This is a genomic window from Siculibacillus lacustris, assembly GCF_004328075.1.
Classification (GTDB): domain Bacteria; phylum Pseudomonadota; class Alphaproteobacteria; order Rhizobiales; family Ancalomicrobiaceae; genus Siculibacillus; species Siculibacillus lacustris.
In genome coordinates, this window is sequence record NZ_SJFN01000025.1 from 1 (window position 1) to 56,217 (window position 56,217).

A 56,217-nucleotide genomic window follows, 5' to 3' on the forward strand; every position below is an offset into this window, starting at 1 on the left:
CGGCGGCGAGCGTCCGCTCGCCCGTGGCCCGGCGGCGGCGCCCGAGGGCCGTGGCCCCCGTTCGGAGCGCCCGCGCAGCGAGCGCCCCGACGGTCGCCGCCCCGACCGCGCCCCGCGCCGCGACGCCTGAGCGCATCGCGGTTAGAACGGCCGAGACAACAAGAAGCCCCGGAGCGATCCGGGGCTTTTTGTTTGGCCGGGGCCTTCGGCGAGGGGACGGCGAGCGCCGGGTAGGCTCGGCGGATTGCGGCCGCGTTCGCCGTCGGCCTCCCTCCACGCGGTCGGAGGCGACGGGTCGGGCGCGGCCGCGCGCCGTCTGCCCCCCCGGAACGCCCCTCCGTCGTCGTCCTCTCCCTCGGGGGAGGGAACGATGAGGCACGCGTCTTCGGATCGGCACCGCCTCTCGAAATTCGAAGGCCCTGGCCACAGGGTTCCCTCCCCCTCGAGGGGGAGGGACAGGGAGGGGGGGCCGCGGCGCCTCCGCCGTGCGAATCACAGCGAGGTGGCAACGGGTTGGTCCTTCCCGTCCCCCTCTCCGTCTCTCCCCCTCGAGGGAGGAGAGGGCGCTGGGGAGGTCGCCTTCGTCCGACGACGGATCACCATTCCGTCGTCGTTCCCTCCCCCTGGAGGGGGAAGGAGCGCCGGGGAGATCCCCATCTAAAATGCCAGTTCAGATGCTGCGGTCGTCGTCCCCTCCCCCCCCCTCGAGGGGAGGGACAGGGAGCGGGGGCTCGGCGCATCCCCACGCGGGAGCCTGCGGCGCCCCCCACCGGGCGGGCCGAGCATGTCCCCTCACCCGGCGCCCACCCTTGCTCAGCGGAAGCTCGGCAGCCGCGCGCCCCAGATCACCGGACCGCTCGGCGGCGCGAAGGGACCGGTCCCGGCCACCGCCCCGGCGCCGCGCGGCTTGGCGACGATCAGGCACCAATAGATCTGGCCGCGCTTGGTCGGGCTCGGCACCGAGGCGATGCCCATCACCGTCATGTCCGGATCCTTCATGCCGCGGTCGTGCGGCGGCGACTTCTTCCAGCCGGCGATGGTCTGTTCGATGGTGCGATAGCCGAGGCCGAGATTCTCCCCGGCGGTGGCATAAGCATAACCGGCCGCATGCAGCCGCTTCTCGAGCCCCCCCCACGGCTCCAGGTCATGGGTGAATTGGCCGGCTTCGGCGAGTTTGCGGGCATAGTCGGCGGCGACGCGGACGAGATCCGGATCGACCGTCAGCGGACCGGCACCGCTCGTCGCGCGATAGTCGTTGAGCAGACGCGCCGCCTTGGCCGGATCGACCGGCACATAGGCGACGTCGTCGATCTCTTCGACGAAGGCCGGCCCGCGCGCGCAGGCCGCGGCAAGCGCCGCGACGCCGAGCGCCAGCAGCCCGCGCCGCGTCGCCCGCGCCGAAGGAAGCGCCCGGCCGCCGGCGCCGGGCCTCGCCCCCTGCCCCGCTTCGCCACGCCCGTCCGGCGACGGCCGACCGCCGCCCGTCGCGTGGGGGCCGGGCATGGCGGGACGGCGGCGGGTGGGCGGCGTGAGGATCATGGGACGTCGGGCTCCGGATCGGGGAATCGGTCGCCCGCCGGTCTGGCACCCGATCGTGACTCCGGCAAGGCACCGCGACATTGCGGCCGGTCGGTGGGGGACGGGTCGAGGGGATGGAGAGCTCGGCGGAGAACCGGGCGACGGCGGATCGACGGCACTCTGCGGCGCCGACGGCACCCTCGAGGCGGGGAAGTTCCCGGCGCGGTGCGCGAGCGCCTTGAAAAGCCCGTCGGCCTCGGGCATAGAGATCGCGCCGGAGACGTGGCCGAGAGGCTGAAGGCACTCGTTTGCTAAATGAGCGTACCCCCAAAAGGGTACCGAGGGTTCGAATCCCTCCGTCTCCGCCACTAACTTTCCGATTTTGAAGGATTTTCCGTATTTCCCGGTCCGCGCTGGATTGTGCGGGGCATTCAAAGACATACGCTGGGTCACATTGTGCAGCCGGACCGGGAGACGCGGTCGGTGCCGTTTCGTGGGCCGGACACGCCGGAATATCTCGCGAAGCCTGTTTGGCGGTACCATTCGCGCAGGGTTGGCCCTGCGATGCAGACCAGTCCCTGACCTCGTGACGATTCCCAGAGCGCTGCGATGCCGGCGCACCGAAACGAGAATCCCCGCCGGCGTGGCGGGGATCGTCAGATCTTCTCTTGCAGGGACGATCGGACGGATCACCCGAATCCGAGGGCTCGTCGCTGCTCGTTCCAGTCCTTCGGCAGATCCGCGGTGATCGCGAGCCGCTTGGCCGAGAGTTCGATCGGCTGGCGGCCGTCGAGAATCGCCGCGGTGATGTCCGGGGCGAGGAAGCCGAGGCGGAGGATGCGGGTGAAGTAGGGCGCGCCGACGCCTTGCGCCTCGGCGAGTTCACCGATGCTCTCACCGTCACCGGCGAGGATCGCGTCCCGGAACCGATGCGCTCGGGCGAGGAGCCGCAGCAGGCTGCGGTCGGGCTTACGGGTCCGTCGCGCCTCCGGTGCATCGACCAGATGCCGCATCTCCATGCCGACCCGCTTCAGCGTCGCCGGAACGCCGAGCGTGATCAACTCGCTGCCGCTGTCGCCGTCGGGCCGTGCTACCCTCGCGTCGGCATCGCGTGATCCGAGCCGTTCGAGGGAGCATCGGGCCAGGATGACGACGGCATCGGCCCGCAGAGTGATGTCGACGGTCGCGGCGCCGACGACGATGTCCTGGACCAGCCGATGTAGGATCGAGATTCTGGTCGCCGGGGCGAGGCTCGGCCAAGCGTCTCCGAGAGCTCCGGCCCTGCCGACGAGGCTCCGCCGATCGTCGACGTCGAGCGCCCGGGGCGCGACGAGCGCATCGATCGCAGCCGCGTCCCGGAGGAACACCACGATCCGGTCCTCGACGATCGCCTCCAGATCGGTCGCCGGGATCCGCCGCGCCGAACCGCGGCGACGTTGCGGCTGTTCGGCTTCCTCGGCATCGCCGGCCCCGGCGATCAGATCGTGACTGACGTAGTAGCGGTATCGCCGCCCTTTCTTGTTCGCATGGGTCGGCGTCAGCGGAATGCCCGCCTCGTCTCGGAGCAGGCCGGCGAGGAGGCTCGGCGACGTCGCGCCGGAGCGGACCGACCGTTCGACCCGGTTCTCGGCGAGGATCGTCTGAACGCCGTCCCAGAGTTCCTCATCGACGATCGCTTGGTGTTGGCCGGGGTAGACCATCCCCTTGTGGCCGATCTCGCCGCGGTAGAGCCGGTTCTGCAGCAGGTGGTAGAGCGCGCCGCGCCCGAGCGGCCCGCCACCGGCGGCGTTGCCGGCGACCGACACGTGGCGCTTCGCGCGAATGCCGGCGGCGGCGAGGTCGTCGCGGAGTTCCTGCACCGAGCCGAGCTCGGTGTAACGGCGAAAGATGTGGCGGACGGTTTTGGCTTCCGCCTCGACGATCTCGAGCTTGCGGTCGCGAACCTCGTAGCCGAGCGGCGGACGGCCGCCCATCCACATACCGCGCGCCTTCGAAGCGGCGATCTTGTCGCGGATGCGCTCGCCGGTGACCTCGCGCTCGAACTGGGCGAAGGACAGCAGCATGTTGAGCGTCAGCCGGCCCATCGAGGTGGTGGTGTTGAAGGACTGGGTCACCGAGACGAAGGAGACGGAGGCCGCGTCGAACACCTCGACGATCTTGGCGAAATCGCCGAGCGAACGGGTGAGGCGATCGACCTTGTAGACGACGACCGTGTCGACGAGGCCGGCGGCGATATCGGCGAGGAGGCGCTGCAGCGCCGGGCGATCCATGGTGCCGCCGGAGATGCCGCCGTCGTCGTACATCTGCGGCAGCACGATCCAGCCTTCCGACTTCTGACTGGCGACATAGGCGTCGCAGGCCTCGCGCTGGGCATCGAGAGAGTTGAAGCTCTGTTCGAGGCCTTCCTCGGACGACTTGCGGGTGTAGACGGCGCAGCGGACGGTGACCGGCTTCGGGTTCGTCGTGTCGGCGGCTTTGCGGGCGGGCTTACGCATCGATATCCTCCTCACGCGAACCGGTGGCGGTCGTCACCCCGTCGGTTTCGCCGCCGTCCGCCGCGGCCGTTCTCCCGCGCGAGGTCAGGCCAAAGAAGCGCGGCCCGGACCAATGAGCGCCGGTGATCCGAACCGCGATTGCCGAGAGCGACTTCCAGGTCTCGCCTCGCCATGCGAATCCAGTCTCGACGACGGTGACCTCGTGGGTCGCACCTCCCCACTCGCGGATCAGGCGGGCGCCGGGCTTCAGGCGGAGTGTCTTGGCGCGTCCGATGTCCCCGGTGGTGGCGAGGGCTTCGGCCAAGTCCCGCAGTTCGGTGGCGACGGCGCGCTTCAGCCCACCGAGCGCCTTCTCCTGCAGCTTCCAGGCGATGCCGAGCTCGAGGAGATCTCGACGGACGCGATCGGGCGGGTTGGCCCGAAACTGTCGACGCCATTCGACGACGAGGTCGTCGCGGGACATCACCGTCAGAGCGGCGAGAGGACCAGAGAGGTCGGCGCGGACGTCGCCCCCGGAAGATCGATGATCGCTCGCGGGAACCGGGCGGCGGCGCAGGGCTCCCGGCCTGGAATCCGACCCGGTCGAGAGGGTGTGCGGCATCGCGGTCGCGTCGAGGAGGGTCATGTCATCCCTCCGAGGACGCGAGCCGATAGGCCTTGCGGCCTTCGGCATCGGCGCCGAGTGCGATCGCGAGACCGCGCCGCCGCAAGCGGCTGATCGCGGCCCGGATCGTGTGGGCCTGCCAGCCGGTCGCGGCGATCAGGTCGGCGACCGTCGCGCCGTCCGAAACCGACAGCCGCTCGACGATCACGCCGAGCTTGCCGGCGGGCGCCGTGTCGGGGTTGCGAACGACCTCGGCCGCGCGGTCGGCACGAGGCGGCGGGCAATCGACGGGCGAGAGATCATGGGAAGTCGTCGTCGCGGCAGTGTCGATCGCCGCCAACGAGGGTGGCGCGGCGATGGTCCGGGGGATCTTGTTCGGCATGCGGGGCCTCTGGATCGAGGACGCGGAATACGTCCTCTCGCACCGCCCCGAGCCCCGGATCGGCTCGGATCCGAGGCATCTCCGCGGAAGGTGAGCGCCACCGCCGCAACGCACTACCGCTCTGCTGCCGAAGGAAGTCCAGTCGGAAGAAGCGCCGAACTATGGGTCGCGCACCAGGAAGCATTGATGCTCAGGCCGAGTTGCGGGTGTGCCGACAGAATCTCGCAGAGCAGGCCCTCAAGACCATTATCCTTGGTCTCGGCGAGCCGCGTCGCGCCTCTGTCGCAACCTCGATCGCGTCCGTATCTCTCTTTGTCTTTCCCGAGTTGCCTTCATTGTCGGTCACCGCCCCATCGACGCAGTGAGGGCCGCAGCTTCGACGAGCTCAACCAGGGATCATGTCGTATCGTCGACAATCGTCGCGGGACAGTCGGGGTCGCGGCCTCCCTTTCCAGGGAATCCACGCAACAGTGGGCTTGCTGCGCGCGAAATGCCACGCTGTAGTGAGGCATGACCGAATTCGTCGAACTCGATCGCAGCTTCGTCGCTCTCTGCGAGGGGCGAGAGCCTCTGCTCCAGTCCGACCGTGGCTCGGGGCGCAAGTATCATGGCTGGCTGAGCTGGGACGACCTGCTCAAGCGGCCGTGTTGCTCGCCGAGGCCGGAGCCGGCAGGACCAAGGAACTCGAAGGCCGCAGGGACCGTCTGACGCCGGAAGGCAAGTTCGCCATCTTCCTGCGCGTCGAAGGTCTGGCCGAAGGCGATCTCGATTCCTGCCTCTCTCTAGAAGAGGCCCGTCGTTTTCAGGACCGGCAAGACGGGTCAGAGATCGGACACTTCTTCCTGGATTCGGTCGACGAAGCGCGCCTCACGGGCAAGAAATTGCACGCCGCGCTGCGTCGCTTCTCGCGAGGCCGAGCAGAACGGTTGCCGCGGGCGCGTGTGCTGATCACCTGTCGCGTAAGGAATGCCACGTTCATCAAGCTGCCCGCGGCGGGAGCCTGTGTAATCCACCAGCCGCTGCCGATCGGCCTCGCCGAAAGCAATCGGTATCACATTCCGCAAGCACCAGACTCGCACATGCCGCCGCCGAACCGAATTCCTCACGGGCCACGTCAGTCTCGGTCGACCTAGGCTCGCTCGGCAGGCTTGGCGCCGACCAGCACATGCGCCTCGATGAGATCGAGCGTACGGGTCACCTCTTCGAACCAACCCGCGCCGTTCAGATGGCGGCGACCGCGCTCGTTGAGGCCGCCCTTGGTCTCGTGATGCGCCGGATCGAGTTTTTCGCCGGTGGCATGAGCCTCGAGGCCGATCGCCGCGAGGCCGTCGAACATCGACCGCACGTAGAGCGTCGCGGTGTCGCTGGAAAGGCCTCGGCTCTCCAGCCAGGCGACGATGGTGTTCTGGTATTGGTAGTGGGTCGACATCAGCGCACTGGCGTTGGCGATGGCGACGATGTCGCTCTCGCGCTCGCCGACCAGCAGGTCGCCGAGGCCGCGGAACAGGTCCTCCACTACCGGGTCGCTCGGATACATCATGTTCGGGCCGCGGCGCAGACGGATCGGCGGCAAGGGATTGACGCGACACACGCGCGTCGCCGGGGCGACGGCCGCGACGATGTGGGCCAAGGGAACACCGGCGAGGAAGCTGACGACGATCTGGTCGGAGCGGAAGACGACACCGTCGAGGGCCGCCGCGAGTTGCGGTGGCCGCACCGCGAGCAGGACGACGTCGCTGTCCGCGGCGACGGCGCGATTGCTCGACGCGCGGGTCACGTTGCCGTGGCGCGCCGCCAGCGCCGCCGAGGTCGCCTCCGACCGCGGCGAGAGGACGACGGCGAGGCGATCGCCGTGGATCGCGAGCAAGCCCTCCACGACGGCTTCCGCCAGAGTTCCGACGCCGATGATTCCCAGACGCACCATGTGGCCTCCTCGCGGCGGGACGATCCGCCGCCTGTCGTTCGTTCACAGATGGACCATCGGCCGGCCACGCGTCCCTTCCGGCCCGTCCGCCGCCCGAAGGACGGGGGCCGGCGATCGGGCCCGGCGGACGTCGGTCAGGCGTCGCGGGGGCACGCGCCGGCGGCGATCGCTTCCTCGGCCTCCAGGCGGATCCACCGGCGAAATTCGGCGATGGCCGGCTTTTCGGCATAGTTGGGATTGGAGAGCAGGTAGAAGCCGCCATCGGCTTGGCTCTCGATCTCCGAGGCGCGGATCAGGCGCCCGGACTTCAGATCGTGTTCGACCAGGAGATAGGTCGCCAGACCGATCCCGTGGCCCTGGGCGGCGGCTTCCAACATCACGCCGGCGTCGCCGAAATACAGCGCATCGCCACCGGCCCCGCCGCCGATGCCGGCGTCTTCGAACCAATTGGCCCAGGATTGGCCGTTCACCACCTGCAGCAACACCTGTCCGCCGAGATCGGCGGGAAAACCCAAGTCCGCCGTCTCGGCCAACAGGGCCGGACTGCAGACCGGGAAGACCGGTTCGCGGCCGAGCAGCTCGACGCTCAGGCCGGGCCAGCGCCCATCCCCCCAGCGGATCGCCACGTCGATGTCCTGACGCTCGAAATCGACCGGATCGGTGGAGGTCAGCAGGGTGATCTTGATGCGCGGGTTGAGCTTCATGAACCGCTTGAGGCGCGGCACCAACCAGCGCGAGGCGATCGACGGGGCGGCGCTGACGCAGAGCACGGTGGGCATGTCGGGATCGACCATGCGCTCGCAGGCGCGGCTCAGCATGATGATCGCCTCGGCGGCGGCATTGGCCAGCGCCGTGCCTTCGCGGGTCAGTTCGATCTTGCGTGGCAGACGCCGGAACAGACGGACCTCGAGGAATTCCTCGAGCTGGCGAATCTGTTGGCTGACCGCCGATTGGGTGACGCAGAGCTCGTCGGCGGCAGCGGTGAAACTCGCGTGCCGAGCGACGGCGTCGAAGACACGGAACAGGTTCAGCGGCGGCAGGCGGTTGATGCGGCGTTCGACCGGAGTGTCGTCGAAATCGGGGGGCGCCACGGCCGCGACGTCGCTGCCGCGGCCCGGCTTCGGCGGCGGGCGTCCCGTCGTCCGGAACGGGGCGGGCATCGACGGGCGCTCCGGGGATTGCGTCATCAAGCAGCATCCTGAACGTTCGAGCCACCGAGATCGACGAGACCGTCGAGTTGCGGGATCACGTTGCAGCCGAACCGCTCGAGCGAGGCCAGAGTCTCGCGTCGACCGATGCCGGCGAAGCCCATGAAGCACGACAGATGGGTCGGCCCGAGGGCCTCGATCTCCTCCCGCAACTTGTCGGCACAGTAGTCGGCCGAGCCGATCACCGCGGTCTGCAGGAAGTCGTCGAGCGGCGGTTCGTCGTTGAGCGGCATCAGACGCAGGAACGGCCCGTCGCGGGTCGGCCGGACCGTCGACAGGGGCACCGCGGCGCGGGCGAGATCGCGGACACAGGCGGCGGCATGACGCGCGTCGCCGGGATCGTCGGTGACGTAGATGTAGCGCTGGACAGCGAGCGGCATCTCCGTCGACCCGCCGCCCGCCGCCCAGCGCTCGGCGATGAGATCGCGGAAGGCCTTGGCCGCCGGCAGGCCGCGGTGGCCGAAGCTCATGAACGGCGTGTGGCCGCCCTCGGCCATGCGGGCGACGATCGAGGGATGGCTGGAGGCAACGAAGACCTCCGGCATCGCCAGCCCGAAGGGGCGCATCGACAGTTCGGTCCGCGGAATGTCAAAGCGTTCACCGTGGAACTCGACGACACCGGAGGTCAGCCCCTGCTCGAGGATCGACCAGGCTTCCAGCATGGTCTGGTGGCGATAGGAGGGGTCCACCCGGTAGCGGTCGAATTCATAGGGCTGGTAGCCGCAGCCGAGCCCGAGCACCAGGCGTCCGCGGGTGATCAGATCGGAGAAGGCGGCCTCCTGGACGATGCGCAGAGGATCGTAGAACGGCAGCGCCAGCACCGCCGGGCCGAGCCGGATCCGCGAGGTCTGCGCCGCGCAGTGCGACACCATCAGCAGCGACGACGGGCAGATCGAATGGTTGGTGAACTGGTGTTCGGCAAACCAGGCGACGTCGAAGCCGAAATCTTCGGCCATCCGCACGGTGTCGACGGTCGTCCGCAGCACCGAAGCCGGCGAGGTGTTGCGATCATAGAGCCCCATCAGGCTGAACAGACCCAGCTTCGCCATTCCGCCCTCCAAGCTCCGGGAGAACAAACTATCGCTTCCGCACATCCTCATCAAATTAGTTTTTCTAATCGAGTAATTAGGAGGCGATAGAGCCATTACTCGACAGCCGAATTGGAATAGATGCATTAGAAATGATCGTTTGATCGATCCATGATCACGAGGAACACTTGCCGTCGTCGAGCGATGGTGAGGGCGTCATGAATGGAAAGAACGTATTAGTCACCGGAGGCGCCAGTGGATTGGGACGCTCCGTGTGTCTACTCCTGGCCGAGGCCGGTGCCGGCGTAGTTGTCGCCGACATCGACGCAGTGGCCGGCCGCGCGGTGGCGGCCGAGATCTCGGCGGCCGGCGGTCGCGCGACTTCCCTGGTGGGCGACATTACTCTACGTGCATCCGCTTACGCACTATTCCAGAGTGCGGTGGCGGACGTCGGGGCGATCCACGGCCTCGTCAACTGCGCCGGGATCTATCCGCGTCGGCCGATCCTGGAGATCGGCGATGCCGATTGGGATGCCAGCTTCGCCGTCAACGTCCGCGGCCTGTCGCACATGACATCGGCAGCGGTCGAGCACATGCGGGCCATCGGCGGAGGCCGCATCGTCAACGTCTCGTCGATCGACGCCTTCAAGGCGCATCCCGCCAATGCCCACTACGCGGCGATGAAGGCGGCGGTGGTCAGCCTCACTAAGAGTTTCGGCGAAGCCTTCGCCGCCGACGGCATCCTGGTCAACGGCGTCGCGCCGGCGGCGATCGCCACCGAAAAAGCCAAGGCCGCGGGCTTTCTCGGCGAATTCGCCGCCAAGACACCGATCGGCCGGGCGGCCGACCCGAGCGACGTCGCCGAGGTCATCCTCTTTCTCGTCTCCGAGCGCAACCGATACATGGTAGGTGAAACGATCGCGATCAGCGGTGGTTACTTCATCCCCTGACGGAATTCGTGCATCGGGCGTCAAGAACCAGTCATCACGGGATTTGAACCATGAAATTCGGTATCTTCAACTTGATGGGGTTGCGTGACAACCCGAAGGGTATCGCCGGTGTCCTCTCGGATACGCGCGACATGGTGAAACTGGCGGAAGACATCGGCTTCGACATCGCCTGGTTCGCCGAACATCACTTCACCAACTATTCGATCAGCATCTCGCCGCTGATGACCGCCGCCCATCTCGCGGGGCACACCGACCGCATCCGCCTCGGCGCCGGCGTCGTCGTCCTGCCGCTCTATCATCCGCTGCGCGTCGCCCAGGAGATCGCCTTCCTCGACCAGATCAGCGGCGGCCGCGCGGTGCTCGGGGTCGGCACCGGCTATCAGGCCTACGAGTTCCAGCGCTACGGCGCCGACGTCGCCAAGAAGACCGAGATCTTCCTCGAATATTGGGCGGTGGTCGAACAGGTTCTCACCGAAGGTCGGGCCGCCTTCCAGGGGCGCTGGGTGAACGTGCCGGAGACGGTGTTCACGGTGCGCACGGTCGGCAATCGCATGCCCGACCTCTATTGCACCTCGCCGCATCCGCCGATCCTCGCGGCCATCGCCCGGCACGGCGGCATTCCGTTCATCACCGCCGGCTGGCGCGGCTCGCAGGTGCTGTTCGAGATGGCCGAACAGGTGCGCGCCGCCTGGGTCGCCGGTGGCCTCGACGGACCGTCGATGCCGATCGCCGTCCAGCAGTACGTCCATGTCACCGACAGTCGGTCGGAAGCGTTGGAGGCGGCGGAACGGGCCCGCTACGTCGGCCGGATGGTCCAGGCGCTGCGCGATCCGAAGATCGATCTCGAGACCAGTTTCGTCCAGGCGCCGCCGCTGCCCGACGAACCCACCCTCGAAGGCTTCGCCGACAACCTGTTGATCGGCGACCCCCATCTGGTCGCGGCGCGTCTGGTCGCCGAGATCCGGCGGCTCGGGCCGCTCCACTACAACTGCTTCTTCCAGTTCGGCGACATGCCGATCGCCCGGGCGCGGCGGTCGTTGGAGCGCTTCGGTGCCGAGGTGCTGCCGCTGGTCGAACGCGAAGTCGGGCCCTTGGCCGAGATCGGTCACCGCCGAGGAGTGACCGCCGCCGCCGAGTGACCCCTTGCCATGACGGATTTCGGCCCGCGGTCGATCGCCGACGCGGGTTTCCAAGAGGAGGACTCCACATGAACTGGTTCGGATCCACCACCCTCGCTGCATCCCTCGTGGTGATCGCCTGTGCTCCGCTACGAGCCGAGACGCTCGGTCCGGTGACCGACGAACTCGGCGTGGTCAAGATCCTCAAGGGTCAGCCGATCCTGATCGGCGGCTATGCCTCCCAGTCGGGCGGCGACACCAACCAGGGCATCGCCGAACTCCACGGCGCCGAGCTCGCCCTCAAGGACTTCGGCGGCAAGGTCCGCGGCTTTCCGGTCAAGTTCAACACCGAGGACGCCCAGTGTACCGCCGAGGGCGGCCAGACGGCGGCGACCAAGCTCGCCGCCAACCGGCAGTTGGTCGCGGTGGTCGGTCCGTCCTGCTCGAGCGGCGCGCGGGTCGGCGCCCCGATCCTGTGGAACCTCGGCATCCCGTCGATCGGCATCGGCGCCACGGCCCCCGGCCTGACCGCGACCGACCGGCCCGCCGGCTTCAAGGGCTTCCTGCGGGTCGTCCCGAACGACCTCAAGTCGGCAGAATTCCAGGTCGACTGGGTGCGCTCCAAGCTCGGTCTCGGCAGCGTCGCCACTATCCACGACGGCAGTCCCTATACCGAGCAACTGGTTCGGGCCTTCGAGAAGGATTTCGTCGCCAAGGGCGGCAAGGTCGTCGCTTCGGAAGCGATCGGTCCCTCCGACAACGACCTCCGCCCGGTCCTGACGCGCATCGCCGGGCGCAAGCCCGATCTGATCTTCACGCCGGTGTTCGTGTCGAGCACCGGCTTCCTGCTGCGCCAGAAGGGCGAGGTGGCCGGCCTCAAGGACACGCCGGTCCTGGGCGGCGAGGGCGTCTTCAGCGCCAACATCATCGAGGCGGCCGGCCCGGCGGTGATCGGCTTCCGCATCGTCGGACCGTCCACCGAGCAGTTCTCCCAGCGTTTCCCGAGCTTCGTGAAGGCCTTCGAGACGGAGTTCGGCGAGGCGCCGACCGGCGGCTTCTCGGCCTGGGGCTACGACGCGATGCTGGTCGCCCTGAAGGGGGGCGAGGCGGTGGCCAAGGCCGACGCCGACGGCAACCTCTACATCGGACGCAAGGCGCTGCGCGACGCGCTGTTCGCCACCCGGGATCTCCCCGGGCTGACCGGCAAATTGACCTGCTCGGCCGAGGGCGACTGCGGCGCCTCGATCTATGCGATCTGGGAATTCGCCGATGCGTCGCCGACCAGCTTCGCCCCCGGCACCAATCCGAAGAAGGTCTTCCCGTGATGGCCCCTCGGCACGAACGGCTCGAAGCCCTCGCCGAATGGCGGCGGCAATCGACCTGGGTCGACGGTGTTCTCCTCGCCATCCGGCTCGGCGTCGCGGCGACGATCCTCGTGGGCTTCGGCGGCAGTCTCGTCGCCGGCACCTACTCGATCGGCAACATCGCCTCCTTCGTGGTCTTCGGCCTGACGATCGGTTGCATCTACGCGCTGGTCGCGCTCGGCTACACGATGGTCTACGGCATCCTGCGGATGATCAACTTCGCCCATGGCGACGTGATGATGGTGGGATCCTTCGGCGGACTCTTCGCGGCGGACGCTCTGTCCGGCGCGGGGGTGCTCGAGGCGGCGCCGCTCCTGTCGCTGCCGCTGGTGGTGGCGGCAGGCATGGTGGTGGGCGCCGGCGTCGCCCTCGGCGTCGAGCGCATCGCCTACCGGCCCTTCCTGCACGTTCGGTCGCTGGCGCCGCTGATCTGCGCCATCGGCATGTCCTTCGTCCTGCAATATGCCGCCCGCGGCCTGTTCGGCTCGCGCAACCGAGCCTATCCCGGTTTCGGTTGGATGGAGCGGACCTTCGAGGTCGGCGGCCTGACCATCCCGATGTTGCAGGTGGTGGCCTTCGTCGCCGCCGGCGTGATGCTCGCCGGCCTGCTGGCGGTCGTGCGTCTCACCCGCCTCGGGCGCGCCATGCGAGCGGTCGCCGAAGATCGCGACGCGGCGGCTCTGGTCGGCATCGACGTCGGTCGGGTGATCGTCGCCACCTTCGCCATCGGCGGTGCGATGGCCGGCGTCGCCGGCGTGCTCTACGCCCTGGTCTTCAAGCAGATCACGGTGTTCCTCGGCTTCTCGCTGGGGATCAAGGGCTTCGCCGCCGCCATCCTCGGGGGCATCGGCAATTTGCCGGGCGCCCTGGTCGGCGGTCTGGTGCTCGGCCTCGCCGAGGCACTGGGGCCGGCGTTGTTGCTCGAGGGCTTCGCCCTGCCGGCGCCCTATCAGTTCAAGGACGTCATCGGCTACGCCATGCTGGTCATGGTGTTGATCTTCCGTCCCCAGGGGCTGCTCGGCGAACGCCTCGCCGACAAGAGGGCCTGAAGCCATGTCGAGTTTCGATATCGTCACCAGTTCGTTCCGCATCCACCGCCGACGCGGCCATGCCGTGGCGGAGGCCGTCCGGGCCGGCGCCTTCGCCGGGGCGGCGGCGATCGCCTTCGCTCTGGTCGGCGCCTATCTGATCATGGATCGCCGCTTCGTCGTCGAAGACATCATCACTCTGGCTCAGACCGTGGTCCTGCTGTTCGTCCTCGGCGGCGGCCATGCGGCGGCCCGCAGTGCCGCTCGCGACGGCGCGACGGCCGCCACGGCGATCGGGTTCGGCGCCCTCGCCGGGCTCGTCGCGGGCCTGCTCTTCGCCGCGGCGATCCTGCTGGTCGCCCATGTCGGGCTGCGCAGCCACCTCGTCGCGGCCAGTCCGATGTTGGTGAGGGCCGTCACCTTCCTCGGCGCGCCCGGATCGGCGGTGGCCGCCGCCGTGCTGGTGACGGCGGGCACCGCCGCCGGCAGCGTCGGCGCCGCGGCGGCGATGCTGCGCGCCGACCGGCGTACCGCGGTCCTGATCGGTCTGGCGGCCCTGCTCGGGGCGGGCCTGTTCCGCGACGTTTTCGCCGGACTGCTCCACAATCTGCCGGGCCTCGCCGCCCTCGAGCCGATGGTCTTCGGGGTCGGCGGGGTCACCCCCGTGGCGGCGGCGGTCATCGCGGTCGGCGCCGCCGGCCTCTCGCTCGTCCTCCACCATCGCCGGCGGCCGCCGATCGCCGCATCGACGCGGCGGCGGATCGAAGGCGTGCTGCTCGTCGTGCTCCTGGTGCTGGTGCCGCTGGTCACCGACGCCTTCGTCGCCCAGGTGGCGATGCTCGTCGGCCTCTACGTGCTGATGGCGATGGGGCTCAACATCGAACTCGGCCTGGCCGGTCTGGTCGACCTCGGCTTCGTCGCCTTCTTCGCGGTCGGCGCCTATACGATGGCTCTGGCCTGTTCGTCCGATCCCCGGGCCGCGGTGCATCTGTCGTTCTGGCTGGCGCTGCCGCTGGCCACGACGATCGCCGCCGTCGCCGGCCTCCTGTTCGGTCTGCCGGTGCTCCGGGTGCGCGGCGACTATCTGGCGATGGCGACGCTCGGTCTCGGCGAGATCGTCCGCGTGCTGGTCGTGTCCGACGCGATGAAGCCCTATCTCGGCGGATCGCAGGGCATCATCGAGATCGCCCGACCGAGCCTCGGCGGTTGGACCCTCGACACGCCGCTCCAGTTCTACTTTCTCGCGCTGATCCTGGCGGCCCTCGTCGGTCTCGTCTCGTGGCGCCTGCAACACTCGCGCATCGGCCGCGCCTGGCTCGCCATCCGCGAGGACGAGGACGTCGCCCAGGCGCTCGGCATCGATCTCGTCGCCGCCAAGCTGCTCGCCTACACCGTCGGCGCCGCCTTCGCCGGGATGGCCGGCGCGGTCTTCGCAGCGCTGATCGGCTCGGTCTACCCGCACTCCTTTCAACTGGCGATCTCGATCAACGTCCTGGCGATCCTGGTGATCGGCGGGCTAGGCAGCCTGCCCGGGGTGGTGGTCGGGTCGCTGGTGCTGATCGGCCTTCCGGAGCTCCTGCGGGAATTCGGGGAGTTCCGCTACCTGTTCTACGGCATCGCCCTGGTGGTGACGATGCATCTCAAGACCGAAGGCCTGTGGCCGGCGGTGGCACGTCAGGAGGCGACCGATGCCTGATCCGAGCGATCTGCTCCTCGATGTCCGGGCGTTGGGCAAACGCTTCGGCGGACTGGTGGCGGTGCGTGAGGTCGATCTCGCCGTCCGGCGCGGCAGCGTCCACGCGATCATCGGACCGAACGGTGCCGGCAAGACCACCGCCTTCAACTGCATCACCTCCTTCGTCAAGCCGACGAGCGGGCGGATCCTGCTCGACGGCGAGCGCATCGACGGCCTCGCGCCGCATCGCATCGCCGCCCACGGTGTGGCGCGCACCTATCAGAACGTCCGGCTGTTCGCCAACATGACGGCCATCGAGAACGTGCTGGTCGGCGAGCACCTGCGACTGCGGACGTCGTTCCTCGACATCGTCCTGCGCAACGGTCGCTTCCACCGGGAGGAGACCGCGGCGCGGGCCCGCGCCCGCGACCTCCTCGACTTCGTCGGGATCGGGCCGCGCGCCGGCCTGCTCGCCCGGGCCATGCCCTACGGCGACCAGCGCCGACTGGAGATCGCCCGCGCGCTGGCGACGCGACCGCGGCTGCTGATGCTCGACGAGCCGGCGGCGGGGATGAACCCGGCGGAAGGCATGGCGTTGGTTCGCCTGATCGAGCGGATCCGCGACGATCTCGGCGTCACCGTCCTCCTGATCGAGCACCACATGCGCGTGGTGATGGCGATCTCCGAGCGGATCACCGTGTTCGATCGGGGCGCCGTGCTCGCCGAAGGCGCGCCGAACGACATCCAGAACGACGACCGGGTGATCGCCGCCTATCTCGGCACCCGATCGACCCAGGAGGCCCATGCGGTGAAGCTGCGAGCGGAGGCACGAACGGCATGAGCAAGGTTCTCGAGGTCAGCGACCTGACCGTCGCCTACGGCGCCATCCGGGCCGTCCGCAACGTGAGCTTCCGGGTCGAGCCGGGCGAACTCGTCACCATCGTCGGCGCCAACGGGGCCGGCAAGACCACGGTGCTCAACGCCCTGTGCGGACTGCGCGACATCCGCGGCGGCCGGATCCGCCTCGGCACCACCGACATCACGCATCTGCCGCCGCAGGACCGCGTGGCGCTCGGCCTGTCGCAGGTTCCCGAAGGGCGGCGCCTCTTTCCCCGCATGACCGTGGCGGAGAACCTGGAGATCGGGGCCTACACCCGACGCGAGGCCGCCGCCGTCGCCGCCGATCTCGAATGGGTGCTGGAACTGTTTCCGCGGCTGCGCGAACGCGGCCGCCAGTTGGCGGGAACCCTGTCGGGCGGCGAGCAGCAGATGGTGGCGATGGGTCGGGCGGTGATGGCGCGACCCGACGTCCTGGTGCTCGACGAGCCGACGATGGGGCTGGCGCCGCAGATCGTCGATCTCGTGCTCGACGCGCTGCGGGCGATCAACGCCAACGGCGTCACCGTGCTGCTCGTCGAGCAGAATGCCTACCGGGCCCTGGAGATCGCCGACAGGGCCTTCGTGCTCGAATCCGGCGAGATCGTGATGACCGGCACCGGGGCCGAGCTGCTCGATCACCCCGACATCCGTAACGCCTATCTCGGATACGACGCATGACCCAGGCTCCCCTCGCCGAAACGCCGGCCGCCCTTCCCTTCGTCGCCCCCGACGACTTCCGCGGCGCCATGCGCGAGATGATCGGCGGCGTCACCATCGTCGCCGGCGGGCGGGGATCGACCGCCCGCGGCCTCACCGCCACCGCGGTGGTGTCGATGACCGCGGACCCGCCGACGGTTCTGGTCTGTATCAATCGGCAGGGCGAAGGCCATGGGGCGATCCGGTCGAGCGGCGTCTTCTCCGTCAACGTCGTTCCCGCCGACGGGGTCGGCATCGCCGATCGCTTCGCCGGACGCGACCATGTCCATGGCGCGGCCCGCTTCGAGGCCGAAGCCTGGACCACCCACAGCACCGGCGCCCCGGTCCTGATCGGGGCGGTCGCCGTGTTCGATTGCGAAGTGCTCCAGGCGATCGACGTGTTCACCCACACCGTCTTCATCGGCGCGGTGCGCGGGGTCGCGGTCGCGCCGCCGCGTCCGGCCCTCGCCTATCGCGCCGGCGCCTATGTCGCGGTCGCCTGATCGGGCCGGCGACCGTCGAACCGAGCGCGGATCCCCATCGAATCGAGGAAGGTCTTTCCCATGCCCGTCGAGCGCCTGCAGAACGCCTATTACGTCGTCGGAGACATGGAGGCGTCCCGTCACTTCTGGGAAACCGTCCTCGGCCTGCCCCGCAAGTTCGCCGACGGCGACCGCTGGGTGCAACTGTCGGCCGGGGGCGTCAACGTCGCCCTGGCCGGACGATCGGAAGCGCCGCCGGCCGCGACCGGGGCGGTCCTGGTGTTCCAGGTCGATAATCTCGACGGCGACCGGCGCCGGCTCACCGATGCCGGAATCGCGATCCTCGGTGAACGCGACATGGGTGACCACGGGCGAACCCTCACCATCGCCGATCCGGACGGCAACATTCTTCAACTCTACGCCCCGCCGAGCCCGCGGCCGGCCGCCGCGCACGGCGGACAGTCCGTCTGAACCGGCGAGATCGACGACGCCGAGCCGACGGCGGTGAGTTCGAATTCCGAGCAGATGGCCGAAGCGGGTCACCGATAAGACAGCCGAAGTCGGACGAGACGGTCGCAATCGAGTACGACACTGACCTGACTTTCACCGAGCGGGGCGTCCGAGCACCAGGACCGCAATGATGAGGATATCACCGTTGCCGATTCAAAAGTTCGCAGGGTTAAGGTCGTTGAGGTGGGTGCCCGCAGCTTCGGCGTCTCGTGAGCTCGGCGTGAGACTTGCCGTTACTGGTTCTTCACGGCTCGGGCCTCGGCGCGCGCGGCTTCGTTCAGCGACTTCAGCGGCTCGCCGATCTTCTCGGGTCGCACCTCGAAGCCCTTGTTCTGGGCGCAGGCGACGAGGAGCGCGATCACCGCGGCGCTCTCGTTTCCAACCTGCAGGCCACTGGTCTTGATCAGCATCGCCTGCCACTCGGGCTGACCGGCGATCCACCGCGCGCACTCCTCGTCACGACGCTCGACGGTGACGCCCTGACGGGAGGCATCGGTCACCCACGCGGCGAGAACCTTCCCGAGGATGCCGATCCGTCGCTGCAAGGTATAGGTCATCGGCTCGACTCGAACAGGCTCTATGTAAGGCGTCGTGCGGGGCTGGAAGCCTTTCACGATCGCGCATTGCTGGAGGAAGCGCTGGGCGTCCGCCGTGAAGCGAACGCGGCCCTGTTCGGGGTCCTGCTCGGCCGAGCCATACATCAGCGTCTTCGTGCAGGAGTGGATCATCGTGTCCCACGTCCACACGCGGTCACCACCGTGGATGTCGATGATGCGCAGAAGGAAGCGTTCCACCTGCTGTTCCTGGATCTCTGCCTCGCCGACGCCGATGACGGCGAAGGCCGGCGAGGTCGTGAGGAGAGCCACGGACAGGGCGATCGCCGAGCACAGGACCGATCGCTGCGGCGACCGGACGTCGGTCGGCTCGCGGGACCCATGGAACTCCGCACCGCAGTCGGTGCGAAGTGAAGAGGTTCTGTCGTCGTTCGTCTTCGAATTTCGGTCGGTCATCACGTTTCTCTCGTCGGGACATCTCATGGGTGCGCGGCGCAGGTCCCTCCTCCCGCACGGTGGTCGCGGTTCCGAGGGGCCTGTGTCCCATCGCCGGCGAAAGACTTTCCTGTCGACGATCGGTGACGGCATTGCCCCCGACAACACCCGACCAGTCAAGTCGAATGTCACTGATCGTCGATAGACGGATCGTCGACATCGGAACGACCTTCCGGCCATGGACATTCGCGAGCGCCTCGGTCGGAACATCAGACGCCTGCGCCAGGACAAGGGCTGGTCGCAGGAGGAACTGGCGCACGAGTCCGGCCTTCACCGCACCTACATCAGCGATCTCGAACGCGTCGCCCGCAACCCGACCATCACGGTCGTCGATCGGCTCGCCCTGACCTTCGGCGTACCGGTCGGTCAGTTGCTCGACTGAGCCGAGCCGCCTGCGATGATCCGTCCTCCACCCTGGGGCGGTCCTTCTCGCCCGCGAGACGAGCGACCGTCCAACCGCAGGGCCGTGACCCCGTCGCGGGGTTCGGCCATCACCCGTCCTCGCCGGGAAGTCCGCGCGTCACCTCGTCGAGAACCCGCCGGACCCGCTCCGGGATGTGACGGCGGGCGGGGAAGACCGCATGGAGGTCGGCACCAGGGATGTGCCAGTCGGGCATCACCCGGACGAGGCGGCCGCTGGCGAGGTCTTCGGCGACGTCGAGCCAGGAGCGGATCTCGAAGCCGAGGCCGGCCAGCGCCCAGTCGTGGATCACCTCGCCGCTGGTCGAGGAGAGATGCGGCTCGAGATGGACCGTCCGCTGCTCGCCGCCCGGGCCGACGAAGGCCCGATTGCGGCCGGTTCCCGTCCCGATCGTCAGCATCCGCCGCGACGCCAGATCCTCCGGTGCGCGGGGCGGCGTGACGTCGGCGAGATGGGCCGGCGCCGCGGCGACGATCCGGTGGTTGGCGGCAAGGCGCCGCACCACCAACCCCGGTCCGCCGGCAACGCCGTAGCGGAAGGCGAGATCGATGTTTTCGCCGATCAGATCGACGATCGTATCGGTCGGATGGAGATGCGGACGCAGATCCGGGTGGGCGGCGGCGAGGCGCGCCAATACAGGTGCGACGAAGCGGCGGGCGAAGGCGATCGGCGCGGTGATGCGCAAGGGCCCGGCCATGGCACGGGCCGCGCCGCCGGCCGCGGCTTCCGCCTCGCCAAGATCGGCGAGGATCCTCAGGGCGTCGGCGTGGAAGCGTGAGCCCTCCGGGGTCGGTGCCTGACGGCGCGAGGTGCGGGCGATCAGCCGCGCCCCGAGCCGGCGCTCGAGCCGGGCGAGTTCCTTGCTGACCATCGGCACCGAGCGGCCGAGGGCGCGGGCCGCCGCCGACAGGCTGCCGGTCTCGACGATGCGGACGAAGGTCTCGATCTCGCGCAGGCGGTCCATCGGCATCGTTTCCGTTTCGGCAAGGATCTATGTCCGATGCGCCGGCTACCGCGCACCACGAGAAAGGATGATCGTCTCTCCGTCGCCCACGGGCAAGGGAGAACCCGATGACCATCCTCCGTCGTACCGCCGTCCTCGCCGGCCTCGGCCTTTCCGTCGTCCTCGCCGCACCGTCGGCCGACGCCGTCGAACTGCCGAAGCCCGCCGCCTCGACCCTGCGCGGTCCTGCCGCGGTCGCCACCGCCGCCCGCACCTACGCCGCCTTCTGGAACACTGGCGATCCGGTCCTGGCCCGCAGCGCGCTCGCCGAGAATTTCGTCGACCGCACTCTGCCGGAAGGGCGGCCCCAAGGCGTCGCCGGACCGATCGCCGCCTCGGCCGCCTTCCGCGCCGCGGTCCCCGATCTCGCAGCGGTGATCGACGACCTGATCGTCGCCGACGACCGTGCCGTCGTCCGCCTGCGCTTCACCGGGCATTTCTCCGGCCGTTTCCAGGACCTCGTCGGCGACGGCCGGGCGATCGATTTCCGCGCCGTCGACGTCTACCGCGTCGAGAACGGCCGGATCGCCGAGAACTGGCACCTCGAGGACAATCTGACGCTCCTCACCCAGCTCGGCCGCATCGCCAAGTGACCCCGAACCCCAGGAGAAGGCCCATGTTCTGGCCGAACGACATTCGTCTCGTCGTCTCGATCTCGATGCAGTTCGAGGCGGGCGCCCAGGGGCCGCGCGCCGAGGGACCGTTCCCGCCGCTCGACCCCGCCCATCCCGACACCATCACCCCGACCTGGTACGCCTATGGCATGAACGAGGGGATCCCTCGCCTCCTCGATCTCTGGGACCGGCACGGGGTGAAGGTGACCAGCCACATGGTCGGCGCCGCCGTCGACCTCCGGCCCGACCTCGCCCGCGAGATCGTCGCCCGCGGCCACGAGGCGGCGGCGCACGGCCAGACCTGGACGCCGCAATATTCGATGACAGAGGCCGAGGAGCGCGCCTCCTACGCCGCCAACATCGCCGCGATCGAGCGGGCGACCGGGGTGCGGCCGGTCGGCTTCAACGCCTTCTGGATGCGCCAGACGCCGCGCACCCTGTCGATCCTGAAAGACCTCGGCTTCCTCTACCACATCGACGATCTCTCCCGCGACGAGCCGATCCGCCTGACCGTCGACGGCGGGCCCTTCGTCGCGGTGCCCTACACCCACCGCGCCAACGACATCGTCCGCTTCGACAGTCCCGCGATGACCGCGGCCGGCTTCGCCCAGGACCTGAAGGACGAGTTCGACGTCCTCTATGCCGAGGCCGGACGGCGGCGGCGGATGATGTCGATCTCGACCCACGACCGCATCGCCGGTCAGCCGGCCAAGGTGAAGGCGCTCGACACCTTCCTAGCCCATGCCCGGGCCCACGAGGGCGTCGCCTTCCTGCGCAAGGACGAGATCGCCCGCTTCGCGCTCGACGCCGACGACGTCCCCACCTTCTGACCCCCCCGACCCACGGAGACATCCCATGTTCGATCTGAAAGACCGGCGCATTCTCGTCGTCGGCGGCTCCTCCGGCATCGGCCTCGGCGTCGCCCACGCCGCTCGGGCGCTCGGCGCCGCCGTCACCATCGCCTCGCGCGACGAGGAGAAGATCGCCGCCGCGGTCGCCGCGATCGGCGGCGGGGCGCGCGGCTTTGCCCTCGACACCCGTGACGAGGCGGCAGTCGCGGAGCGGCTCGCGGCCGAGACCTGGGACGACGTCGTCGTCTCGGCGGCCGCCACCCGCGCCGCGGCGGTGCGCGAGTTGCCGCTCGCCGATGCCTATGCCTCGATGAACTCGAAGTTCTGGGGCGCCTACCGGATCGCCCGGGCCGCCCGCATCCGCGACGGCGGCTCGCTGACCTTCGTCACCGGCTATCTCGCGGTGCGTCCGAAGAAGGGGGCGGCGATCCAGGGGGCGATCAATGCGGCGCTCGAGGCGCTCGCCCGCGGGTTGGCGCTGGAGTTCGCACCGGTCCGGGTCAACGCGGTGTCGCCGGGCTTCGTCGACACGCCGCTGTGGGGCGCGAAGTCGCCGGCCGAGCACGCCGCCCTCGTCGAGCGAATCGCCGCGGGCCTTCCGGCGGGCATTGCCGGCCGGCCGGAGCACGTCGCGCTCCAGATCGTCGCCGGCATCGCCAATCCCTATCTGACCGGCAGCGTCACCTACGTCGACGGCGGCGGGACGATCGCCTGACGGGCGGCAAAATACGTCAAAGACGGCGGGATCACCCGCCGCCTTCATCTCGTCCGTTCTCGTCGGTGAGATGCGTTGGTCGTCATGTTGGGCCTTTCAGGCTATCGCCTCGGCCGCCCCTGCGGTCGCGGCCGGCTCTGCGGCCGCTCGCGATCCTTGGGCGAGACGGCGGTCAGGTAGTGCAGCGCCTGACTGGTGCTGTCGACTTGATCGTCGTGCTTGCCGGCGGGGAACGCGAGGAGTTCGGCGACGTAGTCGCCGAGCCATGGAGCCGCCCGGGGAAGCCACACTTGCCCCGCCTCGAACCGTGCCGACTGGGCGAGAAGCCGGGCCAGCTTGTCGAACCTCGGGGGCCGGAGGAGCGGAAGGAGCTCGGCGGTGCGGCGCAGATCCTGGGCGATGGCGCGCCCGAGATCGGTTTCCTCGATCACCGTGGCATCGGCCCGATGGTCGCGGTGGAGGGCGACGATCTGCCGGCGCAGATCCGGCACCTGCCACCGACCGCGGACGACGTCGAGGAGGTAGTAGGTCTCGCCGATCGCCCCCCAGACCGTGCCGACCGACCAGTCGGAGGTCTCCTCGGTGGTCGAGGCCGTGTCCCACGAACAGATCGTCCGCTCGAACGCCGGGGGCCGTTCGTCGTAGTGGCAGAACCACTCGCGACGGACGGTGTTCCCCTCGGCCGGGATCGGCGTCTGCTGGTACTGGGCCGAGAAGTTTAAAGTCCCAAAAGTCCGACGCAGCGCTTCCAGGACCTCGATCGGCTCGCGATCGGGGTGGAGGAGATCGCCGGCTCGTCGACGATGAACCTGATGCGGCAGATCCCCCAGCCGATACTCGGCGTCTTCGACGGCAACGGCCGGCAACGACAGCACCTCCCAGTCGTCTTTGGCCAGGACGTGGCCGACGAGATCGTCCTCGTGCAGGCGCTGCATGACGATGACGATCGCGCCGGTGGTCTTGTCGTTGAGACGGCCATAGAGGGTGTTGTCGTAGAACTCGGCGACCCGCCGCCGCTCGGCCTGCGACAGCGCCGCCAGCAAGCCGTTGATCGGGTCGTCGACCACGATGAGGTCGGCGCCGCGGCCGAGAATCGGACCGCCGACCGATCCGGCGAGACGATAGCCGTTGGCCGTGGTGGCGACCTCCTCCCGGGTCGCGCGAGCGATCCGGAAGTCGGGAAAGGTCTGCGAGAACCAGGGGCTCTCGAGGATCTTGCGGGTGTCGGCGCCGAGCTTCTGGGCCAAGTCGGCAGCATAGGAGATCGCCATGATGCGCGTGTGAGGGAGCTTGCCCAGCATCCACGCCGTAAAGCCGATCGAGACGGTGATCGACTTCATGGAGCGGGGCGGCACGTTGACGATCAGGCGCCGGCACTCGCCGCGCGCCACCCGTTCGAGCTGGTGGGTGATCGCGGCGATGTGCCAGTTCGGCCGATAGGGCGTCACCGGTTCGAGTTCGACGAAGCAACGCTCGACGAAGGCGGTGAGGTCGGTGCGCAGGATCGCCTGCAGGAGGCGACGACGATCGGTCATTGCAGCATTCCTCCCTCGCCGTCGGAGCCGCCGGGCGTGTCGGACCGGCGACGCAGGGCCCGTTCGATCACCGCCTCATCGATCTCTGAGAGATCGCCGCCGCGGTCGAGGCGGATCTGATCCTCTGCCCGGCCGCGCGACCGTCCGAGAATCTTGTCGAGGAGGTCGAAGGCTTTGAGGTCACCTTTGACTGCGCGGTTGACGAGTTGTTGCGCGATCGCTCGCTTGACCTGCATGCGGACCGGCCGACCGCCGCGCATCAGTTCGATCGGCTCGTCGAGAAGCTCGGCGACGGTGCCGGCGAGATCCTGCGCCTGCGGAGCGGCCCGTGGGGGCCGCCCGCGGGGATTGCCGGACCGGCCGGGTTGGAAGCGCGTGTGGACGGGCGGCCGACCGTAGCCGACGTCGTAGTCGCCGGGGTGGTCGGTGCCGTGGGTGTCGTCGTCATTCGCCATGGGAGGTCTCCTCGCTTCGGGTGGTGGAATTGGTGGCAGGGGACGCCGAGGAAGCCGCGCGCGCGGCGGCGGTCTCGGCGAACGTCAGGCCGGTTTCGGCATGGACGGCAGCGCGGCTGGTGAGCTTCTCCCAACGGCGGATCGTCAGGTCGACGTAAGCCCGGTCGAGCTCGATCAATCGGGCGTGGCGGCGGGTCTTCTCGGCGGCGATCAGTGTGGTGCCGCTGCCGCCGAAGGGATCGAGGACGAGGCCGCCGGGCTTCGAGCAGTCCTTGATCGCGTCCATCACCAGGGCGCAGGGCTTGACCGTCGGATGCGACGCCAGATCCTCCATCCGGCCGCGGCGGAAGGTGTTGGCCCCCGCATAGGTCCAGACGTTGGTGCGGTACCGGCCGTGGGCGCCGAGCTGGATGTTGTTGACGTGGCTGGCGGTGCCCTTTTTCCACACCGGGATCAACTCGTGCTGCGACCGGTAGAGGGACCCCATGCCGCCGTTGGTCTTCGCCCAGACCACGATGTTCTTCAGTTCGTCGAAGACGGCGTGACCTGCCTCGAGCATCTCGGCCAGGTGCGCCCAGTCGATGCAGGTGAAGAGGATCGCGCCGTCGACGACGACTTCGGCCATCCGCTCGAACGCGGTCTTCAGAAAGGTCACGAACTCGGGTCGACTCATCTCGCCGGAGGCCATCGCGAACTCGCGATGCTTGACCTTACCGAGGCCGCCGACGTGGCCATCGACCTTCACGTTGTAGGGCGGGTCGGTGAAGACCATCTGGACACCGGCGCTCCCGAGCAGGATCTGGTAGACGATCGGCTCGAGAGCGCTACCACAGGCGATCCGATGGTTGCCGAGATCCCAGACATCACCGAGCCGGGTCACCACCGACACGCCGGTCATGTCCGGAAGAACATCGGCCGGATCGGCCTTCGGCTTCTTCTCCGGCGGACCGTCGGTGATGATCTCGATCTCGGCGATCTCGAAGCCGGTGAGGTCGAGGATGTCGGGATCGATCTCGATCAGCTCGATGAGCTCCACCCGGAAGGCCTCGGCATCCCACTCCCGAAGCTCGGGAAGCTTGTGGATCGCGATGGTGAGGGCGCGCTTCTGGACGTCGCTCAGATGGCGGAGCCGGATGACGGGAACCTCGGTCAAGCCGATCCGCCGAGCCGCCTCGATCCGAGCGTTACCGTCGATCAGCCGACCGGCCTCGTCGACGAGGGCCGGGATCAGGAAGCCCTGCTCCTTCATCCGCCCCATCAGCAGGTGGATCTGCTTCTCACTTGCCCCCCGGATCGCACGCGGTGCGGGTGTCAGTTCCCCGATCGGGACATATTCCACGACGAGCTTCTGGGTGCGGAGCAGGGTGGCAAGGTTTTCGGCTTCTGATGCGACGTGCTCGGCCGACACGGGTAGGGGCACCGGCCGCTGCCGGCGACGACGAACTTCGACATTCATTGCGACTTCTCCTTCTGCTGGCCTCCGGGCAAACCAATCCCGTTCCCAGAAACGCCTTCGCCAGGCGCCATTGGGGTGAAATGAGCCGATCCGAGGTGTCATCCGACGGTTGCAGACCGCACGGAGGCCGATGAGATCGCGGAGACGAGATGCCTCCGCCGACCTGTCAATAGGCTAGGAGCATTTTTTTCAGAGTTCAACCCCAGTACGAATCGCGTCTAAAAGAGCCATTTCGAGACAAAACGGCGCATCGAAGCACACATATATTGACTTTTAAAAAGGACGATTTTCCGTCACGGATCAATGTTGCTGACGAAAACACCGTCTTTTCTTAGAAGAATAGGTTTGAACCCGGGTTCAGCCAGCCCGTCTGCGCGTCGCTCGTCAGGTTCAATGAGCATCATCCGAACGATGGGAGCCTGACCAAAAAGATCAGAACTCGTTCCGATTGCTCATCTAATAAATCACTACCTATGGACCACCTCACAGGGGTAGCTCCCCCACAATGCGCCGACTGATTGATTTCAAGTCGAATTGCCAGAACTGAGTGGGGTCACGATCAGCGCCGATTATGACCCAACGCCTTCGCTTTAATCAGAAGGCATTTCAAACTAGTGCAATGATCCAGACAGGAGATTCACAGGCTCTTGAGATGTGCGAGTCTCTGGCCATGGCCCAGACCGTCAGCATCATCCTGAACTCCGCCGATCGGGACCGCCTCGATCAGATCATCGATGATGCTGGCCGATCTCATCGCCCGACGGCGCCAGATCGTCGAAATTGTGAATCGGCTCCAACGAATGATCCCACCATGGATCTCGGTAATGCATTGGGAAGGCTGCGAATTCATCTATTGGTGAGGGGTCACGATCGGCGCCAATCGTAACCCCCCTCAATTGCAAGAATATGATGTTAGTTCAATGTCTTGGACTCACTTGACGGCAGTGTCACCCTTCGGAGCCGAGCCACAACCTCGGGCAAAATCGAAGACATGAACGAAGTGGAAATCTCTCGACGGCCGGCTCCTGACAGTTCAAAGTAGCCAAGCTAAGCCTCTCAGGCGCGATTCCACAGCGCCTCGCCGGCGATCCAGGTCGCGAGCACCGCCAGATCGGGGTCGAGCAGGACCAGGTCGGCGTCAAATCCCGGCGCGAGGCGGCCGAGGCGATCGTCGAGGCGCAGATAGGCCGCGGCATTGAGCGAGGCCATGCGCAGGGCCTCCTCCAGCGACACGCCGAGGAAGCGCAGGCAGTTGCGCACCGATCCGATCATGTCGATGTCGGCACCGGCGAGAACGCCGGCATCGGTGACCAGACGGCCGTCGCGGCGATGGATGGTGGCGCCGTAGAGCTGGAAGCTCTTCGCATCGGTGCCGACCGGCGGCATCGCGTCGGTGACCAGCAACAGCTTACCGGGGCGCTTGGCGGCGTGCATCACCCGCAGCAGCCCGGGATGGATGTGGATGCCGTCGGCGATGACGCCGCACCAGGCCTCGGCCGCGTCGAGACCGGCAATGACCGCTCCGGGGTCGCGGTTGACGATCGGTGGCATGGCATTGCCGAGGTGGGTGAAGCCGCGCACGCTGTGGGCGAGCGCTTCGCCGATGCGCTCGTAGTTCGCCGCGGTATGGCCGACGGCGACCACCACACCGGCCGCGGCGAGGCGGGCGATCGCCGAATCGGCGACCTCCTCGGGGGCGAGGGTCAACAGGAGGCGACCGCCGTCGCCGGCGAGGCGGGCGCAGAGATCGGTGAGAGCGTCGAGATCGGCGGCATCGGGATGGCGGATGGCGCTGCCGTCGTGACAGCCCTTGCGCTTCGGGCTGATGAAGGGGCCTTCGAAATGGACGCCGAGGACGCCGCTGCCGGGGGTGGCGACGGCGGCGGCGGCGGCTTTGCCGGCGGCGCGCATGTGGGTCCGGTCGTCGGTGATGAAGGTCGGCAGCAGGCCGGTGGTGCCGAAGGGACGCAGGGCGATGGCGATGGCGATGGCGATGGCGATTGTGATTCGGCGTCGCCAGTTGACCCCACTACTTTAAATGAAATCAACGCCTTGGAACGCCGATCGGCCTGCAGACCCCAAGCCGATTCACACCCTGGCGGCGGATCGGGCGCCGGGCCGTCTCCCGGACGCGTAATCGCGTGCGTGAGAATGGCTCTGGCGGAGGTTGTCGGAGACCATGCCGCCATGATCGAAGCGGGCGCTATCATAGTCGGACAGACCAATATCGCGGAGGATCAGATCAAAGAGGAAAGAACGACATTCCATACTTACGGCTATTGTGGGAAATGGTTTTCTATAGACGCCATTGAATTCAGATTCGGCTTCCATATAATTGGCGACATGCGCAACCATCCATCTGCGCGCCAATATTCCAGAGGCCTTCCCGATGACCGATACGCCCGTCCAGTTCACCTCGCTCGGCGACGTCGCCGCCCGCCAACTCGCCAACGCCACCAAGACCGTGCCGCAGATGACCTCGGTCAGCCCGCGCTGGTTGGTGCATTGCCTGGAATGGATGCCGGTCGAAGCCGGCATTCTGCGGGTCAACAAGGTCAAGAACGAAGACCGCGTGGCGGTCGGCTGCTCGGGCCGTGACGAGCGCCAGCTGCCCCAGACCTTCGTCGACTACGAGCCGAATCCGCGCGAGTACATGCTCTGCGCGGTCAACACCGTGGTCGAAGTCCACACCCGCGTCTCCGACCTCTATTCCTCGCCGCACAGCCAGATCGGCGAGCAGTTGCGCCTGTCGATCGAAGTGATCAAGGAGCAGCAGGAGAGCCAGCTGATCAATTCCGAAGAATATGGTCTGCTCAGCAACGTCGTCCCGTCGCAGCGGATCCGCAGCAACAACGGCCTGCCGACCCCCGACGCGATGGACAGCCTGATCGCCAAGTGCTGGAAGGAACCGGGCTTCTTCCTCGCCCATCCCGACACCATCGCCGCCTTCGGTCGCGAATGCACCCGCCGCGGCGTGCCGCCGGCGACGATCACCATGTTCGGCTCGCCGTTCCTGACCTGGCGCGGCATCCCGATCGTGCCGTCGAACAAGGTGCCGGTGATCGACGGCAAGTCGTCGATCCTCCTGATGCGGGTCGGACAGTCGCGCCAGGGCGTGATCGGTCTGTTCCAGCCGAACCTGCCGGGTGAGCAGTCGATGGGCCTGTCGGTGCGCTTCATGGGCATCAACGACAAGGCGATCGCCAGCTATCTGGTGTCGCTCTATTGCTCGCTCGCCATCCTGACCGACGACGCCGTCGCCGTTCTCGAGGACGTCGACGTCACGAAGTTCCACGCCTATGCCTGATCCGGCTTCGAACGTCCCCCCCGAACCGCCGGCCTTCCCCGGTCTGCCGGACGCGGGCGCGCTGCAGGAGATGGCCAACGCCTTCTTCCGGGCACTCCCGAACGGTGCCGGACCGGCGTCGCCGGCGGCCTCGCCGCCACCCCCGCCGGCCATGGCCGGGCCGGGCTTCGCCCCGCCCTCGGCGCCCGCTCCGGCGACGCCGGTCGCCACCCATGTCGTGCCGACGGTGTCGCCGCCGGCGCCCTTCGCCACGCTGTCGCTCACCCCGGACGTCAATCTCGGCTCGATCGCCGAGCAGAGCCGGTCGGCGGAACCGGGGCTCTACGTCGCCGGCTTCTCGGCGGCGCGGCCGGCCTTCGTGCCGAAGCCGATCCCGGCGCTCGATCGGTCGCTGCCGAACGAAGAGGAACTGAAGGCGCTGATCGCCGGCCCCGCCCCCGCCCGTGGGGCGACGCTGCCGACCGGCGGCGGTACGACCCCGAGCCTCGGGCAGTCGAGCGAGCCCTATTTCCTGAAGCCGCTGCCCGAACCCCGCAGCGGCCCGCGGGCCGTGGCGCTCGGCGGCGGCGCGGCCCCCGCTCCGGCGGCGAAGGCGATGCCCGGCACCGGTTTCGATCCGCGCCTCGTGCGCCGGGAGTTCCCGATCCTGTCCGAACGGGTCGAGGGCAAGCCGCTGGTCTGGCTCGACAACGCCGCCACCACCCAGAAGCCGAAGGCGGTGATCGACCGGCTCGTGTATTTCTATGAGCACGAGAATTCCAACATCCATCGCGCCGCCCACACGCTGGCGGCGCGGGCGACCGATGCCTACGAGGCGGCGCGCGAGGAGGTCCGATCCTTCCTCAATGCCGGATCGAGCGACGAGGTGGTCTTCGTCCGCGGCGCCACCGAGGCGATCAATCTGGTCGCCGAGACCTGGGGCCGCGCCAACATCGGCCCCGGCGACGAGATCCTGATCACCTGGCTCGAGCATCACGCCAACATCGTGCCCTGGCACCGCCTGGCCAAATCGGTCGGGGCGACGTTGAAGGTCGCGCCGGTCGACGACCGGGGCGACGTGATCGTCGAGGCTTACGCGGCACTCCTCGGACCGCGGACCAAGCTCGTCTCGCTCACCCAGGTGTCGAACGCGCTCGGCACGGTGACGCCGGCCGCGCTCCTCGTCGCCATGGCCCATGCCGCCGGCGCCAAGGTGCTGGTCGACGGGGCGCAATCGGTCTCGCACATGCCGACCGACGTCGTCGCCCTCGACGCCGACTGGTTCGTCTTCTCCGGCCACAAGGTGTTCGGCCCGACCGGGATCGGCGTGCTGTGGGGCAAGACGGCGATCCTCGCCGAGATGCCGCCCTACCAGAGCGGCGGCAACATGATCGCCGACGTCACCTTCGAGACGATTCGCTACCAGCCGCCGCCCTTCCTGTTCGAAGCGGGCACGGGCAACATCGCCGACGCGGTCGGGCTCGGCGCGGCGCTCGCCTGGCTGTCGCGCCTCGGCCTGCCGGCGGTGGCGGCGCACGAACATGCGCTGATCGAGGACTGCGTGCGGCAGTTGAAGACGGTCTCGGGGGTGAAGATCGTCGGCGATCCGCGCGAACGGGCCGGCGTCGTCTCCTTCGTGATGGACGGGCTCAAGACCGAAGAGGTCGGCAAGCGGCTCGCCCGCGACGGCATCGCGGTGCGCTCCGGCCACCATTGCGCCCAACCGATCCTCCGCCGCTTCGGGTTGGAGAGCTCGGTGCGGCCGTCCTTCGCGGTCTACAACACCCATGACGACATCGACGCGCTGATCGGCGCGGTCCGCCGGATCCGCGCCGGCGCGTGACGCCGACGACCGACGACTTCGACCGGCCCGGTCGCCCCTTGCCGGGGGGACCGGGCCGGTCGCGTCTTCGGGGTCGCCGACCTGCGCCCACCCGGCGATTTCGAGCACGGCTTTTCCTTCGAGACCTCGGGCTTGGTGTCCGATGCCTTTCGGTCGGGCCGGTCGCCGGATAACCCTGGTCTCGAGAAGCGCACGGCGGCAGAGGATCGTCCGAGGGAGGAGCGGCATGCGGAGCCACACGGCCGACTTCGGCCTGCTGAGCGGCGACTTCGTCCCCTCGGAAGGGGCCGCGGCGATCTGGCGCGACCTCTGCGGCGAGGCCGTCGCCGCCAGCGCCGCCGACCCGGCGCTCGCCCGCGCGATGAATTCGGCGGTGCTCTATCACGGCAGCTTCGCGCAGGCGCTCGGCCACCGCATCGCCCTGAAGCTCGCCGACCACGACATCGACGTCGACGAGTTGCAGGCGGTGGTCGTCCAGGCGCTGATCAACGAGCCCGACATCATCGCCGCCGCCGCCGCCGATCTCCGCGCGATCCGCGAGCGCGATCCGAGCAACGCCGAAATTCTGACGCCGTTTCTCTATTTCAAGGGCTTTCTCGCGCTGCAGGGCCAGCGGATCGCCCATTGGCTGTGGCACCATCGCCGCATTCACCTCGCCCGCCATCTGCAGAGCCGGATCTCGGAGGTCCTCGGCGTCGACATCCATCCGGCGGCCCGCATGGGGCGCGGCATCATGCTCGATCACGGCTCCGGCCTGGTGATCGGCGAGACGGCGGTGGTCGAGGACGACGTCTCGATCCTCCAGAACGTCACCCTCGGCGGCACCGGCAAAGAGGCGGGCGATCGCCACCCGAAGATCCGGCGCGGCGTTCTGATCGGCGCCGGCGCCAAGATCCTCGGCAACATCGAGGTCGGCGTCGGGGCCAAGGTCGGAGCCGGGAGCGTCGTGGTCGATCCCGTCCCGCCCTACACGTCGGTGGTCGGCATCCCCGCCCGCGTGGTCGGCAAGACGCACACCAGCCTGCCGGGCCTCACCATGGAGCCCTCGATCGACGGCCCGGACTACGTCATCTGAGCCGCTCGCGGCCTTCGGGCGGCGAGCCGGGGGTGCATCCCGGAACGATCGATGCGAGGGTCCGATCGGGCCCGAACGCGGGTTCCCGACACGATCGCCGGTACCGAGGACGAGATCCATGACCATCGACTGGCAGACCTTCACGCCTTGGTCGTCGCTGTTCGGCGGCGTGATCATCGGCCTTGCCGCCGGCGCCCTGGCGCTGCGGGCCGGCCGGATCCTCGGCGTCAGCGGCATCGTCGCCGGCCTCGCCGAACCCGACGCCGACCGCCTCGGTCGGGCGGCGCTGGTCGCCGGGCTGATCCTCTCGCCCGTGCTGTTCGGCCTCGTCGCCCCGCTTCCGGCCCTGCGCATCGATGCCGGCTGGGCGGCGGTGATCGCCGGAGGGCTGTTGGTCGGCTTCGGTACCCGCCTCGGCTCGGGTTGCACCAGCGGTCACGGCGTCTGCGGTCTGGCGCGATTGTCGCCACGCTCGCTCGTTGCCGTCGTCACCTTCGTGGTGGCGGCGATGGCGACGGTCTTCGTCCTGCGCCACGCGATCTGACGGGGGGGCGGGATGAAACCTCGGTTCGCGCTGCTCGTCGGTGTGGTGTTCGGGATCGGCCTCTGCCTGTCGGGCATGGTCGCGCCGAGCAAGGTCCTGAACTTCCTCGACGTCGCCGGAGCCTGGGACCCGTCTTTGGCGTTGGTGATGGGCGGCGCGATGGCGGCCGCGTTTCTGCCGTTCCGACTGGTCCGTGGTCGGATCCCCGCGCCCGGCCGCCGCATCGACCTGCCGCTGGTCGCCGGCAGCGCCCTGTTCGGCGTCGGCTGGGGCCTCGTCGGCTTGTGCCCGGGGCCGGCCCTGACCGCGCTCGGCCGCGCCGACCCGAAGGCCTTCGCCTTCGTCGCCGCCATGCTGGTCGGGATGGCGCTGCATCGGCTGTGGTCGCGCGGCGCCACGAAGACGCCGCCGGCGCCGGTCGCCGACGACCCGTCCTGACCCTCGGGGCGCGTCGACCGAATGATTTTGTATCGCCTCCGCTGCGCGGGGATCGAAAGTTTTCGCGGGGGCTCCCCGACGCAACCGCAGACCTTCAAAGCCACCGCTCGCCCCGTCACTGTGAGGCGATCGACGACGACCGCCTCCACCGGGGGGTGGGCAAGGGCGGGTCGGCGCGGTCCGGGGCCCGGGGGGCCCGCAACACGGTTGAGGGGGAGACCGTCACATGCGTGCCTCGTTCGGACGACGCGGGCCAATGCTCGCCTGTCTCGCCGCGACCCTAGCCGTCGCCGGCCCGGCCGCAGCGACGGAAGGCTATTTTCAGACCGGATACGGCACCGTTCAGAAGGGCCAGGCGGGCGCCGGCGTGGCTCATCCGGAAGACGCCACCTCGCTCGCCGTGAACCCGGCCGGGCTGGTCGACGTCGGCAATCAGATCAATACCGCCTTCACGCTGTTTTCGCCGCGGCGGCAGGTCGAGGTGACGGGCGGCGGCTTCGTCGCCACCGGCACGACCACCAGCCGCAACGACTGGTTCGCGCTGCCGAACGTCGCCTATTCGCGTCAGATCGACGGGCAGTCGGCCTGGGGCGTCGCGCTCTACGGCAACGGCGGCATGAACACCACCTGGCCGGCGGTCGCCAACGGCGGCGGCAGCGGCCTGTTCCTCGGCGGCAGAGCCGGCGTCGACCTGCAACAACTGCTCGTCACCGTCGGCTATGCGCGGCGCCTGTCGTCCGACCTGTCGATCGGCATCGCCCCGGTGTTCGCGGTCCAGAAGTTCCGCGCCGAAGGCCTCGGCGCCTTCGCCGGCTACTCGGCGACCGGCAATCTGACCAGCGGACGCGACGATTACGCCTATGGCGGAGGGTTCCGCGGCGGTCTGCAGTGGACGCTGCGCCCCGGCCTGCGCTTCGGGCTCAGCGGCCAGACGCCGATCTGGTCGACCCGCTTCGAGAAATACGACGGGCTGTTCGCCGATCGCGGGTCCTTCGACATCCCCGGTTCGGTGGCCGCGGGAATCGCCTTCGACGTCACACCGAGCGTGACTCTCCTCGCCGACTACCACCACATCTTCTATTCGGCGGTGCCGGCGGTGGGCAATTCGTCGCTGGCCTTCCTCGCCGGAACCCCGTTCGGCGCCTCCGGCGGCTCGGGCTTCGGCTGGCGCGACGTCGACGTCGTCGCGCTCGGCGTCTCGTGGCGGGCGACCACCGACCTCACGCTGCGGGCCGGCTATTCGCACAACACCGATCCGATCAGCTCCCGCGACGTGCTCCTGAACATCCTCGCCCCGGCGGTGGTCACCGACCACCTGTCCACCGGCCTCTCCTGGCGCCTGACCGGAAATTCCGGCTTCGATCTGGCCCTCGGATGGGTGCCGCGGCACCATGTCGTCGGCGTGTCGCCGGCGGCCTTCGGCGGCCAGCGAATCGACCTGTCGATGGAGCAATACGAGGCGTCGGCCGGCTACTCCTACCGGTTCTGAGGCCGCGGCGGATGCGGCACGCTCCATGGCCGCTCGCCCCCGCGCGCCGGCGGGCGCCGACACCCGACCGAGGGTGCCGCCCGCCGGACATCGAGCGCCCGCTCTATAATCTATAACATCGATCTTTTTGATCGTATATTTTGTCGACCGCGGGCCGAAGCCAGAACCCGGTTCCTCGTCGCCACGCCGGGCACCCTCTATCGTCTTGGGAAGGCAACGGATCGCGCTCGCTCCGCCCGGCCCCACCGACGCCCTTCCCCGTCCTTTCGACCCGACACGAAGATCGCACATGCCGTCGGCACGCAACCTGATCTCGATCGATCTCGGCAGTTCCGGCCTGCGGCTGCATCTGGGCGAACTCGGCGCCGACGGCCGCCTGACCATCGAAACGGTCGCAGCTTTCGAGAACGGTCCGGTGCAGGTCGGCGCACGCTGGTACTGGGACGTTCTGCGGCTGTGGTCGGGGCTCGGCGCCGCGCTCGCCGGCCTCGCGCCGCGGCTCGACGGGCCGGCGACCCTCTCGATCGCCAGTTTCGGCGTCGACTATGTCCTGGTCGACACGACCGGCGCGGTGATCGCCGGGCCGCGCCACATGCGCGATCCGCGAACGCGGGGCGTCCCCGCCACTGCCTACGCCACCCTCTCCAAGGCCGACCTCTATCGCCGCACCGGCAGCATGGAGATCGAGATCAACACCCTGTTCCAGCTCCTGGCCGACCGGCGCGATCAGCCCTGGCTCTTCGACGTCGCCGACGCGCTCGCGCTGATCCCGGATCATCTCGGCCGTCTCCTGTCCGGCCGCCGCTTCAGCGAGATCTCGATCGCCTCGACCACCCAGTTGGTCGACCCGCGCACCCGCGATTGGGACTCCCGCGTCATCGAGGCCTTCGGCCTGCCGCGGCGCCTGTTCGCGCCGATCGTCGAGAGCGGCACGGTGATCGGCCCGCTCGCCGCCGACGAAGCGCGACGGCTCGGCTTCACGGTCCCCGTCGCCGTCGTCGCCGCCGCCAGCCACGACACCGCCTCGGCCGCCGCCGCCATCCCCTACGAGGAGGGCGCATCGGCGGCCTTCATCAGCCTCGGCACTTGGTCGCTGGTCGGGCGCGAACGAGCGGCGCCCGATCTCTCCGATCTCTCTCGCGATCTCAACTTCACCAACGAATGCGGGGTCGCCGGTCGCACCGTCCATCACAAGATCCAGGCCGGTCTGTGGCTCGCCCAGGAGGTGCGGCGGCGCCTGACGATCACCGACCCCGATTTCGACTTCGCCACCTTCGAGAAGGCCGCGGCCGCGAGCCACCCGCTCGCCTTCGTCTTCGACGCCGACGATCCGCTGTTCCGTGATCCCGACGACATGATCGCGGCGATCGCCGCGTGGTTCGGGCAGCGCGGCGAGCCGGCGCCCACCACCCTCGGCGAGATCGCCCGGGCGATCTACGACAGCCTCGCTCTCTCCTATGTCGACACCATCGTGGCGATCGAACGCCTGACGGGCGACCCGGTCGCGGTGATCCACGTCGTCGGTGGCGGCGCCGGCATTCCGACGCTCGTCCAGGCGATCGCCGACGCCACCGGACGGCGCGTCGTCGCCGGTCCGGTCGAAGCGACGGTGATCGGCAACTTCCTCGCCCAGCTGGTCGCCCGCGGGGCCGTCGCCGATTTCGAGAGCGGCCGCCGCCTCGTCGCCGCATCGACCGCGCCGACCCCCTACGAGCCGCACGAGCCCGAGGCCTGGCGCCGCGCCCATCGGCGCCTCGCCGAACGCAAGTCCCCTCCCCCTGCCCCGCGCTCGTCGACCGAGCGAGCCCTCGAGAAAGGATTGCCGACATGACTCTCCGACTGAAATCGCTCTTCGCCGCGGCCGGCGTCGCCGGTCTCGCGTTCCTCGGCGTCCCGTCGGCGGTGTCGGCCGCCGGGGCCAAGCCGGAGATCGCGGTGGTCGTCAAGATCACCGGCATCCCGTGGTTCAACCGCTTCGAAGCGGGCGTGAAGCGGGCCGGCGACCAGCTCGGCGTCAACGCCTATCAGGTCGGGCCGACCGCCGCCGATCCGGCGCAACAGGTCAAGCTGATCGAGGATCTGATCGCCAAGAAGGTCGATGCCATCGCCGTGGTTCCCAACGACGCCAAGGTTCTGGCGCCGGTGCTGAAGCGGGCGCAGGACGCCGGCATCGTCGTCGTCACCCACGAGTCGCCCGGTCAGGCCGGCTCGAGCTGGGACCTCGAGACCATCGACAACCGCGAATTCGCCACCGCGGTGTTCCAGAAGCTCGCCGACGCCACCGGCGGCAAGGGCAAGTTCGCGCTGGTGGTCGGCTCGCTGACGGTGCCGCTGCACAACGAGTGGGCCGACATCGGCCTCGCCTTCCTGAAGGCCAAGTACCCCGACCTGAAGCCGGTCGCCGATCGCTATCCGGTCGGCGAGAGTCTCGACGACAGCTACAAGACCTCGCAGGAGATCCTGCGCGCCCATCCCGATCTCAAGGGCTTCGTCGCCTTCGGCAGCCAAGGCCCGATCGGCTTCGCCCGCGCCCTCGAACGGCAGAACAAGACGACGAAGGAGATCACCAACGTCGGCAACGTCCTGCCCAAGCAGGCGGCGCCCTATCTCAAGAAGGATCAGATCAGCGAGGGCTTCCTGTGGGATCCCTCCGACGCCGGCTTCGGACTGGTCGCTCTCGCCAAGAAGGTGATCGACAAGCAGCCGATCGAGACCGGGATCGAACTGCCCGGCCTCGGCAAGGGCACGGTCGAGGCGGCGCAGCACGTGGTGCGCTTCAAGGCGACCCGCACCTTCACCAAGGAGAACGTCGACCAGTTCGACTTCTGACGATCGTGACGCCGATCGCCGTCGGTGCGAGGGGAGGCCCCCGGGTCTCCCCTCGAGCCGTCCGGCGACGGGGCACGTCTCGTCGCGAGGAGCCGGGGCCTTGCGCCTCGATCGATGACAGTGCCGCGCTCGCGGATGGTGATCATGGCAGCAGTTTCGAGCCTCGTCGTCGAGGATCTGGTCAAGGCCTTCCAGGGCAACGCCGTGCTCACCGGCGTCTCGCTGCGCCTGGAGGGCGGACGGGTCGCGGCCCTCTCCGGTCTCAACGGCGCCGGCAAGAGCACGGTGATCAAGATCCTCGCCGGCGTGCTCGCCGCAGACGGCGGGCGCATCGTCGTCGACGGGCGGGAGGCGCATCGGCTCGATCCCGCCGCCATGAAACGCGCCGGGATCGAAGTGATCTTCCAGGACTTCGCGCTGTTTCCCAATCTGACGGTGGCCGAGAACGTGACCTTCGGCGACGCGGTGGCCACGCCCTGGCGTCTCGTCCGCCGCCGTCCGACCCACGCCCGGGCGCGGGACGCGCTCGCCCTGGTCGGTGCCGACCTCGATCCCGAAGCGGAAGTCGGTGGGCTCCCGATCGCCGACCGCCAACTCGTCGCCATCGCCCGGGCGCTGGCCCACGACGCCCGCTTCCTGGTGCTCGACGAGCCGACCGCCTCGTTGACCCACGCCGAGGTGCAACGGCTGTTCGCGGTCGTCGCCGATCTCAAGCGACGGGGGGTCGCCATTCTGTTCATCAGCCATCGCTACGCCGAGGTCGCGGCGATCGCCGACGAGGTCTTCGTGTTGCGCGACGGCGCCGTGGTCCGCACCTTCGCCCGCGACGAACTCACCGCGGCGGCGCTGCACGAGGCGATGACCGGAGCGGCCTCACCCGCCGCGACCCAACTCGTTCTGCCGCCACCCGGCGACGCGATCGCCCTCGAAGCCGTCGGGCTCGGCCGGGCGGGTGCCTTCGCCGAGGTCGATCTCACCGTCCGCGCGGGCGAGATCGTCGGCCTCACCGGCCTGCTCGGCGCCGGCAAGACCGAACTCGCCGAGGTGCTGTTCGGCCTCGCCCGGCCCGATGCCGGCGAGATCCGCGTCGCCGGTCGCGCGCGCCGCTTCCGCTCCGATCGCGATGCCGTGGCGGCGGGCCTCGCCCTGGTGCCCGAAGACCGGCTGGCGCAAGGTCTGGTCTTGCCGGCAAGCGTCCGCGACAACGTCGCCCTCGCCAGCCTCGACCGCCTGACCGATCGCCTCGGCCTCGTCGACCGCCGGCGTCGGGACGACCTCGTCCGCCGTCTGGTCGGCCAACTTCAGATCCGGGTGGCCGACGTCGCCGCCCCGGTCGCCCGGCTCTCGGGCGGCAATCAGCAGCGGGTGGTGTTGGCCAAATGGCTCGCCACCGATCCCGCGGTGTTGATCCTCGACGGACCGACGGTCGGCGTCGACGTCGCCGCCCGGGGCCTCATCTACGACCTCGTTCGCGCCGCGGCGTCCCGCGGCATCGCGGTGTTGCTGATCTCCAACGAGGTCGAGGAGGTGTGGTCGATCTGCCATCGGGTCCACGTGATGACCGCCGGCCGGGTCGCCCGCGCCATCCCCACCGCCGGCGGCGCCGTGCCGCTCCAGACTCTGGAGGCCTCCGTTCATGGCTGAGTCGCGCCCCGAAACCCGCGCAATTCGTCGCCTCGGCGCCGGCATGGCCCTGCTGCTGGTCGGCGGCGGCCTGTTCGTGCCCGGTTTCGCCTCGACCGACAACCTCCTCGACGTCGTCACTTCGGCCGGCATCGCCGGGCTGTTCGCCCTCGGCCTGCTGATGGTTCTGATCGCCGGCGAACTCGACATCTCCTTCACCGCCGTCGCCTCGATCGCCCAGTTCGGGCTCGCCCTGCTGTTCACCCGCGGGGACCTCGGCTGGGCGTCGGCGATCCTGATCTCCGGCGGCATCGGCCTCGCCCTCGGCCTGGTCAACGCCGCCGTCGTCACCTGGCTCCGGGCGCCACCGATCATCACCACCATCGCCCTCCTCAACGTCTACGGCGGCGGGCTGGCGTTACTGTCGCGGGGCGAGATGCTCTACGACTTTCCCGTCTGGTTTTCCGACGCGGCGGTCTTCCGAGTGTTCGGGCTGCCGGTCTCGCTGCAGGTGCTGCTGCTCGCGGTCGCGACCGCCGCGACGCTGGTCCTCGGGCGAACCCACTGGGGGCTGACCCTACGGGCCGCCGGGGGCAATCGCGAGGCGGCGCTGCGGCAGGGCGTCGGCGGTGTCGCCGTCGCGGCCTTCGCCTATGGCTGGCTCGGCTTCCTGTCGGGAATCGCCGGGCTCGCCCAGGCGCAATTGCTGCAGGCGGTGACGCCGGGATCGCTGATCGGGCGCGAGCTCGACGTGGTCGCGGCGACCATCCTCGGGGGCGCCAGCCTCGCCGGCGGACGCGGTTCGGTCGGCGGCACTCTTCTCGGCGTGCTCTTCATCGCCCTCATCGGCAATGTGCTGGTGTTGAGCGGCCTGTCGCCCTATTGGCATCAGGCGGTCACCGGCACCGTGCTGATCGTCGCGGTGGCCCCCTTCCTGCGCGGACGCCGACGCGCGGCGATACCGGTGGGGGCGTCATGACCGACGCGATCGGATCCCGGACCGACGGCTCACGGCGCCGCTTCGCGCTCGCCGGCGCCGCCGCCCTCGCGGTGGCCGCATTCACCGCCTTCGGCTTCGGCGATGCGACGGGCCTGTTGCGCTCGGTCGCCCATCAGGTCCCCGAACTCGGACTGCTGGTCCTCGCCATGGCGCTGCCGATGATGGCCGGCGGCATCAATCTGGCGATCGTCGCCATCGCCAACCTGTCGGCGGTGGCCACCGCCCTCGCCTTCGCGCGGCTCGGCGGCGACGGCCTGGTCGCGCCTCTGGCGCTCGCCTTCGGCCTCGCCGTCGGCGGTGGTTGCGGTGCCCTGATCGGCGCCCTCGTCGCCCATGCCCGAATCGATCCGGTGGTCGCTTCGCTCGGCGGGCTGATGGTCGCGAGCGGCGTCGGCATTCTGGTGACCAACGGCAGCGCCGTCACCGGCCTGCCGGACTTCGTCGCCGCCGCGGCCGACCGGACCGTCTTCGGCCTGCCGCTGATGACCCTGGTGTTCCTCGCGGCCACCGCCCTGGTGGCGCTGTTGGTCCATCGCGCCCCGTTCGGCCGTCGTCTCTCCGCCGTCGGCCACAACGCCCAGGCCAGCCTCTATTCCGGCGTCGACGTCGCCCGCGTCCATCTCACGGTCTACACCCTGTCCGGGATCCTTTCGGCGCTGGCCGGCCTCGTCATGCTGTCGCGGTTCAACTCGGCGCGCATGGGCTATGGCGACAGCTACCTCCTGGTGACGCTGCTCGCCGCGGTGCTCGGCGGGGTCGATCCGAAGGGCGGTCGCGGGGCGGTGTGGGCGACGGTCGCCGCCATCCTGACGCTGCAGATCTCGGCCTCGGGCCTCAACCTGCTCGGCGCCAGCCAACACGCCGCCTCGGTCGCCTGGGGCGGCATCCTCATCGCCAAGCTCGCGCTCGACCGGATCCGAGCCTGAGCCCCTGCTCCTCCCCCGCGGCCCGACGGCTCCGACCGCCGGCCGCTTCAGACACGAAAGGCACGCGTCATGGCCCGCATCCCCCAGATCACCCCCGAGACCGCCACGCCCGAGCAGCTCGCGCTGTGGCGGGAAACCGAGAAGACCCATGCGATCAGCAACATGAAGGCGACGCTGCTGCATTCGCCGGAGGCCTTGCACGCCGTGCTCGAATGGTACGCGCTGTTCGCCAAGGTCAAGCCGTTCCTCACCGAGCGCGAGGCCGTGCTGTTCTGCAACGCCATCTCGCGCGCCAACCGCTGCGAGCTCTGTTCCCTGTTCATGCGCCGGGCGATCATCGGCTGGGGCGAGAACCCCGACGCACTGGTGCTCGACGAGCGCGCGCAGACGATCACCGATTACGGCCGACAGCTGGCGCTGTCGCCAAACGGCGTCTCGGACGAGCTGTTCGCGCGCCTGAAGGCGCAGTTCGGCGACGCCGAGATCGTCGATCTCACCACCTTCGGCGCGCTGATGATCGTCAACAACATCTTCAACAGCGCGCTGAAGATCGCCGTCGATTCTTCGCTCGATCCCTATCTGGTCGGCCCGGAAGTCCTGTTCGGCTGAACGCCGAGGCGTTTCCCCGCGTTCGGCCCCTCGAGCGCGGCACGGACGAGCCCGCCCCATGAGCCGAACCGCCATCTCGGAGATGTGAGATCATGACAGCCCCCCACCGAGTGCCGCCCCGAGCTTCGACCGTTTCGGCCATGACGGCGAGATCGCCCTGACCTCGCCCGGCGCCCGATGTACCGATCCCGGCCCGACGGTCGGCGGCTTCGGCGGGGTCGAGGACCGCCTGTGGCTGGAACCCATCCCCGAAACGCCCTGATCGCCCGGAGTCCTCCGATGCCCCATACCTTCGATCGCATTCCCTCCGACGAGATCCTGCCGGCCCGCGCCGACGTGGTGGTGATCGGCGCAGGCATCATCGGCGTCACCGCCGCTCTCGAACTCGCCCGTGCCGGACTTTCGGTGGCGCTGGTCGAAAAGGGCTGGGTTGCCGCCGAGCAATCGAGCCGGAACTGGGGCTGGGTGCGACAGCAGGGGCGCGATCGCCGCGAGATCCCGCTGATCGTCGAGAGTCTGGCGATCTGGGACCGCCTCCAGGCCGAGAGCCCGGTCGACCTCGGCTTCCGCCGCACCGGGCTCGTCAGCCTCACCCGTTCGCCCGACGAACTGGCGCGCTGGCGGCGCTGGGCGGTGCGCGGCCGGGCCGGCGGCATCGTCGTCGAAGACCTCTCCGCCGACGAGGCCGAGGCCGCGTTTCCGAGCCGCGGCGCTCCGTGGATCGGCGGGCTCCGCACCCCGACCGACGGCCGCGCCGAGCCCGCGGTCGCGGTGCCGGCGATCGCCGCGCTGGCCCGCGCCGCCGGTGTCGGCCTCCACCAGGAGACCGCCGTGCGCGGCATCGAGATCGACGCAGGGAACGTCACCGGCGTGGTCACCGAACGGGGGCGGATCGCCACGTCGAAGGTGTTGGTGGCGGGCGGCGCGTGGTCGTCGCAACTGCTGCGCCGCAATGGCATCCGTCTGCCGCAGCTCAATCTGCGCTCGACCGTCATCCGCACCACCCCGGCCCCCGAGCTGATCTCGGGCGCGCTGATGTCGCAGGAGTTCTGCCTCCGGCGCCGCCTCGACGGCGGCTTCACCCTGACGCTGCGCGGCGACGAGAGTTCCGACGTCGTCGTCGACGCCTTCCGTTTCCTGAGGCCGTTCCTGCCCGGGTTGCTGCGCGAGTTCCGGGCGATCAAGCTGCGGTTCGGCACGCGTTTCTTCGTCGATCTCGCCCGCTGGTGGCCGCGCCCGCTCGATCGCGTCTCGGCCTTCGAGGAGGAGCGGGTGTCGGATCCGGCGCCCGATCCGGCGGTGATCCGCAAGGCGCTCGCCGCCTTCAAGCGCAACCGGCCGGAGGTCGCCGGCGTCGCGCCCGCCGAAGCCTGGGCCGGCCGAATCGACGCCACGCCCGACGGCGTCCCGGTGATCTCGACCGTCGCGACGGTCGCCGGGCTGACGATCGCCACCGGTTTCTGCGGCCACGGTTTCGGCATCGGCCCCGGCGCCGGCCGCCTCGCCGCCGATCTCGTGCGCGGCACCGCGCCGATCGTCGACCCGACACCGTTCCGCCTGTCGCGCTTCGACGACGGGACGCCGATCTTCCTCGATCCCGACGTGATCTGAGGTGCCGGGCCGGCTCGCGAGGCGATTTCAGGCGCCCCGGGGATGGCGGCGATCGTGGTGCGGCGCCACCCGGAAGCGCCGCGCCACGTCGAGATATCCGTCGCAGAGGAGGCCGCCGGCGATCGGTGCCTCGCGGTCGCGCCGACAGATCGCCGGAATCCGCTACCACGAGAGGCACGGTCTCCGTGGGCGGGTCGGCCCGAACGGACACCGAGGGCGCTTCGTCAAACGAACCCCACACGTGAGGCGGAAGCACGACCGGTGAGCGATCCGCAACCGTCGATGCGAGGCAAGGAATCTCTCCCGGGTGCCCGTCGCCCCGGAACACCCGGATGCCCGCCGACCGGACGCAGTCGCCGAGTCTTCGCGGAAATTTATAACTCGGACGGCTCAAAACCATCCCGCGCGTTCCAATTTCAAGAAATATATAGAATTGATCGATTTTGAGTCGCTGATACCATGTCCTCTGGATGAACTCCATGAGGCCGACGTGACGACCATCGATCGCCAGTCCAGCAACCTTGCCAGAGGTGGAGAGACCACTCCACAGCATGTCGATTTCTTGTTGGAGCGTCTCGCGCGCATACCGCCTCGTCGTCTTGCCGTGGCACTGATCGATGGTCTGTCCGTTGTCTGTGCACTGTCTTTTCTTCTCTGGTTCACGGTGTTCATGCACGGCGGACGGTGATGTCGAACAGGGACGGATCTTCGGACACGGCCTTACCCTCCGGCATCATCCGTTTTCTCTGACGTACTGCGATGCTCCTGATGCGTCGGTGCGCGTTCCAGATCCTCGGCGCGGACTTCGAGCGGCAGACCCGGTCGCGCGCCGTCGAAACCGGCGGCGCCTTTGGGTGTGCCGTTGCGACCCGAAGCGACGGGGATTTGCCGGCGGTTTCGAATCTTCCTTGCCAGGGGCACTCGATTGCGAGCGAGACCAGGAGACGGCGACATGGGGAACAAATGGCTGAGTGTCGGCGCCGTCGTTGCGAGCATCGCCGCGATCGGGCTCATCGCCGCCAAGAATGTCGAAGGCTATACGCCGCATCACATCCTCAATGTCTCCTACGACCCGACGCGGGAGCTCTATGAGAAGATCGACAAGACCTTCGCCGCCGATTTCACACGGCAGAGCGGCGAGCCGGTGGCGGTCCGTCGATCACACGGTGGGTCGTCCTACCAGGCCCGGCAAGTGGCGTCCGGAGCGGCAGCCGCCGACGTCGTCACGCTCGGACTGCCGTCCGATCTCGAGGGCATCGTCAAACGCGGCCTGATCGACGCGAACTGGCGCGAGCGGCTTCCGAACGGGGCGCAGCCCTACTACTCGACCCTCGTCTTCGTGGTGCGCAAGGGCAATCCGCGCGCCGTCGCCGACTGGCCGGATCTGGTCCGCGGCAGCATCGAGGTGATCACGCCCGATCCCAAGACCTCCGGCAACGGCAAGCTGACGGTCCTCGCCGCCTGGGGATCGGTGATCTCACGCGGTGGCAGCGAGGCCGACGCCCGCGCCTTTCTCAAGACGCTGTTCGATCACACGCCGTTTCTGGTGCCCGCGGCACGCGCCGCCGGCGTGGCGTTCGCGGTCGAGAAGAAGGGCGACGTCCACATCGCCTGGGAGAACGAGGCGTTGCGCGAGGTGGCCGAATCCAGAGGAGCGCTGGAGATCGTCTATCCGTCGATCAGCATTCTCGCCGAGCCGGTGGTCGCCTGGGTGGACCGCAACACCACCAGGAACAACAGCCTGCCGCTCGCCAAGGCCTATCTCGAATATCTCTTCACCGACGAGGCGCAGGAGATCATCGCCGAGGAGGGTTACAGGTCCTTCAAACCGGACATCGCGGCGCGCCACGCCGACCGGCTGCCGTCGTTGAACCTCTTCCGCATCGGGCTCATCGCTCGGGATTGGGGCGACGCGCAGCAGAAGTTCTTCGCCGAAAACGCTGTCGTCGACACGGTCTACACCCCCAAGCCGCGCATCGATTGATGCGATTCCAGACACCCCGGTTCAGAAGACGAACGCCATGACAGACCTCTCGCTCGATCGGCCGGGTCCTTTCGGCTCGCTACGGAAGTCCTGGGATTTCGCGACGCTGCGCAAGGATACGATCGCCGGCGTCACGGTGGCGGCGATCTCGCTGCCGCAGAGCATGGCCTATGCGCTGGTGGCCGGCGTCGATCCGCGCTTCGGGCTCTACACGGCGATCGTCTTCACGGCCGTTGCGGGCCTCTTCGGCTCGTCGCGGCACCTCATCAACGGCCCGACCGGCGCGGTCTCGCTCGTCACCTTCAGCGCCCTCGCCTTCATCGACCCCGACGCCAAGCTCGACGCCTATGAGGCGATGTTTCTGCTCACGGTGCTGATCGGGATCGTTCAGATCGTGATCGGCGTGACACGCCTCGGCGACGTGACACGCTACATTTCGGAGTCGGTCGTGACCGGCTTCATCGCCGGCGCCGGCTTTCTCACCATCATCGGCCAGGTCTCCAGCGCTCTGGGCGTCAAATCGCAGGGGACCGGCAACCAGCACGTGCTGGAGCGACTCTATCTGACCCTCGTCCAGCCGGGGCCATACAACGTCAAGGCCATCGCCCTCAGCCTCGCCGCGATCGCCTTCGCGGTCTTCGGACGACGCATCACGCGAGCCTTGCGGCTGCCGCAGATCGACATGCTGCTGGCCGTGATCGTGCTGTCGGGCGCCGCCTATGTCCTCGGCTGGTCGGACGCCGCCGTCGGCGCCAAGCCGGCGATCGCCCTGATCGATGCGGTGCCGGCGGCGCTGCCGACGCTCCATGTTCCGCAGGTCAACGGGGCTTGGCTGTGGGAACTGTCGTCGTCGTCCCTGTCGATCGGCATCCTCGGTCTGTTGGAGGCGCTGGCCATCGCCAAGGCGATCGCCCACCAGTCTCGCCAGGAGCTCGACTACAATCGCCAATGCATCGCGGAGGGAATCGGCAATCTCGTCGGCGGTTTCTTCCGCTGCATGCCGGGTGCGGGCTCGCTGTCGCGCACCGCGATCAACTACTCGGCCGGAGCCGAGACCCGCTGGTCGGGCGTCGTCACCGCCGTGGTGGTGGCGATCGTCGTCCTGCTGTTCGGGCCGCTCGCCGCCTTCATCCCGAAGGCGGTGCTGGCGGGGCTGCTGATGGTCGCCGCCGCCCGCCTCGTCGACGTGAAGCGCATCCGCTACACGGCGACGGCATCGGGCGCCGATGCCGTGCTGCTCGCTCTCACCGCGTTGTCGGCCGTGATCATCGGCGTCGATTTCGCCATCCTGATCGGCGCGGCGGCTTCGATCGTCTGGTATCTGCTCCACGCCTCGCGGTTGAAGACGCAGGAACTCGTCGTCGATCCGCAGCAGGTGGTTCGCGCGCGCATTCCCTCGGATCCGCCGGCCCGCGAGGTGGTCATCCACGATCTCGAGGGCGACCTCTTCTTCGGCGCCGCACCGGACCTCCACACGTTTCTCGCCGGCGCTCGCCAACACGCCCGCGACAACGGCATCAAGGCCCTGGTGCTGCGCGTGAAGCGAGTCCGCAATCCGGATGCGGTGGCGCTCGAGGTCCTCGACGTCTTCCTGAAGGAGGCGGAGCGCGACGGGCTTCTGGTGTATCTGGCCGGCGTGCGCCCCGAACTCCATGCCGCACTCGCGCGGCTCGGCATCATCGATCGATTGGGAGAGCCGTTCATCTACCCCGAGGAGGAGACGGACTATTCGGCGACGCTCGGTGCGATCCGCGCCGCCTATGCACGCCTGGCGGTCGTGGAGGTGGGCAATGAACACCGGGCGCCGACGTCCTACCGCGTCTGAGGCGACGCGACCCGGGACCGCGTCTCCCGCGAACCCCGCGGCCGATTCGGCGATCCCCCGACGCGCGCAACTCCGGCGACGGCAGGCGATGCGACGCTGTCGGATCGCCTCCAAGGCCCCAACGAGCCGCCCGTCATCCGCGATGATCGAAACGCCGCGCCAGCCCTTCGCCGGCGAACTGGATCAGGGTGACCAGGGCGATCAGGATGACGATCACCTCGAACATCACCCGCGTCTCGTAGCGCTCGTAGCCGTAGCGGATCGCCAGATCGCCGAGGCCGCCGGCCCCCACCGCCCCGGCCATCGCCGAGGCGTTGATCATCGCGATCAGGCTGACCGTCATACCGCCGACGAGGCCGGGCAGCGCCTCCGGGATCAGCACGTGGCGGACGATGTGGTGACGCCGGCAGCCCATGGCACGGGCCGCCTCGATCAGGCCCGGATCGACCTCGCGCAGGCTGACCTGGGCGATGCGGGCATAGAACGGGATCAGGCTGATGCTGAGCGGCACCACCGCCGCCCAGGTGCCGAGCGTGGTGCCGACGATGAAGCGGGTCACCGGCAGCAGCGCCACCAGGAGGATGATGAAGGGGACCGCCCGGAACACGTTGACGACGATCGACAGGCCGCGATTGAAGCGCGGATGGGGATAGAGGCTGCCCGAAGCGGTGATCGTCAGGACGATCGCCAGGGCGAGGCCGACGCTGAGCGCGATCACCGCCGAGGTCCCGACCATCAGCAGGGTCTGGAGGAAGGCCTGGATGTATTTATCGAGCGCCGGTAACGACATATCCCAATACCTCGATGTGGTCGGCGACGCGCGCGGTGCGGTCTTGAACGGGATCGAGGGCGCTCGCCGGGATCGCCACCAGCAAGCGCCCCTGCGAATGGCCGCGGATGCGATCGAGACCGCCGTGCAGCAGTCGCGCCTGCGGATGCAGCGCCGCGAGATCGGCGAGCGCGACGCCGTCGGCCGACGAATCGCCGCCGTAGCGCAATTGCAGGATCGCCTCGCCCGGGCGCCCGCCGAGGTCGTCGACCAGATCCCGCGCCAGATCGGCGGGGAGATCGTGCAGCAACGGCCGCAGCAGCGCCCGGGTCGCTTCCGCCGCCGGATCGCCGAAGATCCGCCAGACCTCGCCCATCTCGGAGCGGCGCCCCTGGTCGAGCACCAGCACCCGGTCGCAGATCTCGCGGATCACCGCCATGTCGTGGGTGATCAGCACCACGGTCAGGCCGAGGCGGCGGTTGATGTCGCGCAGCAGCGCCAGGATCGACTGGGTGGTCTCCGGATCGAGCGCCGAGGTCGCCTCGTCGCAGAGCAGGATCTCCGGCTGGTGGACCAGGGCCCGGGCGATGCCGACGCGCTGCTTCTGCCCGCCCGAGAGCTGCGACGGATAGGCCGACGCCTTGTCGGAGAGGCCGACCAGATCGAGCAATTCGCCGACCCGCCGGTCGATCGCCGGCCGCGCCAGACCCGCGACCCGCAACGGCAGCGCGACGTTGGCGTTCACGGTCTTCGACGACAGCAGATTGAAGTGCTGGAAGATCATGCCGATGCGCCGCCGCAGCCGCACCAGCGCGGCCTCGTCGAGCCCGGCGACGGGGACGTCGTCGACGGTGACGGTGCCGGCATCGGGCACTTCGAGGGCGTTGATGGTCCGCAGCAGGGTCGACTTGCCGGCACCGCTGCGGCCGATGATCCCGAAGACTTCGCCGCGGGCGATCGCAAACGACACGTCGTGCACCGCGTGGATCGGCCCCTGCGGGCCGTCGTAGCGCTTGTGCAGACGCTCGAACACGATGTGGGGGGTCGACGACGGCTCGTCGCCCCGATCTGATGCGAACATGATCTCTACTTCCGGCGGTGCCTCGCGGCGCACCCGTTCGGGGCGCGGGGCGAGGTCGCCTGATGCGGGAACGGGACGAGCGGCTCAGAAGACCGGGATCACCGAGCCTTCGAACTTGGTCAGGATGAACTGCCGCACCTCTTCGGAGTGGTAGGCGGCGACCAGCGGCGCCACCCACGGCGCGTTCTTGTCCTGCTCGCGCACCACGATGATGTTGACGTAGGGGTTGTTCTCCTTCTTCTCCACCGCGATGCCGTCGCGGGTGGCGATCAGCCCGACCTGATAGGCGAAGCTGTTGATGATCGCCGCGGCGTCGACGTCCTCGAGCGAGCGCGACAGCACCACCGAGGTCGCCTCGACCAGTTCGACCTTCTTCTTGAAGCCGGTGACGTCGGCGAGCGTCGCGGTGCCGGTGAAGGGATCGAAACCGTCGCGCAAGGTCAGGATGCCGTGGTCGCGCAGAATCACCAGCGCCCGGGTCTGGTTGCTCGGATCGTTGGGAATGCCGATCTTGGCCCCTTCCGGCAGGCTCTCCAGCGACTTGTACTTCTTGGAATAGAAGCCGATCGGCGAGATCAGGGTGTTGCCGACGACCGCCAGCTTGTAGCCGCGCTGCTGCACCTGATCGCGCAGGAACGGGATGTGCTGGAACGAATTGGCTTCGAGATCGCCGTTGTTCAGCGCCTCGTTGGGGCTCGCCGTGCCGGTCAGCACCACCGGCTGCACCGTCAGACCGTTCTTCGCGGCGACCTTGGTCACCACCTCCCAGATCTGCTCGTCGACGCCGCCGCGCACCCCGACCCGCAGGGTCTTCGGCGCATCGGCGCGGGCGGCCCCCGGAAGTCCGATCGCGGCGATCGACAGGGTCAGGGCGGCGGCACTCAGGGTGCGGAGCAGGTCGCGTCTCAGCATGGTCGTGTCCTTCGGATCGGGAGCCTCGGGGAGGCGTTCGGTCGGCCCGACGATAGGCAATCCGGCCGGGCCGGCCAAAGCACCCGGTTGCGTCGTCGGGGAGCCCGGGGGTTTGCTTTTGGTCGAAAGCCGCGATCGGCGAAATGCCGTGGTCCGAGCGACGCGCGGCGGCAGTCGCCGGTCTCCGGTGCGTCGGATCGAGCGCCGCCGGCGACCGACGATCGCCGCTCAGTCGTCGGCCCACACCGACGGCGAAACCACGTCGCCGGTCCAGGAATAGACGGCGAGGAGCGGCTCGGCCCGCGCCCGCATCGCATGCACGACGCCGCGCCCATGGAGGATCGCCTCCCCCGGCTCCGGGCGAAGGACAGCGTCGGCGACGTGCCACACCGGATGCCCGGTCACCACGTCGTAGAGCTCCACCGCCGGATGACGGTGGGCCGGATAGTCGGTCTCGGGCCCGATCAGGGTCAGGCCGAGGCAGACCTCGTCGCTGACGAAGGGGGCGAGCGGACCGACGATCTCGGCCCAGCCCATCGACGATTCGAGCCCGGCCCGGTCGGCGCGCCGATCGTAGCCGTAGCGCCACGGCAGGCCGTCGCCGACCACCGTCAGCGCCGCGGCGAGATCCGGGTCGAGCTCGGCCGCCAGAGCCAGCGCGGCGGGCAGAAAGCGGGTCAACGGATGGCCGGTCGCCGGCTGCGGCGTCACCCGTCCGTCGAGGCGATCGAGGGCCGCGGCGACGCGATGCCGCTCGGCGGCGATCGTCGGCGCCTCGCCGGGTCGCGGCGCCACCCGGCGGCGCAGGGCCGCGAGCAGGCGGCGGAGATCGTCGGCGGCGACGATCGCGGTCATCGGCTCTCCTCCCGCTGCGACTCGAGCACCGCCACCGTATGGCCGATCCGTCGGCCGCTGCGATGGGCGGTCAGCGCTTCGACCGCATCGAGCCGCCCGGGCACCAGGTCGCGCTCGATCGCCAATGCGTCGCGGCCGGCCGTCTCCGGGTCGAGGCCGGCGAAGGCGCGCTCGAGACGTTGCGCCTCGAAGAAATGGAAGGGACCGAGGCCGCGGGTCTGCAGCGCCGCATAGGTGCCGATGACGTCCTCGGCGACCGCCTGGAGCTTCCAACCGTAGGTCAGGAAGCGCGGCGCGTAGCCCGCCTCCTCGGCCATCCGCAGGATGTCGACCAGCGGCAGCCGAGCGCCGAGCGTCGAGATCACCGAGCCGCCGGGGGCGAGCAGATCGCGCGCCTCCCGCAGCGCCAGATGGTGCAGCACCAGGAGCGAATCGGCGACGAATTTCGGCACCGGCTCCGGCCGTGGCGGCACGAAGGACGCAGCGGTCCGCGCCACCGCGATCAGCGCCGGATCGTCGATCGGCAGGTTGGGCAGGTTCTCGTAGATCACGTCGAAGCGCAGACCACGACCGGCGAGCGGCTCCAACAGGTCGCCGGCGCCGGCATGCACCAGGACCGGCACCGTCTCGCGCAGGTTCGCCCGGACGTTCAGCGCCGCGGCATCGACCACGTCGGGAAAGAGATCGGTCAGGCCGACCACTTCCGCCTCCAGCAGCTCGATCGCGGCGAGCGCATCGAGCCCGACGCCGGTGCCGATCGTCGCGAAGGCGCGGCGCGCCTCCGGCGGACCGCGCCGGCGCAGGATCGCGAAGGCCGGCGCCGCGACGCTCGCCACCCAGTCGCGCTGGAGGTCGTCGGTCTCCGGTTCGAAGGCCCGGTCGACGACCGTGATCCGCAGGCGATCGCGGACACGAATGGGGGCCGCGACGCCGAAGTAGCGCGCCGCGTCGATGGCGAGAGTGGTGGGTTCGGTCATGACATCCGATTCCGCAGAGAGTTCGAGCAGGCCGGCGCCGTCGAAACCTGCGCGACACGCGGGGGTGAAGTCCTGAGACACGGCGATCGCCGATGTGCCCGCCAAAATAGGGGATCGGCCGGCGACGGCTCAAGAACCGGCATTCCGGATCGGCGGGCGGTTCCGGAACGGCCATCCTCTGCACGGCCTCGAGACGGTGGCGGCGCGGTCGGCGCGCGCCGGCGACCTCGCCGCGCCGACGCCGGCGATGAGAAAACCGATCCTCCCCGACCCGACGCATGGGTAGCCTGTGCTTTGATGGCCGATCTCGAAAATGCATGATCGGGTGCGCAGGCCGCCCCTCGCCGGGCGGTCGACCTCGGCCGCCCCTCGCCGGTCATTCGCGGCCGGAACGGCGCCGCGGATCGGGGCCATCGGTCGTCCGCCGGCGGTCGAGCGGCCGGCCCGAGCCCTCCCCGACGTCCTGCGTCACCGAACGCGAAAGGACCCTCATGCCCCTTCGAGCCGAACGCGACGCCGCCGTCGGTCGCCTGATCGCCGCAGCCCGCGAGATCCCCGCCGGCGAGGTCGATCGCGCCGCCCTCGAGCCCGTCCTCGCCGCGCTCCTGGCGCTGGCGGCCCGGCGCGACCTGTGGTCGGCAGCCGACTTTCCGCCGCCCGAAGAGGGCGAGCGCCACGCCCGCTATGGTCTCCACCAGGAACCGGACGCGAGCCTCGCGCTCTATCTCAACGTCATGCGGCCCGGCAATCGCATCGTTCCCCACGATCACACCACCTGGGCGGTGATCGCCGCGGTCGAGGGCGTCGAGCACAATCGTCTCTACCGCCGCACCGACGACCGCAGCCGCCCCGGCATCGGCACGCTGGTGGAAACGGCGACCGTCGAGGTCGGCCCGGGCCGGGGTATCGCGCTGCTGCCCGACGACATCCACGCCGTCGAGATCCGCGGCGAGACGCCGATCCGCCATCTCCATTTCTACGGCCGGGCGCTCGAGACCCTGACCGAACGCATCCGCTACGACCTCGCCGCCGGCACCTGGGAATCGATGCCGATCGGCGTACGCACGCGGGTGGCGGCATGACCGACGAGACGGAACCGAGCCTCGCCACCCGCCTCGTCGGCCTCGGCCGGAATCTCGAGGTGCCCGGCGGCCGGGCGGTCAATCCGCCGATCGTGCGGATGAGCACCGCGCTCTTCGACAGCGTCGCCGAGCTGCGCGACTTCCGCGCCCGCCGCGACCGCGAACGGGTGATCACCTACGGCTCCCGAGGCACGCCGACCACCCACGCGCTCGAAGATCTGGTCACCGAGCTCGAGGGCGGCCATCGGACCCGGCTGTTCCCGACCGGTCTGGCGGCGATCGTCCAGGTCTTCCTCACCTGGCTGCGCCCCGGCGACCATGTGCTGATCACCGACGCCGTCTACCAACCGGTCCGTACCCTCGCCGCCGGCTTGCTCGCCGACTTCGGCATCGCCGTCGACTGGTATGCCGCCGACGGCACCGACATCGAAGCGCGGATCCGCCCGACCACCCGGCTGATCTATGTCGAGGTGCCGGGCTCCTTCGCCTATGAGATCTGCGACCTGCCGAAGATCGGGACGGTCGCCCGGGCGCGCGGCATCCTGGTCGCCGCCGACAACACCTGGGGCGCCGGCGTGCTCTATCGGCCGCTCGACCTCGGCGCCGACATTTCGCTGACCGCGGCGACCAAATATCTCGGCGGCCATTCCGACGTGATGATGGGGTCGGTGACCACCACCGCCGAGGTCTGGCCGCGGCTCACCGCCTCCTGCGACGCCATGGGGGTCACGGTCGGTTCCGACGACGCCTGGCTGGTGCTGCGCGGCGCCCGCACCTTGACCACCCGCCTCGCCGCCCACGCCGCCCATGCCCTCGACGTCGCCCGATGGCTCGAGGCCCATCCGGCGGTGCGCCGGGTGTGGTCGCCGGCGCTGCCGTCCCATCCCGACCATGCCCTGTGGCGGCGCGACTTCCACGGCACCAACGGCCTGTTGTCCTTCGCCCTGCACCGGCCGGACGAGGCGGCGGTCGACGCGGTGATCGATGCCCTCGAACTGTTCGGCATCGGCGCCTCCTGGGGCGGCTACGAGAGTCTGGTGATGCCCGCCGACCTCTCCCGCGCCCGCAGCGTCGGCGCCCACCCGGGGCCCCCGCCGCAATTTCTCATTCGCCTGCACATCGGTCTGGAAGACCCGGCCGACCTGATCGCCGACCTCGACCGGGCGCTGGCGCCGCTGGTCGATCGGCCGCAATCCGAGGCCGACGATCGATGACCGCCGCGAAGCTCGACCCATCTCCGCGCCGCCGACGTGCCGCCGGCGATCTCCCGACGTCCCTCCCCCTCTCGCCCGAGTTGCTGCCATGACCGTCGTCGCCGATCCGACCTGCTCGGAATGCCACCAGTTGCACTGCTACCGGCAGGACCGGCAGTTCCCCGACTTCTGCGCCACCGTCGCGCTCGCGGCGGAGGAGCGGGACGACCTCGTCGCCCTCTACCGTGGCGACGGCGAAGACGCGGCGATCGCTCATGCCGCCGCGGAGGTCGAAGGCCTCTATTACGGCAAGATCAACCGGGTCGAGGAGACCGTCGCCTTCGCGCGGCGGATCGGCGTGCGACGGATCGGCATCGCCACCTGTTTCGGCCTGATCGAGGAGACGCGGGTGCTGGTCAAGATCCTGCGGCTCGCCGGTTTCGAGACGGTGGCGGCGCTGTGCAAGGTCGGCTCGGTCGACAAGACCGAGATCGGCATCGCCGAGGCCCTGAAGATCAAGCCCGGCGGGTTCGAGGCGTCGTGCAATCCGATCCTCCAGGCCCGGCTGCTCAATCGCCACGAGACCGGCCTCAATCTGATCATGGGCCTCTGCGTCGGCCACGACATCCTGTTCACCAAGCATTCACAGGCCCCGGTCTCGACCCTGGTGGTCAAGGACCGGGTGCTCGGCCACAACCCCGTCGCCGCCCTCTACACCACCCGCACCTACAACGCCCGGCTCCTCGACGAGACCCATCTCGGCGCACTGTGATCCGCCCGAACCCGGAGCCGCCCGCGTGACCCGATCGATCACCCCGGAAGCGCTCGCCGCCGCCCTCGCCGACGGCGGCGAGATCGCCCTCCTCGACGTCCGCGAGCCGGGCCAGATCGGCGAAGGCCAGATCTTCTGGTCGGCGCCGGCCCCCTATTCGCGTTTCGAGCTCGATCTGGCCGCCGGCGTGCCCAACCGCGCCGTGCGGCTGGTCCTGGTCGACGACGGCGACGGCCTCGCCGAGAAGGCCGCGGCGCGGGCGGCGACGCTCGGCTACGGCGACGTCGCGGTGCTCGACGGTGGCGTCGCGGCCTGGGCCGCCGCCGGCCATCCGCTGTTCAAGGGGGTCGACGTCCCCGGCAAAGCCTTCGGCGAATGCGTCGAACACGCCTTCGCCACGCCGTCGATCTCGGCGGAGGAGCTCGCCCGCCGTCTGGCGCGCGGCGACGACCTCGTGGTGATCGACGGCCGGCCGATCGACGAATACCGCAAGATGACCATCCCCGGCAGTCGCTGCTGCCCGAACGGCGAGTTGCCGTACCGGCTGCCGGCGCTCGTCCCGAACCCGGCGACGACGGTGGTGATCAATTGCGCCGGCCGGACGCGCTCGATCCTCGGCACCGAGATCCTGCGCTCGATCGGCCTGCCCAACCCGGTCTTGGCACTCGAGAACGGCACCATGGGCTGGCAGTTGGCCGGCTTCGATCTCGAACACGGCGCCGATCGGATGTACGGGCCCGGCCTCGCCGGCCCGGCGCTCGACGGCTTGCGGACCCGCGCCCGCGATCTGGCGCGCCGCACCGGCGTCGTCGAACTCGACGCCGAGGAGGCCGGCCGCTGGCTCGCCGATCCGTCGCGCACCACCTACCTGCTCGACGTCCGAACCGCCGAGGAACACGCCGCCGGACACCTCGCGGGCGCCCGTCATGCGCCGGGCGGCCAGTTGCTCCAGGCGACCGCCCGGTGGGCACCGGTGCGCGGCGCCCGGCTCCTGCTCCTCGACGACGGCGGCGAGCGCGCACCCGTCGTCGCCGCCTGGCTCGCCCGCGCCGGCCATCGCACCGCCGTCCTCGTCGAGGGAAAGGCGGCGTGGCCCGATTTGGCCCTGAACCGGACCACTCCGCCGCCGCCGGCCCCGCGCCTGCCGCCGATCGACGCCGCCGCTCTCGCCGGCCGGGAAGACGAGGGACTGCTGTTCGACCTCCGGCCAAGCCGCGCCCATCGCGCCGGCCATCCGCGCGGCGCGCGCTGGAGCCTCCGACCGCGCCTCGCGGCCGACCTCGCCGCGGCGCAGCCCGACGCGCCGATCGTGCTGATCGCCGACGATCCGGCGATCGCCGAACTGGCGGCGACCGAAATCCCCGCCGATCGCCGCGCCGCCGTCCGGGTCCTCGGCGATCCGCCGGAGCGCTGGCCGGCCGCGGGCCTGATCCTCGAGGCGAGCCCCGACCGCCCGTCCGACGCCGAGTCGATCGACCACCTGTTCTTCGTCCACGATCGCCATGCCGGCAATCTCGACGCGGCGCGGCGCTAC

At 69.2% G+C, this 56,217-nt stretch carries 52 protein-coding genes and 1 tRNA gene (1 of these 53 only partly in view); 35 read left to right on the plus strand and 18 right to left on the minus strand.

From position 1 onward, the window contains the following. Positions 1-813: 813 nt before the first annotated feature. Entirely contained in the window at positions 814-1,539 is a 726-nt protein-coding gene (locus EYW49_RS15730; RefSeq protein ID WP_131310546.1) for a CAP domain-containing protein, read from the minus strand. A 255-nt stretch (positions 1,540-1,794) separates the two neighbouring features. On the opposite strand from EYW49_RS15730, the gene EYW49_RS15735 reads away from it, so the two are divergent. Next, positions 1,795-1,886: transfer RNA gene (locus EYW49_RS15735), tRNA-Ser, on the plus strand. A 321-nt stretch (positions 1,887-2,207) separates the two neighbouring features. Here EYW49_RS15735 and EYW49_RS15740 read toward each other — a convergent pair. From EYW49_RS15740 to EYW49_RS15750, 3 genes are read right to left on the minus strand one after another with little or no spacing between them, the layout of a single operon-like run. After that, complete coding sequence (locus EYW49_RS15740; RefSeq protein ID WP_131310548.1) at positions 2,208-4,013, minus strand: recombinase family protein; 1,806 nt, start codon at positions 4,011-4,013, stop codon at positions 2,208-2,210. Continuing rightward, entirely contained in the window at positions 4,006-4,638 is a 633-nt protein-coding gene (locus tag EYW49_RS15745; protein WP_228259635.1) for a DUF2924 domain-containing protein, read from the minus strand. The genes EYW49_RS15740 and EYW49_RS15745 overlap by 8 nt, the downstream gene beginning before the upstream one ends. Before the next feature lies 1 nt (position 4,639). Further along, positions 4,640-4,957: a DUF3489 domain-containing protein gene (locus EYW49_RS15750; RefSeq protein ID WP_228259636.1), complete on the minus strand. Its 318-nt coding sequence runs from the start codon at positions 4,955-4,957 to the stop codon at positions 4,640-4,642. A gap of 686 nt (positions 4,958-5,643) precedes the next feature. Here EYW49_RS15750 and EYW49_RS15755 point away from each other — a divergent pair. Beyond that, complete coding sequence (locus EYW49_RS15755) at positions 5,644-6,132, plus strand: hypothetical protein (protein ID WP_131310551.1); 489 nt, start codon at positions 5,644-5,646, stop codon at positions 6,130-6,132. Here the strand turns inward: EYW49_RS15755 and EYW49_RS15760 are convergent. The 3 genes from EYW49_RS15760 to EYW49_RS15770 form a co-directional block, all read right to left on the minus strand. Continuing rightward, positions 6,129-6,923 carry an NAD(P)-binding domain-containing protein gene (locus EYW49_RS15760; RefSeq protein WP_131310553.1) on the minus strand — a complete coding sequence of 265 codons (795 nt, stop codon included), beginning with the start codon at positions 6,921-6,923 and terminating at the stop codon, positions 6,129-6,131. The genes EYW49_RS15755 and EYW49_RS15760 overlap by 4 nt on opposite strands. Before the next feature lie 134 nt (positions 6,924-7,057). Continuing rightward, positions 7,058-8,083, minus strand: coding sequence for a transcriptional regulator GcvA (gene gcvA, locus EYW49_RS15765; RefSeq protein WP_131310554.1), 1,026 nt, complete (start codon positions 8,081-8,083; stop codon positions 7,058-7,060). 26 nt (positions 8,084-8,109) lie between these two features. After that, positions 8,110-9,180, minus strand: a complete 1,071-nt coding sequence (locus tag EYW49_RS15770; protein ID WP_131310556.1) for an LLM class flavin-dependent oxidoreductase — start codon at positions 9,178-9,180, stop codon at positions 8,110-8,112. Positions 9,181-9,377: 197 nt separating this feature from the next. Between EYW49_RS15770 and EYW49_RS15775 the strand changes: the two genes are divergently transcribed. The 9 genes from EYW49_RS15775 to EYW49_RS15815 all read left to right on the plus strand — a co-directional run bounded on the left by EYW49_RS15775 (position 9,378) and on the right by EYW49_RS15815 (position 17,822). Beyond that, the gene (locus EYW49_RS15775; protein WP_131310640.1) at positions 9,378-10,109 is read left to right on the plus strand and encodes an SDR family NAD(P)-dependent oxidoreductase; all 732 of its coding nucleotides are present in this window, start codon (positions 9,378-9,380) and stop codon (positions 10,107-10,109) included. A gap of 50 nt (positions 10,110-10,159) precedes the next feature. After that, on the plus strand, positions 10,160-11,248 hold the full coding sequence (locus tag EYW49_RS15780) for an LLM class flavin-dependent oxidoreductase (RefSeq protein ID WP_131310557.1): 1,089 nt from the start codon (positions 10,160-10,162) through the stop codon (positions 11,246-11,248). 68 nt (positions 11,249-11,316) lie between these two features. After that, on the plus strand, positions 11,317-12,552 hold the full coding sequence (locus EYW49_RS15785) for a branched-chain amino acid ABC transporter substrate-binding protein (protein WP_131310559.1): 1,236 nt from the start codon (positions 11,317-11,319) through the stop codon (positions 12,550-12,552). Continuing rightward, positions 12,552-13,640 carry a branched-chain amino acid ABC transporter permease gene (locus EYW49_RS15790; protein WP_131310561.1) on the plus strand — a complete coding sequence of 363 codons (1,089 nt, stop codon included), beginning with the start codon at positions 12,552-12,554 and terminating at the stop codon, positions 13,638-13,640. The genes EYW49_RS15785 and EYW49_RS15790 overlap by 1 nt, the downstream gene beginning before the upstream one ends. A 4-nt stretch (positions 13,641-13,644) precedes the next feature. Further along, the gene (locus tag EYW49_RS15795) at positions 13,645-15,315 is read left to right on the plus strand and encodes a branched-chain amino acid ABC transporter permease (RefSeq protein WP_131310562.1); all 1,671 of its coding nucleotides are present in this window, start codon (positions 13,645-13,647) and stop codon (positions 15,313-15,315) included. Next, a complete protein-coding gene (locus EYW49_RS15800; protein WP_131310564.1) occupies positions 15,308-16,135 on the plus strand; it encodes an ABC transporter ATP-binding protein in 828 nt (275 codons plus the stop codon). Before EYW49_RS15795 ends, EYW49_RS15800 begins: the two co-directional genes overlap by 8 nt. Beyond that, entirely contained in the window at positions 16,132-16,851 is a 720-nt protein-coding gene (locus EYW49_RS15805; protein ID WP_131310566.1) for an ABC transporter ATP-binding protein, read from the plus strand. The genes EYW49_RS15800 and EYW49_RS15805 overlap by 4 nt, the downstream gene beginning before the upstream one ends. Further along, a complete protein-coding gene (locus tag EYW49_RS15810; RefSeq protein WP_131310568.1) occupies positions 16,848-17,372 on the plus strand; it encodes a flavin reductase family protein in 525 nt (174 codons plus the stop codon). The genes EYW49_RS15805 and EYW49_RS15810 overlap by 4 nt, the downstream gene beginning before the upstream one ends. Before the next feature lie 60 nt (positions 17,373-17,432). Next, positions 17,433-17,822, plus strand: a complete 390-nt coding sequence (locus EYW49_RS15815; RefSeq protein ID WP_131310570.1) for a VOC family protein — start codon at positions 17,433-17,435, stop codon at positions 17,820-17,822. Positions 17,823-18,094: 272 nt separating this feature from the next. Here the strand turns inward: EYW49_RS15815 and EYW49_RS15820 are convergent, their stop codons facing one another. After that, positions 18,095-18,871 (minus strand): hypothetical protein, encoded by a 777-nt coding sequence (locus EYW49_RS15820; protein ID WP_131310572.1) that lies wholly within the window; start codon positions 18,869-18,871, stop codon positions 18,095-18,097. A 217-nt stretch (positions 18,872-19,088) separates the two neighbouring features. Here EYW49_RS15820 and EYW49_RS15825 point away from each other — a divergent pair, with 217 nt between their 5' ends. Further along, positions 19,089-19,292 (plus strand): helix-turn-helix domain-containing protein, encoded by a 204-nt coding sequence (locus EYW49_RS15825; RefSeq protein ID WP_131310574.1) that lies wholly within the window; start codon positions 19,089-19,091, stop codon positions 19,290-19,292. Between the two features lie 109 nt (positions 19,293-19,401). Here EYW49_RS15825 and EYW49_RS15830 read toward each other — a convergent pair whose 3' ends face one another. Next, the gene (locus EYW49_RS15830) at positions 19,402-20,301 is read right to left on the minus strand and encodes a LysR family transcriptional regulator (protein ID WP_131310576.1); all 900 of its coding nucleotides are present in this window, start codon (positions 20,299-20,301) and stop codon (positions 19,402-19,404) included. 101 nt (positions 20,302-20,402) lie between these two features. Here EYW49_RS15830 and EYW49_RS15835 point away from each other — a divergent pair, with 101 nt between their 5' ends. From EYW49_RS15835 to EYW49_RS15845, 3 genes are read left to right on the plus strand one after another with little or no spacing between them, the layout of a single operon-like run. Continuing rightward, positions 20,403-20,927: an ester cyclase gene (locus tag EYW49_RS15835; protein WP_131310578.1), complete on the plus strand. Its 525-nt coding sequence runs from the start codon at positions 20,403-20,405 to the stop codon at positions 20,925-20,927. A 23-nt stretch (positions 20,928-20,950) separates the two neighbouring features. After that, on the plus strand, positions 20,951-21,778 hold the full coding sequence (locus EYW49_RS15840) for a polysaccharide deacetylase family protein (protein ID WP_131310580.1): 828 nt from the start codon (positions 20,951-20,953) through the stop codon (positions 21,776-21,778). Positions 21,779-21,803: 25 nt separating this feature from the next. Next, complete coding sequence (locus tag EYW49_RS15845; RefSeq protein WP_131310582.1) at positions 21,804-22,514, plus strand: SDR family oxidoreductase; 711 nt, start codon at positions 21,804-21,806, stop codon at positions 22,512-22,514. A 101-nt stretch (positions 22,515-22,615) separates the two neighbouring features. Here EYW49_RS15845 and terL read toward each other — a convergent pair whose 3' ends face one another. The 4 genes from terL to nagA all read right to left on the minus strand — a co-directional run bounded on the left by terL (position 22,616) and on the right by nagA (position 27,967). Further along, positions 22,616-24,049 (minus strand): phage terminase large subunit, encoded by a 1,434-nt coding sequence (gene terL / locus EYW49_RS15850; protein ID WP_131310583.1) that lies wholly within the window; start codon positions 24,047-24,049, stop codon positions 22,616-22,618. Beyond that, positions 24,046-24,504 carry a DUF5681 domain-containing protein gene (locus tag EYW49_RS15855; protein WP_131310585.1) on the minus strand — a complete coding sequence of 153 codons (459 nt, stop codon included), beginning with the start codon at positions 24,502-24,504 and terminating at the stop codon, positions 24,046-24,048. Before EYW49_RS15855 ends, terL begins: the two co-directional genes overlap by 4 nt. Further along, on the minus strand, positions 24,494-26,062 hold the full coding sequence (locus EYW49_RS15860; protein ID WP_131310587.1) for a site-specific DNA-methyltransferase: 1,569 nt from the start codon (positions 26,060-26,062) through the stop codon (positions 24,494-24,496). Before EYW49_RS15860 ends, EYW49_RS15855 begins: the two co-directional genes overlap by 11 nt. Positions 26,063-27,016: 954 nt before the next feature. Further along, complete coding sequence (gene nagA, locus EYW49_RS15865) at positions 27,017-27,967, minus strand: N-acetylglucosamine-6-phosphate deacetylase (RefSeq protein WP_131310589.1); 951 nt, start codon at positions 27,965-27,967, stop codon at positions 27,017-27,019. Between the two features lie 382 nt (positions 27,968-28,349). On the opposite strand from nagA, the gene EYW49_RS15870 reads away from it, so the two are divergent. From EYW49_RS15870 to EYW49_RS15945, 16 genes are all read left to right on the plus strand, one after another. Continuing rightward, on the plus strand, positions 28,350-29,267 hold the full coding sequence (locus EYW49_RS15870; RefSeq protein WP_131310591.1) for a family 2A encapsulin nanocompartment shell protein: 918 nt from the start codon (positions 28,350-28,352) through the stop codon (positions 29,265-29,267). Continuing rightward, entirely contained in the window at positions 29,260-31,089 is a 1,830-nt protein-coding gene (locus EYW49_RS15875; protein ID WP_131310593.1) for a cysteine desulfurase, read from the plus strand. The genes EYW49_RS15870 and EYW49_RS15875 overlap by 8 nt, the downstream gene beginning before the upstream one ends. A gap of 226 nt (positions 31,090-31,315) precedes the next feature. After that, positions 31,316-32,164 (plus strand): serine O-acetyltransferase, encoded by an 849-nt coding sequence (cysE, locus tag EYW49_RS15880; RefSeq protein ID WP_131310595.1) that lies wholly within the window; start codon positions 31,316-31,318, stop codon positions 32,162-32,164. 118 nt (positions 32,165-32,282) lie between these two features. Further along, positions 32,283-32,708, plus strand: a complete 426-nt coding sequence (locus EYW49_RS15885) for a YeeE/YedE family protein (RefSeq protein WP_131310597.1) — start codon at positions 32,283-32,285, stop codon at positions 32,706-32,708. Positions 32,709-32,720: 12 nt separating this feature from the next. Then, positions 32,721-33,146 carry a DUF6691 family protein gene (locus EYW49_RS15890; RefSeq protein WP_131310599.1) on the plus strand — a complete coding sequence of 142 codons (426 nt, stop codon included), beginning with the start codon at positions 32,721-32,723 and terminating at the stop codon, positions 33,144-33,146. Positions 33,147-33,372: 226 nt separating this feature from the next. Beyond that, entirely contained in the window at positions 33,373-34,635 is a 1,263-nt protein-coding gene (locus EYW49_RS15895; RefSeq protein WP_228259637.1) for an OmpP1/FadL family transporter, read from the plus strand. Positions 34,636-34,924: 289 nt separating this feature from the next. After that, complete coding sequence (locus EYW49_RS15900) at positions 34,925-36,466, plus strand: rhamnulokinase (RefSeq protein ID WP_131310601.1); 1,542 nt, start codon at positions 34,925-34,927, stop codon at positions 36,464-36,466. Continuing rightward, positions 36,463-37,464 carry a substrate-binding domain-containing protein gene (locus EYW49_RS15905; protein WP_131310603.1) on the plus strand — a complete coding sequence of 334 codons (1,002 nt, stop codon included), beginning with the start codon at positions 36,463-36,465 and terminating at the stop codon, positions 37,462-37,464. The genes EYW49_RS15900 and EYW49_RS15905 overlap by 4 nt, the downstream gene beginning before the upstream one ends. 144 nt (positions 37,465-37,608) lie before the next feature. Continuing rightward, positions 37,609-39,108: a sugar ABC transporter ATP-binding protein gene (locus tag EYW49_RS15910; RefSeq protein WP_165498288.1), complete on the plus strand. Its 1,500-nt coding sequence runs from the start codon at positions 37,609-37,611 to the stop codon at positions 39,106-39,108. Further along, entirely contained in the window at positions 39,101-40,066 is a 966-nt protein-coding gene (locus tag EYW49_RS15915; RefSeq protein ID WP_131310607.1) for an ABC transporter permease, read from the plus strand. Before EYW49_RS15910 ends, EYW49_RS15915 begins: the two co-directional genes overlap by 8 nt. Then, positions 40,063-41,013, plus strand: coding sequence for an ABC transporter permease (locus EYW49_RS15920; RefSeq protein ID WP_131310609.1), 951 nt, complete (start codon positions 40,063-40,065; stop codon positions 41,011-41,013). The genes EYW49_RS15915 and EYW49_RS15920 overlap by 4 nt, the downstream gene beginning before the upstream one ends. A gap of 69 nt (positions 41,014-41,082) precedes the next feature. Continuing rightward, positions 41,083-41,622: a carboxymuconolactone decarboxylase family protein gene (locus tag EYW49_RS15925; protein ID WP_131310610.1), complete on the plus strand. Its 540-nt coding sequence runs from the start codon at positions 41,083-41,085 to the stop codon at positions 41,620-41,622. A gap of 279 nt (positions 41,623-41,901) precedes the next feature. Continuing rightward, positions 41,902-43,233 carry an NAD(P)/FAD-dependent oxidoreductase gene (locus EYW49_RS15930; RefSeq protein WP_228259638.1) on the plus strand — a complete coding sequence of 444 codons (1,332 nt, stop codon included), beginning with the start codon at positions 41,902-41,904 and terminating at the stop codon, positions 43,231-43,233. A gap of 490 nt (positions 43,234-43,723) precedes the next feature. Continuing rightward, complete coding sequence (locus EYW49_RS15935; protein WP_131310613.1) at positions 43,724-43,921, plus strand: hypothetical protein; 198 nt, start codon at positions 43,724-43,726, stop codon at positions 43,919-43,921. A 168-nt stretch (positions 43,922-44,089) separates the two neighbouring features. After that, complete coding sequence (locus EYW49_RS15940) at positions 44,090-45,217, plus strand: sulfate ABC transporter substrate-binding protein (RefSeq protein WP_228259641.1); 1,128 nt, start codon at positions 44,090-44,092, stop codon at positions 45,215-45,217. Between the two features lie 37 nt (positions 45,218-45,254). Further along, positions 45,255-47,042 (plus strand): SulP family inorganic anion transporter, encoded by a 1,788-nt coding sequence (locus EYW49_RS15945; protein ID WP_131310615.1) that lies wholly within the window; start codon positions 45,255-45,257, stop codon positions 47,040-47,042. A gap of 133 nt (positions 47,043-47,175) precedes the next feature. Here the strand turns inward: EYW49_RS15945 and EYW49_RS15950 are convergent, their stop codons facing one another. The 5 genes from EYW49_RS15950 to EYW49_RS15970 form a co-directional block, all read right to left on the minus strand. After that, the gene (locus tag EYW49_RS15950; protein WP_131310617.1) at positions 47,176-47,832 is read right to left on the minus strand and encodes a methionine ABC transporter permease; all 657 of its coding nucleotides are present in this window, start codon (positions 47,830-47,832) and stop codon (positions 47,176-47,178) included. Further along, positions 47,810-48,892 (minus strand): methionine ABC transporter ATP-binding protein, encoded by a 1,083-nt coding sequence (locus EYW49_RS15955; RefSeq protein WP_131310619.1) that lies wholly within the window; start codon positions 48,890-48,892, stop codon positions 47,810-47,812. The genes EYW49_RS15950 and EYW49_RS15955 overlap by 23 nt, the downstream gene beginning before the upstream one ends. Before the next feature lie 84 nt (positions 48,893-48,976). Then, positions 48,977-49,804 carry a MetQ/NlpA family ABC transporter substrate-binding protein gene (locus EYW49_RS15960; protein ID WP_131310620.1) on the minus strand — a complete coding sequence of 276 codons (828 nt, stop codon included), beginning with the start codon at positions 49,802-49,804 and terminating at the stop codon, positions 48,977-48,979. A 228-nt stretch (positions 49,805-50,032) separates the two neighbouring features. Next, positions 50,033-50,659 (minus strand): dimethylsulfonioproprionate lyase family protein, encoded by a 627-nt coding sequence (locus tag EYW49_RS15965; protein ID WP_131310621.1) that lies wholly within the window; start codon positions 50,657-50,659, stop codon positions 50,033-50,035. Next, positions 50,656-51,636, minus strand: a complete 981-nt coding sequence (locus tag EYW49_RS15970; protein WP_131310622.1) for a class I SAM-dependent methyltransferase — start codon at positions 51,634-51,636, stop codon at positions 50,656-50,658. Before EYW49_RS15970 ends, EYW49_RS15965 begins: the two co-directional genes overlap by 4 nt. A 491-nt stretch (positions 51,637-52,127) precedes the next feature. Here EYW49_RS15970 and EYW49_RS15975 point away from each other — a divergent pair, with 491 nt between their 5' ends. The 4 genes from EYW49_RS15975 to EYW49_RS15990 all read left to right on the plus strand — a co-directional run. Beyond that, positions 52,128-52,718, plus strand: a complete 591-nt coding sequence (locus tag EYW49_RS15975; protein WP_131310623.1) for a cysteine dioxygenase family protein — start codon at positions 52,128-52,130, stop codon at positions 52,716-52,718. Next, positions 52,715-53,932, plus strand: coding sequence for a cystathionine beta-lyase (gene metC, locus EYW49_RS15980; protein WP_131310624.1), 1,218 nt, complete (start codon positions 52,715-52,717; stop codon positions 53,930-53,932). The genes EYW49_RS15975 and metC overlap by 4 nt, the downstream gene beginning before the upstream one ends. A gap of 88 nt (positions 53,933-54,020) precedes the next feature. Beyond that, positions 54,021-54,683, plus strand: a complete 663-nt coding sequence (locus EYW49_RS15985) for a DUF1847 domain-containing protein (RefSeq protein ID WP_131310625.1) — start codon at positions 54,021-54,023, stop codon at positions 54,681-54,683. Positions 54,684-54,708: 25 nt separating this feature from the next. After that, positions 54,709-56,217: the 5' portion of a rhodanese-like domain-containing protein gene (locus EYW49_RS15990; protein WP_131310626.1), read on the plus strand. 99 nt of this gene lie beyond the right edge of the window; the window shows 1,509 of its 1,608 coding nt (coding positions 1-1,509); it begins with the start codon at positions 54,709-54,711; its stop codon lies beyond the right edge, outside the window.

Bases quoted from the DNA above. Each gene is read 5' to 3' on its own strand.
- EYW49_RS15730 (WP_131310546.1), bottom strand. From the start codon at position 1,539: ATGATCCTCACGCCGCCCACCCGCCGCCGTCCCGCCATGCCCGGCCCC.
- EYW49_RS15740 (WP_131310548.1), bottom strand. From the start codon at position 4,013: ATGCGTAAGCCCGCCCGCAAAGCCGCCGACACGACGAACCCGAAGCCG.
- EYW49_RS15745 (WP_228259635.1), bottom strand. From the start codon at position 4,638: ATGACCCTCCTCGACGCGACCGCGATGCCGCACACCCTCTCGACCGGG.
- EYW49_RS15760 (WP_131310553.1), bottom strand. From the start codon at position 6,923: ATGGTGCGTCTGGGAATCATCGGCGTCGGAACTCTGGCGGAAGCCGTC.
- gcvA (WP_131310554.1), bottom strand. From the start codon at position 8,083: ATGCCCGCCCCGTTCCGGACGACGGGACGCCCGCCGCCGAAGCCGGGC.
- EYW49_RS15770 (WP_131310556.1), bottom strand. From the start codon at position 9,180: ATGGCGAAGCTGGGTCTGTTCAGCCTGATGGGGCTCTATGATCGCAAC.
- EYW49_RS15775 (WP_131310640.1), top strand. From the start codon at position 9,378: ATGAATGGAAAGAACGTATTAGTCACCGGAGGCGCCAGTGGATTGGGA.
- EYW49_RS15780 (WP_131310557.1), top strand. From the start codon at position 10,160: ATGAAATTCGGTATCTTCAACTTGATGGGGTTGCGTGACAACCCGAAG.
- EYW49_RS15785 (WP_131310559.1), top strand. From the start codon at position 11,317: ATGAACTGGTTCGGATCCACCACCCTCGCTGCATCCCTCGTGGTGATC.
- EYW49_RS15790 (WP_131310561.1), top strand. From the start codon at position 12,552: ATGGCCCCTCGGCACGAACGGCTCGAAGCCCTCGCCGAATGGCGGCGG.
- EYW49_RS15795 (WP_131310562.1), top strand. From the start codon at position 13,645: ATGTCGAGTTTCGATATCGTCACCAGTTCGTTCCGCATCCACCGCCGA.
- EYW49_RS15800 (WP_131310564.1), top strand. From the start codon at position 15,308: ATGCCTGATCCGAGCGATCTGCTCCTCGATGTCCGGGCGTTGGGCAAA.
- EYW49_RS15805 (WP_131310566.1), top strand. From the start codon at position 16,132: ATGAGCAAGGTTCTCGAGGTCAGCGACCTGACCGTCGCCTACGGCGCC.
- EYW49_RS15810 (WP_131310568.1), top strand. From the start codon at position 16,848: ATGACCCAGGCTCCCCTCGCCGAAACGCCGGCCGCCCTTCCCTTCGTC.
- EYW49_RS15815 (WP_131310570.1), top strand. From the start codon at position 17,433: ATGCCCGTCGAGCGCCTGCAGAACGCCTATTACGTCGTCGGAGACATG.
- EYW49_RS15820 (WP_131310572.1), bottom strand. From the start codon at position 18,871: ATGACCGACCGAAATTCGAAGACGAACGACGACAGAACCTCTTCACTT.
- EYW49_RS15825 (WP_131310574.1), top strand. From the start codon at position 19,089: ATGGACATTCGCGAGCGCCTCGGTCGGAACATCAGACGCCTGCGCCAG.
- EYW49_RS15830 (WP_131310576.1), bottom strand. From the start codon at position 20,301: ATGCCGATGGACCGCCTGCGCGAGATCGAGACCTTCGTCCGCATCGTC.
- EYW49_RS15835 (WP_131310578.1), top strand. From the start codon at position 20,403: ATGACCATCCTCCGTCGTACCGCCGTCCTCGCCGGCCTCGGCCTTTCC.
- EYW49_RS15840 (WP_131310580.1), top strand. From the start codon at position 20,951: ATGTTCTGGCCGAACGACATTCGTCTCGTCGTCTCGATCTCGATGCAG.
- EYW49_RS15845 (WP_131310582.1), top strand. From the start codon at position 21,804: ATGTTCGATCTGAAAGACCGGCGCATTCTCGTCGTCGGCGGCTCCTCC.
- terL (WP_131310583.1), bottom strand. From the start codon at position 24,049: ATGACCGATCGTCGTCGCCTCCTGCAGGCGATCCTGCGCACCGACCTC.
- EYW49_RS15855 (WP_131310585.1), bottom strand. From the start codon at position 24,504: ATGGCGAATGACGACGACACCCACGGCACCGACCACCCCGGCGACTAC.
- EYW49_RS15860 (WP_131310587.1), bottom strand. From the start codon at position 26,062: ATGACACCTCGGATCGGCTCATTTCACCCCAATGGCGCCTGGCGAAGG.
- EYW49_RS15870 (WP_131310591.1), top strand. From the start codon at position 28,350: ATGACCGATACGCCCGTCCAGTTCACCTCGCTCGGCGACGTCGCCGCC.
- EYW49_RS15875 (WP_131310593.1), top strand. From the start codon at position 29,260: ATGCCTGATCCGGCTTCGAACGTCCCCCCCGAACCGCCGGCCTTCCCC.
- cysE (WP_131310595.1), top strand. From the start codon at position 31,316: ATGCGGAGCCACACGGCCGACTTCGGCCTGCTGAGCGGCGACTTCGTC.
- EYW49_RS15885 (WP_131310597.1), top strand. From the start codon at position 32,283: ATGACCATCGACTGGCAGACCTTCACGCCTTGGTCGTCGCTGTTCGGC.
- EYW49_RS15890 (WP_131310599.1), top strand. From the start codon at position 32,721: ATGAAACCTCGGTTCGCGCTGCTCGTCGGTGTGGTGTTCGGGATCGGC.
- EYW49_RS15895 (WP_228259637.1), top strand. From the start codon at position 33,373: ATGCGTGCCTCGTTCGGACGACGCGGGCCAATGCTCGCCTGTCTCGCC.
- EYW49_RS15900 (WP_131310601.1), top strand. From the start codon at position 34,925: ATGCCGTCGGCACGCAACCTGATCTCGATCGATCTCGGCAGTTCCGGC.
- EYW49_RS15905 (WP_131310603.1), top strand. From the start codon at position 36,463: ATGACTCTCCGACTGAAATCGCTCTTCGCCGCGGCCGGCGTCGCCGGT.
- EYW49_RS15910 (WP_165498288.1), top strand. From the start codon at position 37,609: ATGGCAGCAGTTTCGAGCCTCGTCGTCGAGGATCTGGTCAAGGCCTTC.
- EYW49_RS15915 (WP_131310607.1), top strand. From the start codon at position 39,101: ATGGCTGAGTCGCGCCCCGAAACCCGCGCAATTCGTCGCCTCGGCGCC.
- EYW49_RS15920 (WP_131310609.1), top strand. From the start codon at position 40,063: ATGACCGACGCGATCGGATCCCGGACCGACGGCTCACGGCGCCGCTTC.
- EYW49_RS15925 (WP_131310610.1), top strand. From the start codon at position 41,083: ATGGCCCGCATCCCCCAGATCACCCCCGAGACCGCCACGCCCGAGCAG.
- EYW49_RS15930 (WP_228259638.1), top strand. From the start codon at position 41,902: ATGCCCCATACCTTCGATCGCATTCCCTCCGACGAGATCCTGCCGGCC.
- EYW49_RS15945 (WP_131310615.1), top strand. From the start codon at position 45,255: ATGACAGACCTCTCGCTCGATCGGCCGGGTCCTTTCGGCTCGCTACGG.
- EYW49_RS15950 (WP_131310617.1), bottom strand. From the start codon at position 47,832: ATGTCGTTACCGGCGCTCGATAAATACATCCAGGCCTTCCTCCAGACC.
- EYW49_RS15955 (WP_131310619.1), bottom strand. From the start codon at position 48,892: ATGTTCGCATCAGATCGGGGCGACGAGCCGTCGTCGACCCCCCACATC.
- EYW49_RS15960 (WP_131310620.1), bottom strand. From the start codon at position 49,804: ATGCTGAGACGCGACCTGCTCCGCACCCTGAGTGCCGCCGCCCTGACC.
- EYW49_RS15965 (WP_131310621.1), bottom strand. From the start codon at position 50,659: ATGACCGCGATCGTCGCCGCCGACGATCTCCGCCGCCTGCTCGCGGCC.
- EYW49_RS15970 (WP_131310622.1), bottom strand. From the start codon at position 51,636: ATGACCGAACCCACCACTCTCGCCATCGACGCGGCGCGCTACTTCGGC.
- EYW49_RS15975 (WP_131310623.1), top strand. From the start codon at position 52,128: ATGCCCCTTCGAGCCGAACGCGACGCCGCCGTCGGTCGCCTGATCGCC.
- metC (WP_131310624.1), top strand. From the start codon at position 52,715: ATGACCGACGAGACGGAACCGAGCCTCGCCACCCGCCTCGTCGGCCTC.
- EYW49_RS15985 (WP_131310625.1), top strand. From the start codon at position 54,021: ATGACCGTCGTCGCCGATCCGACCTGCTCGGAATGCCACCAGTTGCAC.